Raw genomic sequence first — 54,623 nt, 5'->3', positions numbered from 1 at the left:
GGCGCGGGCAGAACGGAATAGGCAGACATGCAGATGGATCAAAAAAAAGGACCTCCCTTGGACGAGAGCATGGATGCGGATCTGCTGGTGCTGGGCGGAGGGCCGGGCGGCTATACAGCGGCGTTCCGCGCCGCCGATCTGGGAATGTCGGTGACGCTGGTCGAGGATCGTCCGGCTTTGGGGGGCGTATGCCTGAACGTGGGCTGCATCCCCTCCAAGGCGCTGCTGCATGCGGCTGGCGCGCTGGAAGAGACGCGCGGCCTGCACGAGCTGGGTATCGAATTCGGCGAGCCGCGCATCCGTCTGGACAAGCTGCGGCAATGGAAGGAGGCGCTGGTCGCCAAATTGAACGGCGGACTGGCTGGCCTGGCGCGGCGTCGCAATGTGCGTGTCGTGCACGGCGTGGGGCAGTTCACCGGCCCCCACACCCTTGCGGTCGCTGGCGGCCCGGCCGTGCGCTTCAAGCAGGCGGTCATTGCCGTGGGTTCGCACCCCGTGCGTCTGGCGGACCTGCCGGAAGATCCGCGCGTCATGGATTCCAGTGGCGCCCTGGCGCTCAAGGAAGTGCCCCGGCGCCTGCTCGTCGTGGGCGGCGGCATCATTGGCATGGAGTTGGCCACGGTCTACGCGGCGCTGGGCGCCCGCGTGACGGTAGTGGAGTTGACGGAGGGCTTGTTGCCCGGATGCGATCGCGATTTGGTGAAGCCGCTGGAGCAACGGGTGGCCAGCCGTTACGAGGCTATCTTGACGGGCACGCGGGTGGTCTCGGCCAGCGCCCAGGAGGACGGGGTGCACGTCGTGTTCGACAGGCCGCAAGGCGCCGGACCCCAGGTGTATGATGCCGTCTTGGTTGCGGCCGGCCGCCGGCCCAACGGGGCCAGGATCGGCGCTGATCGCGCCGGAGTCCATGTGGATGAACGCGGTTTCATCCCCGTGGACCAGCGCCAGCGCACCAATGTTGCCCACATTTTTGCCATCGGCGATGTCGTCGGTGAACCGATGTTGGCGCACAAGGCGGCCTACGAAGGCAAGGTGGCAGCCGAAGTGGCCGCGGGCAGAAAGGCAGGCAACGACGCCAAGGTCATTCCGGCGGTCGCTTATACGGATCCGGAAGTGGCGTGGGTGGGCTTGACCGAGACGGTCGCGCGCCGGGACGGCGTGGCGTTTGAATCGGCCAGCTTCCCGTGGGCGGCCAGCGGCCGCGCGCTGAGCCTGGGACGCGGCGAGGGACTGACCAAGATTCTGGTCGACCCGCAGACCGGTGCCTTGCTGGGGGTGGGCATGGTGGGGCCGCAGGCGGGCGACCTGATCGCCGAGGCGGCGTTGGCCATCGAAATGGGCGCGGAGCCCGGCGACATCGCGCTCACCATACACCCGCACCCGAGCCTGTCCGAGACGCTGGCGTTTGCTGCCGAGGCGTACGAGGGAACGCTCACCGAGTTGTTCCTCTCAGGGAAAAAAAGTTAAATATGCGGCCGGTCCACGCAATTCACCGGGAGGGTTTGATCAGTGGCAACATGGAATAATTCGGTGCCGACGCACAAGGCGATGCACCAATTGAAGCGCGAAGCGCTGCTGCGCCAAGCGATTGCCGCGTTCAACCAGAAGGGGTTCCACGCGACTTCGCTGGGAGACATCGCGACCAGCCTGGGCGTCACCAAGGCAGCCCTGTACCACTATTTTCCGAACAAGCATGCCCTGCTGTACGAGGCGTTTGCCGAGGCGCTACGGGTGGGGTTCGAGGCCATCGAAGAGGCAGAACGCCATGGCGGTACCGGCCTGGAAAAGCTGCAACTCGCGCTGCGCCTGTATCTGCAGGTGACGCTCAGTGAAATGAGCCGCTGCGTCATCATCACCGAGGAACATGCGCTGGAGCCGGCCGACCGCGCCGAGATCGTCAAGCAGCGCGACCGTTTCGAAGCCAAGCTGCGCAATTTCGTGCGCATAGGCATCGAGGACGGCAGCATCATCGAGTGCGATCCCAAGCTGGCCATCTTTTCCATTTTTGGCGCCGTGAACTGGGTGCCGAAGTGGTACTCGGACGCGGGCGAATGGAACAACAAGCAATTGGCCAAGGGGATGTCCGAGCTGCTGTGCCGCTCCATCGCCAAGCATCCACCCCAGGCGTTTGCGCCCGACATTGGCAAGATGCAGGTGGAGTAAGCGCCCCGCGGCAGGGCAATTTGCGTTCTAATCTCGGCCTATCAAGAATACGCAAACAGGCTGGCCGCCAGGCGCGGCCCGCCAGACCGGGGAGACAGAATGAGAACGTCCGTGCTTTTCATGGCCGCCATCGTGACGGGGTGCGCCAGCCCTTCCGGCGACCTGCTGACCGAAGCCAAGGTCCAGGACATCAAGCTTAACGTCACCACCTATGAGGAAATGGTCCGGGACTATGGCCCGCCGCGTTCCCAAAGCGTGGATCGCGAGGGGCGGACGACGGCCAGCTGGTTCTACTTCAACAATAGCGCCTATGGTGCGATGGACAACCAGCAGACGTTGACGGTGATCTTCAACAAGGACCGCACGGTGAAGGACTACATGAATGCCTCCGCCGGGGCGGGCAGGAGCCAGTAGCCGCTGGGCCGTGGCCCGCCCACTTCAGCGCACCAATTGCAGGCCGATCACGAACATGGCCGTGGCGACGCAGGCGTCCAGGACACGCCACGCGGCGGGATTGGCGAACACGGGCCGCAGCAGGCGTGCACCGAAGCCCAACGCGAAGAAAAAGGTAAACGAGGCCGAAATCGCGCCTAACGCGAAGGCGGTCTTGTGGCCGTCGTACTGGCTGGACACCGAGCCGAGCAAGACCACGGTATCCAGGTACACGTGCGGATTGAGCCAGGTCAGGGCCAGGCAGGTCGCCAGTGCGGCGTACCGTCCCGCAGTCTGCCCGGACGAAGGTGTCAGATTGTCGTGGCGGGCGCGCAGCGCCGACTTCAGGCTGCGCGCGGCGTAGACAAACAGGAATAGCGCGCCGCCGTAGCGCAACGCGGGCTCCAGCCAGGGCAGGGCGCCAACGGCCATGCCGAAGCCGGCCACGCCGGCACCGATCAGGATGGCGTCCGAGAGGGCGCAGGTCAGGCAGACGGCAAACACATGTTCCTGGCGCAGGCCTTGGCGCAACACAAAAGCGTTCTGCGCGCCGATTGCCATGATCAGGCTCAGGCCGAGCAGGAATCCAGGAATGTAGGCGGTGGTCATCATTACCCTTCAGAGAAGGGCGACAGCCTAGCCTGCTGGGAAAGATTAGGACAACTAATTATCCTAATCCATATTCAGTTTTTCTAATTGGTCTTACGAGCTGTGCGGGCCGGCGGAGAAACCGCCGATGGCGGCACGGAACCGACGCGGTCCGATGCCGCCTGTAACAATTGGGGGGCTCAGCTGCCGCCCTGGTCGGCAGCGCGCAGGATGCTGTACAGCTTGTCCTTCAGGTGCAGCTTTTCCTTCTTGAGCACTTCGACCTCGTTGCCCGACGCAGGCTGGATGCCGGCCTCCATGTTCTTGATTTCCTGGTCCAGGTCGTTGTGACGCTGGAACAGCGCCGAGAAATGCGCGTTCTCGGATTTCAGTTGGGTAATGAGGTGGCGGTATTCAGGGAACATAGGGGCCTCTTTAAAGAACCGGTTGATGGGCACTGCGGGAAACCGGGGAACCTGATGATCCATAAAGCTTTCGATTCCATGACACGCCAACCCCGGGCGGTTGTCAACCGCCTGGGGGGCTGCCGCCCCCCGGCGGATTGATGCGGCGCAAGCCTGGGTGGCACTGATTCTGTCGTGGCTGATCACGTTTGCTTACATGAACATCTGTCCCCGGCGATACACTCGCTTCCCCGTGGTCTGCCATAAATTTGAAATGAATCAGCGCGCGTCCATCCTTCGCCAAGTCTTACAGCTTTTCAAGCAGGACGGGAGGATCCATCCGGGTACGGGCATGATGAGCGGCGTGATCGCGCTGTTCCTGGCGATCCTGGCGGTCCTGGGCGTCCTGGCGTTCCACTTCCCTGCCTACCTGACCACCCCGGAGCTCCGCAGCTTCTACAACGTGGACGCGATGCGGGCCCTGCTGTTCACCGCGCTGCTGATTTCGGGCACCATCGCGCTGGCCAACACCGTGCTGGGCCGCCAGCGCTGGCTGAACATCGCGGCTTTCGTGCTCGTGTGCGGGGCGGTGGCCGCAGGGGGCAGCAACGTGGTGGTGACCACGTCCAATACGGGCAACCACCCCTATCTGGGGCTGGACTGGTTCATCCTGGACCTGCTGGCTTCCAGCACGGTGTTCATCATTTTCGAGAAGCTGTTTCCGCTATATCCCGGCCAGCCGGTATTCCGCGGCGAATGGCAGGTGGACATGAAGCACTTCCTGTTCAACCACCTGTCCGTGGGCGCGGTGCTGCTGTGCATCAACTTTTTCGTGCACCGGCTGTTTTCGTGGGCAGCCTATGAACCGCTGCAGCAGGCAATCGTGTCGCTGCCCTATCTGGTGGAACTGTTCCTGGCCGTGCTGGTGGCGGACCTGGTGCAGTACGCCGCGCACCGCGCCTACCACGAGGTTCCGTTCCTGTGGCGCATTCACGCCGTGCATCACAGCACTCGCACGCTGGACTGGCTGGCCGGTTCGCGGTTGCACATCGTGGAATTGCTGATCACCCGGGTGGCGGTGCTGGGCGTCTTGTTCGCGCTGGGCTTTTCCAAGCCGGTACTGGACGCCTACATCATCATCGTGGGCTTCCAGGCAGTGCTGATCCATTCCAACGTCAGGCTGCCTTGGGGCTGGCTGCGCTACATCATCGTGACGCCGGATTTCCACCATTGGCACCATTCGTCGGACACCGAGGCAATCGACCGCAACTATGCCGCCCATTTTTCGTTCATCGATTACGCGTTCGGCACGGCGGTGCGGGGCGTGAGCAAGCGCCTGCCCGAGAACTACGGCATCCTGGACAACGACATGCCGGGCACTTTCCTGGCGCAGCAGGCCTATCCGTTCGCCCGCAAGAAATAGAACGGCGGCGCGCATCGGGCGCGCCGCCGTTCAATAGGCCGCAAGCCGGCTTAGCGCCCGGGCATGGCCGGGCGCCACATTACTTGCTTCCCTTGACGGTGGAATAGGCGGCCATCAGGTTGCGGTAGTCCGGGATGTGGTTGGAGAACAGCGTGCCCAGGCCCTCGATGTCGTTGCGCCAGTCGCGATGCAGTTCGCAGGCCACGCCGAACCAGCTCATCAATTGCGCGCCGGCCTGCTCCATGCGGCTCCAGGCGGCGTTGCGGGTCACTTCATTGAAGGTGCCGGACGCGTCGGTGACGACGAACACGTCGAAGCCTTCTTCCAGGGCCGACAGCGCCGGGAAGGCGACGCAGACTTCGGTGACGACGCCGGCGATGATCAACTGCTTCTTGCCAGTGGCCTTGACGGCCTTGACGAAGTCTTCATTGTCCCAGGCATTGATGTTGCCCGGACGGGCAATGTAGGGCGCCTCGGGGAACTGATCCTTCAGTTCCCGCACCAGCGGACCATTGGGGCCATCCTCGAAGCTGGTGGTGAGGATCGTGGGCAGCTTGAAATATTTGGCCAGGTCCGCCAGGGCCAGGACGTTGTTCTTGAATTGATCGGGCTGGAAGTCCCGGACCAGGGACAGCAGGCCCACCTGGTGGTCGACCAGCAGTACCGCTGCCTGGGTCTTGTCGAGTTTTACGTAGGGCTTGGACATTGCGTGCTCCATGAGAGGCAGGGGTGCGCGCCTTGCGGCTCGCGGGAAAAAAAACGGCGAGTCTCAGCGTTGGGAGTCGAGCACTTCGCCATTCTTGATGACATCCTGGGCCTTACCGTAGCTTTCTATCAGCAGCTGGTACGCCGGGAAGATCTTGGTGTAGACCTCGGCCCATTTCGCGGCGTCTTCACGGTGCCAGGTCCGTTGCAGTTCGGAGGCGACTGCGCCGGTGTCCATGGGGACCACCCCGGCCTGGACCACGCGCGCCAGCGTGATTTCCTGCGCCATCTTGCTGTACGTGCCCGAGGCGTCGACCACAGCAAAGACCTTGTAGCCGTCGGCGACTGCGCTGATGGCGGGAAAGGCCATGCATACGCTCGTGATGGTGCCGGCGATGATCAGAGTCTTGCGTCCGGTGGCTTTTACGGCGGCGACGAATTCAGGGTTGTCCCATGCGTTGATCTCGCCCTTGCGGGCCACGTATTTCGCATGCGGGGCGTTTTCGTGGATTTCGGGGATCAGCGGGCCGTTGGGACCTTGGGGCACCGAGGCAGTGGTGATGACGGGCAGTTTCGACAGCGTGGCCATGGTAGCCAGCGCAGCGGCGCGCGATCTCAGTTCGGTCATCGGCATGTCGCCGATCGTCTGGAACAGCCCGCTTTGGTGGTCGATCAGCAGCATGGCGGCGTCATCGGGGTCGATGACGGGGCGTTGGCCATTGAAGTTGGCGGGGACGCTCATGGGATGCTCCTGTTGATGTGGGGCTAACCATGCTAGGAGCAACTCGCCCGGCTGGGTAGGCAGGAAAAATGGGTTTCTGCGTCCCACATGTCGAACGCTGCGCGATCCCCCGGAGCTACTTCAAGGTGGGCACCTTGTGGCGTACCTGCGTATCGTGTTCGCGCCTGGCGACCTCCTGGTATTCCGAGCTCAGGAAGTCCAGCAGTTCACGCACGCCGGGCAGCAGGCCGCGGCGCGAGGGGAAGATGGCGTGGACGCTGCCCGCCTCCGGCTGCCAGGGAGCGCCGATGTCCACCAGCGTGCCCGCATCCAGCTCTTCGCGGATCATCAACAGGGGCAGGGCGACGACGCCTACGCCGCGCAAGGCCGCCTGTTTCAGCGCCAGCATGTCGTCCGTCACGAGGCGAGGCGTGAACGGCACGACGATGCGGGCGCCGTCCGGTCCGTCCAGCCGCCAATGGGATTCACGCTGCTCGGTGCCAAGCGCCAGCGTGGGCAGCTGGCTCAGGGCGTGGGGATCGGCGGGCAGCGAGATTCCGCGGGCCAGCGCCGGACTAGCCACCAGGCATTGGCAGCTCATGCCCAGGGGCTTCATGATGAGGTCGCTGCTCTCGATGGGGCCGAAGCGCACGCGCACCGCGATGTCGAAGCCTTCGCGCAGCACGTCCACCGGCCGGCTGAAGCTCTTCAGGTAGACGTGGACTTTGGGACACCGGACCATGAAGCGGGCGACCAGATCGCCCAGGAAGTAGTAGATCAGCGCGGGCGGCGCGCTCATGCGTATCGTGCCCTGCGGTTCGGCGCGGGTGCGGTCGATGACCTCCTGGGCGGCTTCCGCGCCAGCCAGCATCGACAGGCATTGCTCGTAATATTCCTGACCCAGTTCCGTCACGGCGAAGCTGCGCGTGGAACGCTGGATGAGGCGCACGCCCAGCCGGTCTTCGAGCAGCGCGATGCGCCGGCTGAGGCGGGATTTGGGGATGTCCAGCGCGCGTCCCGCTGGCGCGAATCCGCCATTCTTGACGACCTGGACGAAGTAATAAAGGTCATTCAAGTCATGCATGTCGCTTCCCCGCTGTTCTGAAAATAGGACGTCAGGGGAGCATATACCGGTTGCGGTACTGCGCGGGCGCGTTTTCTTTTACATTTGAGCGTACCTTCAGGAGCCACCATGCCCGCTTCCGACGCTGCGGTGCTTGCCCGCGAAGTCAAGGCGGCGCAGGACCATGCTTCCTACATTGCGCCGCTCACAACAAGGCGGCCGCGTTTCGACCTGGACGCGGCCTATGACGTGGCTGCGCGGATTCACCAGGCGAGGCTGGCCGAGGGCGCGCTTCTGGTCGGCCGCAAGATCGGATTCACCAATCCCGCGATGTGGGCGGCGCTGGGCGTGGACTTTCCCGTATGGGGGCGCGTCTATGAACACAGCGCCTTCTACGACGATACCGGAGAAGTCCATTGCCGCCTGGGCCGCTATGTCGAACCGCGCATCGAGCCTGAAATCGTGCTGCATTTCCATTCCGCGCCACCGGCAACGCGGGATCCCGCCACCCTATTGGCCTGCGTGGACTGGATCGCCCACGGTTTTGAGCTGGTGCAATCGCACTATCCCGCGTGGCAGTTCCAGGCGGCCGACACCGTGGCGGACAACGCCTTGCATGGCGCGCTTTTTGTCGGGCCGCTGATGGAGGCTACCGATCTAGGGCCGGGGCTGATCGGACGGTTGGCGGACTTCCGGATAGACCTTTCCTGCAACGGCATTCATCGGGAAACCGGCTACGGTTCCAATGTGCTTGGCAGTCCGCTGGCGGCGTTGGCCCATCTGCTGGCTGTGCTCGCGGAGCGGCCGGCCGACGAGGCGATCCAGGCAGGCGAGCTGGTCACGACGGGAACGCTGACCCAGGCCCACCCGGTACACGCGGGCGAAACGTGGAGCACCGCGCTGGAGGGCATAGGCTTGCCTGGCCTGCGTATCGTGTTCGACGAATGACCCCGTGCCCCGCCTGGAGGCAGCTGCGGGGTCTAGGCGCTGGCGCGCTGATTGAGCGTCAGTGGAAACACTTCCTGGCGCGCTGCCGGCGTCCCGCCGTTCAGGCGTTGCAGCAGCAGTTCCCCGGCGCGCGCGCCCAGCTTGCGGCTGTCCACGCCGATGGTGGTCAGGCCGGGTTCGATCTCATTGGCGATGTCGGTATCGCCGAAGCCCAGGATGGCAATGTCGCGCGGGATGGCGAGCTTGCGGTCGCGGGCTTCGAAAAGCGCGCCCACCGCCAGCAGATCGTTGGCACAGAAGACCGCGTCGAAGGCCTGGCCCATGCCCAGCAGACGGGTCAAGGCCGCTCGCCCGTCGGCGATGGTCTGGGCATTGTCCACGGCCAGCTCCGCCACCACTTGCAGGCCAAGCTCGGCCGAGGCGGCGTTGAAGCCCTGGCGGCGCAGTTCGCCGCGCCCGCCCTGGCGCGCCAGGAAGGCGACGCGCCGATAGCCGCGTTCCGCCAGATGGCGCGCGGCCATGACGCCGCCGTCGTAATTGGAGAAACCCACCAGCATGTCGATGGGGTCGCGCGGATAGGCCCAGGTTTCCATGATGGGAATGCCCAGTTCGCGCAGCGATTGGCGGTTTTCTTCGAGTTCGATGACGCCGGTGAACAACACCGCCGCCGGGCGCAGGGCGCGCAGCGACGCAATCATGCTGGTTTCCTTGGCGTAGGAATACGAAGTCTGTCCCACCATCAGTTGGTAGCCCTGCGGCTCCAGCACCTCTGCACAGCCCTGCACGGCCAGCGCGAATTGCTGGCTCAGGATGTTGGACACGAAAGCCGCCACCACACTGGATTGCCCCGAACGCAAGGCCCGTGCATGCGGATTGGACGCATACCCGGTCTGCGCCACGATTTGCAGGATGCGGTCGCGCTTTTCCTGCGCCACTTTCTCGGGATGGCGCAGGGCGCGCGATACCGTGATGGGGGACACGCCCGCTAGCCTGGCCACTTCCTCGATGCGCGGCGGCTTGGCGGGGGCGGCCGCGCGCGCGGGGGCGGCGGCGCCTTCGGGACGCACGCGCAGTACGTCGTCGTAGGTGGGAAGGGAGGAGGGCGCGGGCCGGTGGGTCATGCGATTTCTTTTGATTGTTCCGGGATCAGGCGACAGGCGTCAGGATATCAGCCTGGCCGGCCGGACGGGCAACCTGGATCAGGCTGTCGCCAGACTCGCAGTCGGTGTGCAGCCGCCGGGAAATCACGATACCCGATACCCGGAAGCGCAAGACCTCCTCTGGCGCGTCCAGCTGATTGAGATCGTGGTAATAACCCGCAATATCGCCGGCGCGAACGGTTGCGCCGATGTCCACCGCGGGTTCGAACCAGCCACGGCGAGTGGCGAAGATATTCTGTTCGTGGCTGTCCAGTTCCAGCAACTGCATGGCAGGGGCGCCGGGCGCGTGCGGGCCGAGCAGCGGCGCGTCCGTCACGCCAAGTTTCTGCAGCAGATTGTCGATGGCGCGCTGGGTGGCGGCCAGGGTTGCCGGGGTCAGCGTGCCGCCGCCGCCGAATTCGCCACTGATGCCGATTGCGCCCGCGCGCGCCGCCGCCGCCATGGAGGTGGGGGCATCGCGGCCATTGGCTGCGACGAAGGCGTGGCCCATGCCCAGCGACGCCATCAGATCCAGCGCGCGCGCCATGCGCTCGGGAGACGCCTGGCGTTCGATCAGGGCGGTGGGCAGATGCGCCATCGAGGTGCCCCCGGAGTGGATGTCGAACACCACATCGTGGCGGGGGAACAGTTCGTGTTCCAGGAAGTGTGCCAGGCGCTCCGTGGGGGTGCCGCCGGGCGCGCCTGGAAAGGCACGGTTGAGATTGCCGTTGTCCAGCGGAGAGCGCCGGCGCGCCGCCATTACGGCGGGCAGGTTGGCCAGCGGCAGGATCGTGACCTCGCCACGCACGTGGGATGGCTCGAGCCGGCGGATCAGGCGGCCCAGGGCGACTTCGCCCTCGTATTCATCGCCGTGGTTGCCGGCCATGAGCAGCACGCGCGGGCCGCTGCCGTTGCGGATGCGGCAGATGGGCGTCTTGATCTGGTAGTAGGGCGAACGGTCCACCGAATAGGGGGTGCCCAGGAAGCTGAGCGCCTTGCCGTCGGCGTCGAAGTCTATCTCGTGAAACAGGCCGGTGTGCATGTAGGGATACAACAGCGCCGCGCGAAGCGGCGCGAAAAGGGATCGGAAGGCCGCAGCGCCGCGCTTTCAGCGCAGCGCGGCAACCGCGGTCATCTCGACGCGCAGGTCGGGGTCCGCCAGGCGAGCTTCGACGCAGGCGCGGGCGGGCGGGTTGGACGGGTCGATCCAGGCGTCGTAGACGCGGTTCATGGCATCGAAATCGCCGATGGCGGGCAGGAACACGTCCACGGCCAGCAGGTGCGACTTGTCGCTGCCGGCCTCGGCCAGCAGCGCTTCGATCTTGGCCAGCACTTCGCGGGTCTGGGATTCGAGCGAGCCCTGGCGGTTGTCGGCCACCTGGCCGGCGATGAACACGAAGCCGTTGTACGAAACGGCCTGGCTCATGCGCGAGCCGGATTTGTAGCGTTTGATCATGCGAGTCCTTGATGATGAGGCGGTTTACATCTGCGGCAGCGTCTGGGCTTCCTTGAACCACTTTTCCTGCAGGGCGGGCAGCTTGCCGTTCAGGCGATTGGTGAAGAGGAAGGTATTGATCCAGTTCAGCAGGTTCTGCTGGCCTTGCTGCACGGCGGCGTGGGCGGGCGATTGGCGGATCAGGAACTTGAGCTGCGGCGCCTTCGCGGGATTGTCTTCAGACACCTTGAGCGCGATGGCGCTGTTTTCGGCGAAGGATTCCGACTGCCCGGCCAGATAGGCGGCCACGGCCGAAGGCGTGTCCTCGAAGCGCACCAGTTTTGCGCCCGGCGCGTTGTCGGTAAGCCAGATGTCCAGCGTGGAACCCTTGGCGACCGCGATGCTGTGATTCTTCAGTTCTTCCACGGTCTTGGCCTGTTGCATGCTCTCGCCACCGTAGACGCCCAGGTTCACGGCGGCATACGGCTGCGAGAACATGACCTGTTGGGCGCGTTCCGGCGTGGCGCCGGCGGCCGCGATCAGCACGTCGACCTTGCCGGCCAGCAGGCTGGGAATACGGCTGGCGCCGGTCACCTGCACCAGCTCCAGCTTCACGCCCATGTCAGCGGCCATCAACCTTGCCAGGTCTATGTCCAGGCCGGCAGCTTCGCCCTTGGCGTCTTTGAAGCCCCAGGGCGCGGCATCCATCAGCACGCCCACGCGCAGCTTGCCCGCGCCCAGCACGTCCTGCAGTTTGTCGGCGGCCGTGGCGGGGGCGGCCAGGGAGAGACAGACGGCCGCGGCGGCGGCCAGCTTGGCGAACAGTTTCATGCGATGACTCCAGTGGTGGATGCCTTAATGAGTGGCGGGCGCGGCCGTGCCGATGAACTGGCGCAGCTCGGGGGTTTGGGGGTTGGAGAAGAGTTCGGCGGGCGGGCCCTGTTCCCAGACGCGGCCCTGGTGCATGAAGATCACCTTGGACGCGACGTTGCGCGCGAAGGCCATTTCGTGTGTCACCAGCACCATGGTCATGCCCTGGCGCGCCATGTCTTCCATGACCTTCAGCACTTCGCCCACCAGCTCCGGGTCCAGCGCCGAGGTGACCTCGTCGAACAGCATCAGCTGCGGCGCCATGGCCAGGCAGCGGGCGATCGCCACGCGCTGTTGCTGGCCTCCCGACAGCACGGCCGGGTAGGCGTCGATCTTTTCGGCCAGGCCGACGCGGCGCAGCACGTCCAGCGCCAGCGCACGGCCCTGCGATTTGGAGATCTTGCCGTTGAGCGTCGGCGCCAGCGTAATGTTGCGTTCGACGTTCAGGTGAGGAAACAGGTTGAACTGCTGGAACACGATGCCCACGCGCTGGCGGAACTGGCGCAGGCCGGGCATGGCGGCATGGACCCGTTCCCCGCCGATGCGGATGTCGCCATCGTCCACCGTTTCCAACGCGTTCAGGCAGCGCAACAGCGTCGATTTGCCCGAGCCGGAGCGGCCGATGATGGTGACGATCTCGCCTTCGTTGATGTCGAGCGAGACGCCATTGAGCACCGCGTTGGCGCCAAAGCGTTTATGGATGTTGGAGACTTCAACGAGCGCCATGGAAGCGGCCCTCCAGGTTACGGGCCCACATCGTCAGGGGCAGGCACGCCGCGAAGTACAGCAACGCGACGCAGGAATAGACCAGCAGGGGCTGGAAGGTGGCGGCGCTGGCGATCTGCCCGGCGCGCGCCAGTTCGACGAAACCCACCACGGAAGCCAGCGAGGTGCCCTTGATCAACTGCACCAGGAATCCCACGGTGGGCGGCAGCGACAGGCGGAATGCCTGCGGCGCGATCACGTGGCGGAACTGGTGCCACTTGGACAGGCCCAGGCAGGCGGCCGCTTCCCATTGCTCATGCTTCACGGCCTGGATGCCGCCATACCAGATCTGCCCAAGAAAGGCCGCCGTGTAGATGATGAAGGCGACACTGACGGCGGTCAGCGCGGGCACCTCGATGCCCAGGAACACCGGCATGCCGAAGTAGAAGAACATCAGCAAGCCCAGCAAGGGAACTCCCTGGACCAGCTGTTGCAGGGCCGCGGCCAGCCAGCGCAGCGGCGCCGCGCGATGGCCGCGCAGCAGCGCCAGGCCCAGGCCCAGCGGCGCGCCGATAGCCAGGGCGATCAGCACCAGGGCCACCGTCCATTGCAGTGCGCTGAGCAGGGAGGCGAAATCGCTGAGAGTGAACGTACGCATGCTTGCGGCTCCCTGACTTAGCGGCGCACGGGCCAGGTGAAGGCCAGGCTGCCGGCCAGGGCCAACAGGGCCTTGGTGGTCAGGACCAGCGTGAAATAGATGCCGCAGATCACCGCATAGACTTCAAAGCTGCGGTAGGTGCGGCTTTCGATGAAGCTGCCGGCATGGAAGAGGTCTTCGGCCGATACCTGCGAGGCCAGCGAGGTACCCAGCAGCAGGATGACCAGTTGCGTGCCCAGGGCGGGATAGACGTTGCGCAGGGCGGGCGCCAGCACGATGTGGCGGTACACCTGCCAGGTGCTCAGGCCCAGGCAGTGGCCGGCCTCGATCTGGCTGCGCGGAATGGAGTCCAGGCCGGCCCGCAGGATCTCGATGGCATAGGCGCCGAAGTACAGGCTCAGCGCCAGCGCTGCAGCCACGAAGGGCGGCATGCGCAGGCCCAGCCCCGGCAGGATGAAGAACACCACGAACAGCTGGATCAGCGATGGCGTGTTGCGGAACACTTCGACATAGGCGCGCAGCGCCAGCTTGACCGGTTTGGCGCCGTGGCGTGTCAGCAGGGCGCCGGCCAGTCCGATGGCCAGGCCCGCCACCACGGCGATGACGGTGAGCTCCAGCGTGACCTGGATGCCGTCCCAGAGCTGTTCGCGATAGCGCCAGATCTGTTGGAAATTCAGCTGTTGCATGGCTTATCCGAAGAACGTGCGGTAGGCCGACTGCACGCGGCCGTCGGCATCCAGGCCGAAGAAGACGCGCCAGCGGTCCAGACAGGTGCAGGGGTGGGAAATGCCGAACTCGATCACGTCGCCCGGTGCCAGTTCGCTGTCCGGCGCAATGGCCAGGAACGCATGCTGGTCGTTGAGACGGGTGACGCGTGTCTGCGCGTCCCAGCCGGACAGCGCCGTGCCCTCGCGGTAGGCCGCCAGCGCTACGGGCAGGTCCTGGTCGTAGGAGACGTCGCGCATGCCGAAGCCGCAGATCGCCAACCCGGGCTCGGGACGGGACAGGACTTCGCCCCACAAGCGCAGGGCGGGCCGGAAGCCCGTAGCTGCCGCGCGAGCCAGACCGTCGACCTGGAAGCCCGAGCGGGCGTCCATGGCTTGCAGCGCGCGCTGGTACGTCCCATGGTCGTGGAAGAAAATGGCGCCGCTGCGCAGCACCAACAGGGCATTGCCGTCCGCGGCCAGCCAAGGTTGCGCGGCCTGCGTCACTTGGTCGAAGAAGGCAGAGCCGCCCGCGGTGAAGACCAGGGGGGCGCGCGGCGCCAGGGCGCGCACCTGCTTGAAGACGCGCGCCGCGCGCTCCATCAGCGCGGCGATGTTGCTGGCGGTGAGCGCCGCATCCGACGAAGCGACGGCGCCTTCGTACGTGGCCACGCCCGCCAGCGCCAGCTTGTCGCCTTGCTCGCGGATCGCGCCCAGGATGGCGTCGACCGCGGCATCGTCCCGCGCGCCGGCGCGGCCGCCGCCGACTTCCACCAGGACTTCGACGGGCCGGCCGGCTTCCATGGCCGCCGCGGCCAGCGACCGCACCGTGTGGGCGGAATCCGCGAACGCCAGCAGACGCGCATCAGGATAGGCGGCAAGCAGCTTGCCCAGGCGCGCGCCGCTGGCCAGGCCGCCGATTTCGTTGCCCAGCATCAGGCGGGACACGCCGGCGCGCAGCAGCACGGCGGCCTGCTGCAGGTTGGCTACCGTCGCGCCCCAGGCGCCGGCATCCAGCAGGCGCTGCACGATCTGCGGCGACATCGGCGTCTTGGCGTGCGGGGCCAGCGCCGCGCCATGGCTGCGCGCGTACTGGAATATCTGGTCCACGTTGTGAGCGAAGGCGGCTTCGTCCAGAGTCAGGACGGGCAGGGCCATGTCGCCCTTCCTGGGTTGCCAGCCTCGGGTTGCCACGGCGCGCAGCGGCATTGCGGGCTCGCCCGGGGGAATGCCCCGGTACGTGTCGTCCAGGGGAGTATCGAGCAGGGTTTCCAGGAAGGGATTCATGCGGCCGCCGAAGAAAAATCCAGGGTTATGACAACGTTGTCATTTCGTGGCGGCAGTCTAATGGTAACGTTGTCAAATTAGGATTAGGGCAATCCCTAGGGAAGTGGAAGCTGGACGCTTCAGGCGGGCGCCAGCGCGGTTTCGTCCTTCCAGCGCTGCTTGTCGCGCAGGGGCGGGGAACCGAACAAGCGGCTGTACTCCCGGCTGAACTGCGACGAGCTTTCATAGCCCACGGCGTGAGCGGCAAGCGCTACGCCTGCGTCGTTGGTCAGCATCAGCCGTCGCGCTTCCTGCAGGCGGAGATGCTTCTGGTATTGCAGCGGGCTCATGGCCGTGGCCTGCTTGAAATGATGATGCAGCGAGGAAACGCTCATGTGCACGTCGCGCGCGATCTCTTCCACGCGCAGCGGTTGCGCGTAGTTGTCGCGCAGGATGCGGATGGCCTTGGCCACGCGATTGAGTTGGCTGTCCTGCAGCACTGACTGGCGCAGCACGGCGCCCTGGCCGTTCATCAGCAGGCGGTATAGAAGCTCGCGCTTGACCAGCGGCGCCAGGATGGGAATGTCGCGCGGCGTGTCCAGCAGGCGCAAGAGGCGCAGCACGGCGTCTAGAAGGGAGCCGCCCAGCGGATTGACGCAGAGCGCGCGCACGGCCTCCGCCGGCGGCTGCGGCGGCAGGTTCTCGTCGCTGATCAATGCGGTGATTTCCTCGCCGTTCAAATCCAGGCGCAGCCCCAGGTAGGGCAGGGTCGGGCTGGCGACGGATACCTTGGCCACGACCGGCAGATCCACCGAAGAGATCAGATAGTGAAAGGGGTCGTACTCGTAGGCTTCGTCGCCGATGAGCAGGCGCTTGGAACCCTGTGCGATGACGCCCAGCGCGGCCTTCTGCAGCCCGGGCTTCGCGCCGGTGGGTTGCGAAATGCGGTGCAGGAACAGACCCTCGATAGGCGTGTCCAGCGAGCCCTCCAGGTCTCCGGTCATGCGTTCCAGCGTGCAGAGCAGCTCGCGCCGCGCCGGTTCATACGCGGCGTCCAGTACGGGGCCGGCGGCGCCGGCGGCAAGTGCGGTGGTCATGGTCTGGTGGGCTCCCTTGGCGCGCCGCGCCGCAGGCTAGGGTGCGGCGGAAAATCGGAGGATCAGGTGGCTTTTAGTGTATGCCCAAGTGGGGTGGCTTCCTTGGCGTGGCGCGCATCATGGAGAAATGGGCATAAAACTCGGAGGAATGAGCGCCCGCGCGCCGCGGGTCCGGCAGCGCCGCAGGATTGGGCAAAAAAAGGGCAGGATCAAGCAGCGTCCGGCCTCCTTGCCGGACGCATACTGCCTGCATCCCGGCAGGCGGGCTGCAGGCGTTCCATCCCGGGGCGCTGGTCCCCGCCGCGTCCTTGTAGGAGTGCAATCATGCGGTACAAAAAATTCGGAAGCACTGGCTTGTTCGTGTCGGAGCTTTGCCTGGGCACCATGACCTTTGGCGGCGAAGGCGAGTTGTGGAGCAAGATCGGCAGCCTGCAGCAGGAAGAGGCCAACCGGCTCGTTGGCCGGGCGCTTGATGCCGGCGTCAATTTCATAGACACGGCGGACGTGTATTCCGAGGGCCGCTCCGAGGTCATTACCGGACAGGCGCTGCGTGACCTGAAGGTGGCTCGCGAAGACGTCATCATCGCGACCAAGGTATTCGGCCAGACGGGCGCCGGCGTGAATGCTCGCGGCAATTCTCGCGCGCACATCATGGACGGCGTCAAGAAAAGCCTGTCGCGCCTGCAGCTGGACCACATCGATCTCTACCAGATCCACGGGTTCGATCCCGCCACGCCGGTCGAGGAAACGGTCCGGGCGCTGGACAACCTGGTGCAGCATGGCCACGTGCGCTACGTGGGGGTGTCCAACTGGGCTGCGTGGCAGATCATGAAGGCGCTGGGCATCGCGGAACGCCTGGGCCTGGCGCGCTTCGAATCGCTGCAGGCCTACTACACCATCGCAGGCCGCGACCTGGAACGCGAGATCGTCCCCATGCTGCAAAGCGAAGGGGTGGGCCTGATGGTATGGAGCCCGCTGGCCGGCGGCCTGCTCAGCGGCAAGTACGCGCGCGACGGCCAGGCCGAAGCAGGCAGCCGCCGGGCCCTCTTCGACTTTCCGCCGGTCAACCAGGAGCGTGCCTACGACAGCATCGACGTGCTCAGACGCATTGCAGGCGCGCGCGGCGTGTCCGTGGCGCAGGTGGCGCTGGCTTGGCTGCTGCACCAGCGGGCCGTGACCAGCGTGATCATCGGCGCCAAGCGGGTGGACCAGCTCGACGACAACCTCGCGGCCACCGGCATTCAGCTCACGGCGCAAGAACTGGCCGAGCTGGATCAGGTCAGCGCCTTGCCGCCGGAGTATCCGGGCTGGATGCATGTGCGCCAGGGCGAATACCGGCGCAAGCAGTTGAGCGACGCCGGGGCGGAGTGACCCGGGCGCCCGCCTCGACGACTAGAATGTCATGCACGTTGCAGTGCATGCATTCTTGTCTTCGAGGACGCGCGTGGCCATTCCGTATTTACGCCGCCTGACGGCTGTCAGCCGCAGCCCCCAGGCCAACAGGCACCTGGCTTACTTCCTGACCTTCACCGCCGGCGCCGTCAATGCCGGCGGTTTCCTGGCCGTGCAGCAATACACCTCGCACATGTCGGGCATCGTTTCCATGATGGCCGACAACCTGGCGCTGGGCGGCATGATCGTAGTGCTGCAAGGCCTGGCCGCGTTGCTGTCCTTTCTTGCCGGCGCGGCCGGTTCGGCCTTCCTGATCAACTTCGGGCGCCGTTCGCACCTGGCCAGCGAATATGCGCTGCCCCTGCTGTTCGAAGCCGCGCTGCTGTTGGGCTTCGGCCTTCTGGGCGCCAATCTGGAAACGCTGCGCTGGTTCTACGTGCCTGGCACGGTCATGCTGCTTTGCTACATCATGGGCCTGCAGAACGCCATGATCACCAAGCTGTCGCGCTCCGAGATCCGCACCACGCACATCACGGGCATGGTCACGGACATCGGCATAGAGCTAGGCAAGCTGTTCTACTGGAACGCAGCCAAGGGCAATGCGGATGCCAGGCAGCCGGTGCGGGCGGACCGCGTCAAACTGATCGTGCTCACGACCCTGGTATCGCTCTTTTTCGTGGGCGGCGTGACCGGCGCCTATTCCTTTTTCACCTTTGGCTTCATCTCGACCGTGCCTTTGGCGCTGATGCTGATGCTGCTGGCCGTGGTGCCCATCGTGGATGACCTGCGCAGTTTCTTGCTGCGCGCCTAGGCGGTCCCGGTATCTGCGGCCAGGGGGAACTACAATGCCTCGCACCGATACATAGGAGGCAGACCGGGCATGGACGCGGAATTCTGGCTGGAGCGGTGGCGCGAAGGGCGCACGCATTTTCATCAAACGCGGGTCACCCCGCTGCTGCAGAAGTACTGGCCGACGCTGGGCGTGCCTAAAGACGGCAGGGTGCTCGTGCCGCTTTGCGGCAAGTCCCTGGACATGGTGTGGATCGCGGCACAAGGGCATTCCGTGCTGGGCGTCGAGCTGTCGCAGCTCGCGGTCGAACAGTTCTTCGAAGAAAACGAACTCAAGCCGCTCACGCACGTGTCCGTCTATGGCAAGCACTATGTGGCGGGCAGCATCGAAATCATCTGCGGCGACATCTTCAAGCTGGACGCGCAACTGCTGTCGCATTGCGTCGGCGCCTATGACCGCGCCGCGCTGGTGGCGTTGCCCGACGCGATGCGCGCCGACTACGTGCGCCACGTCTACGGCAATCTTTCGCCCACCTATCAGGGGTTGCTGATTACCCTGGACTATCCCCAGGAAGAAATGCCGGGGCCGCCGTTTTCGGTCGTGGACAGCGAAGTGCAGGCAATCTATGCAGGCGTGTCGCCAGCCAGGATCATCGACCGCCGCGATATCCTGGAAAAAGAGCCCAAATTCCTGGCAGCCGGGGTCAGCCGGCTGGATACGGTGGTCTACCACCTGGGCACGCAGGCCTGATCGCGCGGAGGCCCCCCGCCGCGGCAGGGGGGCGCTGTCGCCTCCAGGTCAGGTCATGAGCCAGCCACCGGCCACGTCCAGCACCTGGCCGGTCACGAAGCGGGCTTGATCCGACGCGAAGAACAGGCAGGCATCCGCCACTTCCTCGGGCGTGCCCAGGCGGCGCAGCGCGGTCACCTGCGCCACGGCGTCGTTGATCTCCTTGGGCACGGTCTTCAGCAAGGGCGTGCTGATCCGTCCCGGTGCCAGGGCGTTGACCGTGACCTGGTGCTCGCCCAGCTCGGCGGCCCAGTGGCGCGTCAGGCCGATCAGGCCAGCCTTGGTGGCTGCGTAGTGCGCGGCCACGATGTCGCAATAGGCCCGGCCGGCCACCGATGACATATTGATCACACGGCCCTGGCGTTCGCGCACCATGTGCGGCGTGGCCAGATGCGTCATGTAGAACACGCTGTTCAGATTGACGGCGACCACGTTCTCCCATTCCCTGGGGGGCATCTCCCAGACCTTCAGCGCGCGGCCGTCCGTCTTCGGCGAAATACCGACGTTATTGACCAGGATGGTGGCGGCGCCCAGCTCGCGGCTGATACGCTCATAGGCTGCCTGGCATTCCTCGAAGCGCGCAACGTCCGCGTGCACGAAGCAGACTTCGTGGCCGTGCTTGCGCAGTTCCTTCTCGTAGGCCTGGCCGCCCTGCGAATTGAAATCGATCAGTCCCACGCGACCGCCTTCGGCCAGGAAACCCTCTACGATGGCCGAGCCGATGCCGCCGACCGCGCCGGTCACGATGGCGACCTGATCCTTGAAACGCGCGCTCATGCGGCCACCTTCAGCATGATCTTGCCGATGTGCCTGCTGCTTTCCATCAGCGCATGCGCCTGGGCTGCCTCGGCCAGCGGGAACACCTGATGTATCCGCGGCAGGCATTGCCCCTGCTCCATCAAGGGCAGCACCTTCTCCGCCAGCGCGCGGGCGATCGCACCCTTGTCTTCATCGGAGCGGGGACGCAGGGTGGACCCGGTGAACTGCAGGCGCTTGATCATGATGGGCATGGCATCGATCTCGGCCTTGCTGCCCTCCAGGAAAGCGATCTGCACCAAGCGGCCGTTGACCGCCAGCAGCCGCAGATTCTTGTTGATGTAAGCGCCGCCCACCATGTCCAGGATCACGTCCACCCCCGGGCCGCCGCTGCCCTGGCGCACCTCGGCCTCGAAGTCGGTGTCACGGTACAGCACGGCGTGGTGCGCGCCGGCGGCCAGGCAGGCCTGGGCCTTTTCCTGGTTGCCCACGGTGGTCCAGACTTCGGCGCCGAAGGCGCGCGCCAGCTGGATTGCCGTCAGCCCGATGCCGCTGGAGCCGCCGTGCACCAGGAACCGCTCGCCCGCTGCCAGCCGGGCGCGGTCGAACACGTTGGTCCAGACCGTGAAGTAGTTCTCGGGGATGGCGGCGGCCGTCAGCAGGTCCAGGCCGCGCGGCACCGGCAGGCAATGGCGTTCGTCGGCCAGGCAGTATTGCGCATAGCCGCCACCTGGGGTCAACGCGCAGACTTGGTCGCCGACCTTCCAGAGGCTGGCTTCGGGGGCCGTGGCGATGACGGTGCCGGACACCTCCAGCCCGAGGTAGGGCGAGGCCCCCGGTGGCGGCGGATACGAGCCGGAGCGTTGCAGCACGTCGGGCCGGTTGACGCCCGCGTAAGCGACTTCAATCAGCACCTGCCGGCCGGCGGGCGTCTCCATATCGCGTTCAGCCAGGCGCATGCAATCGGGCGCGCCGCCCTGGCCATGGTCGATGAATGTGCAGCGTAAAGACATAAAAAATGGATCCTCGGTATCAATGGCCCAGGTAGGCCTTCTTTACATGCGGGTCGCTCAGCAATTCCGCGCCGGTGCCGGTGCGCACGATCGCTCCGTTCTCCAGCACATAGCCCCGGTCCGCCAGCCGCAGGGTGCGGAACACGTTCTGTTCTACCAGTAGCACGGTCACGCCATGCGCGGTGACGCCGCGAATGATGTCGAACATCTGCTGCACCAGCAGCGGCGACAGTCCTAGCGAAGGCTCGTCGAACACCAGCAGCTTGGGGTCGGCCATCATGCCGCGCGCAATTGCGACCATCTGTTGTTCGCCGCCCGAGAGCGAGCCGGCATACTGGTTCAACCGTTCCTTCACCCGCGGGAAGATGCCCAGCACCTCGTCCAGTTTGCGTTGCACGATGGGACGCGCGGCGCGCTTGTATGAACCCATCAGCAGGTTGTCGCGCACGGTGAAGTGCGGGAACAACTGGCGACCTTCGGGAATCATCGTGATGCCCGCGTCCACGATGTCATAGGGCTTGCGGTTGGTCAGGTCCTGGCCTTCGAACTCGACCTTGCCTTCCATTGCGCCGATGACTCCGCACAGGGTCTTGAGCGTGGTGGTCTTGCCGGCGCCGTTGGCCCCGATCAGCGTGACGATCTCGCCCGCGTTCACTTCGAAATTCAGGCCGGTCAGGACCTGGCTCTTGCCGTAGCCGGAGGACAGATTCGAAACCTTAAGCATCCTGGTACTCCTTGCCCAAATAGGCTTCGATGACGGCTGGGTTCTCGACCACGTCCTTGGGCGCGCCGCTGACCAGCACCGCGCCTTCATTCAGCACGATGATGCGGTCGGACAGCGCCATGGTGGCCTGCATCATGTGCTCGATCAGCAGCACCGACACGCCCGAATCGCGGATGCGCCGGATCATCTGGATCGACTTTTCGATGTCGGTGGGGTTCAGGCCCGCCATGACCTCGTCCAGCAGCAGGATGCGCGGCTTGATCGCCAGCGCGCGCGCAACCTCCAGGCGCTTCATGCCGCCTACGGTCAAGTTGCGCGCCTCGATGCCCAGGTACTTCACCAGATCGGTCTGTTCGGCAACCTTCAATGCGATCTGCTCGGCTTCGTCCCGGTTCGACGTCCGGATGAAGGCGCCCAGCATGATGTTCTCCAGCACCGTCAGGCCGGTGAACGGCTTGGCGATCTGGAAGGTGCGACCCAGTCCCTGGTGCGCGAACTCATCGGGCGTCTTGCAGGTGACCCACTTGCCGTGCGCATCCAGCATGCTGATGCCGCCCTTGTCCGGAGACAGGAAGCCAGACAGCAAGTTGAACACCGTGGTCTTGCCCGCGCCGTTCGGGCCTATCATGCCCAGGATCTCGTTCTGGTTCAGCGTGAGCGACACGTCGTTGGTGGCGCGCAGCCCGCCGAAGCTCTTGAACAGCTTGTCGGCCTTGAGCACCGGTTGCTCCGAACGTTCGGCGCTGTGCAGCCGCAGTTCGTCGGCCAGCTTGAGCTTGGCGCGGGGCGTGCCCAGGTAGGGCAGGCGCGACAGCCAGCGCTCGATGGCGGGACCGAAGGCGCCGGCCAGGCCGCGGGGAATGGTCAGCACCACCGCCACCAGGATCAGGCCGTAGATCAGGCCGTGCATGCCGTTGCCCACGCTGCTGAGCCAGCCGCGCGCCAATTCGGCAATAGGCAGCACCAGGAAGGTGCCGGCGATGGGGCCGGCCACGGTGCCCAGGCCGCCGATCAAGGCGAACATGGCGACCTGGATCGACAGTTCCAGCGAAAACGCCGAGCTGGGATCCACGAAGGTCAGATAGGTGATGTGGAACGTGCCGATGATGCTCGTCAGCATGGCCGACACCACCGCCGCGATGATCTTCATGCGCACCGTATGGATGCCGACGGCCAGCGCCGCGTCCTCGCGTTCGCGGATCGCGATCAGGTAGTGGCCGATCCGCGACTTGCGGATGTACCACGATACCCAGGTTACCAGCAGGAACAGGGCGAACGCGATGATCACGTAATTGACCTTCTCGCGGAACACGATCCAGGTCCAGCCTATGTTCAGCGGCAGGCTGATGCCGCTGGAGCCGCCGGTCCAGCTTTCTTCGTGGATGACCAGCAGGCGCACCACCTCCAGGATTGCGATGGTGGCCAGCGCGAAGAACGGACCGCGCAAACGCAGGGTGGGGTAGCTGATCAGGATGGCGACCGCTCCGGAGATCGCCGCGCCGGCCAGCATGCCGAACCAGGGGGAAATACCGAAGTTCTGCGTCAGCAGGGTCGCGGTATAGCCGCCGATGCCATAGAACACCGCATGGCCCAGGGACAGTTGGCCGGCATAGCCGCCCACGATGTTCCAGGCCACCGAGAGGGCCGAAAACACGAACAGCAGCACGAACAGATTGGTCCAGAAGGGCGTGCCCATGATCACGGGCAAGAGGAACATCGCGATCAGCAGGATGAGGCTGACGTAAGTCTTGGGGTGTCGAATATCGGGAAACACGTCTCGCTCCTTGTTGCTCTGATCACTCTGTGCCGACGCCGAACAGGCCGTTCGGGCGCAGCACCAGGATCAAGAGGAAGATCCCGAAATAAACGACCTCTTTCAGGTCGGGGGCGATGTAGAAGCCGGCCAGCGTGTCCACGATGCCGATGATCATGGAGCCGGCCACGGCACCGTACAGACTGCCCAGTCCGCCCAGCACCACGATCACGAATGCCGTCAGCACGAAGTATGTGCCCACGGTGGGAAACACCGGATACTGCGGCGCCAGCAAACCGGCGGCAATGCCGACGAAAGCCGTGCCCAGCCCGAATGCGATGGCATAGACGTTGTTGACGTTCACGCCCATCAGCGTGGCGGCGTAGCGGTGCTGGGCCACGGCGCGCAACGCGCGGCCCAGGTAGGTACGGTGCATGAACAGGTGCAGCAGCACCGCCAGGCTCAGGCCGATCACGAACGTGACGAGTTGCCCGGTCACCATCGAAAAGGGGCCGACGTCGATGGCGCTGGTGCCCAGTTCGACCGGCGCGCGATAGACGTTGGCGCCGAAGATCACCAGGGCAAGATTCAGGAGGATGGTGGACACGCCCACCGTGGCGAAAATCTGGATGTGCTGGTCGGCGTTGAGCAGCGGCTGGATGATGCCCTTTTGCGTCAGCGCGCCCAGCGCGAACAGGATGATGGCGACCGGCACCAGGCCGGCGTAGGGATGCACCCCGAATTGCGCCGCGATCAGATAGACCATGTACATGCCTATCATGAGGAATTCGCCGTGCGCGAAGTTCACGACCCGCACCACGCCGAAAATCAGCGTCAGCCCTAGGCTGATGATGGTGTATGCGCCGCCCAGCAACAGGCCGTTGATGACCAGTTGAATGAATAGTTCCATGTTGCAACCTCTTAGCTGCGGCCCGGGCCCGGCCGTGAATTCGGCCGGACCCGGGCGCGCGGACTCCGGGAATCATCAGGCGCCCCCGAGCGCCTGAGCACTGGCTAGGCGTTTATTTCTTGAAAATGGGCTTGCCGAGTGCGAGGTTGCCGGGTGCGATGGTGACGAGCTTGCCGTCCTGCCACTGCATCACGTAGAACGTGGATGCATTGTTCTGCCCGTCTTCACCGAAGTCGAAGGCCCAGCCGTTGGCAGTCTGGCCGGCCGGCTTCTTGTAGGCCAGCACCGCCGCGCGGATCTTGTCCTTGTCCGTGGACTTGGCATTGCCGATGGCTTCGAAGAAGGCCTTGGCGCCGACGTAGTTGGTCAGGCTGTGGCCGGACTGCGGGTCGCTCTTGTAGGTGGACTTGTAGGCTTCAAGGAACTTGTCCAGGCCTGGCGCGCCAGCCGGGTTGATGGAAGCCTGGGGGAAGTCCAGGTCGAACACGCCATTCATGTCGGCGCCCACGGCCTTGGCCGTGTCGGCCAACGAATAGCCGCCGCCCGCGCCGATCACGACCTTGGGCTTGAAGCCCGCGGCACGCGCCTGGCTGAAGAACAGGATGGCATCGTTCTGGTAGGCGGTCTGCAGCACCACGTCGACCTTGGCTCCCTTCAGGCGCAGGATCAGCGAGGACAGGTCGACGGTCTTGGCCGAATACGGGAGCACTTCCGCAACCGTGTAGCCCAGTTCCTGGGCGCGTTTTTTCTCCGTGGCGGCCACGTCGGTGCCGTAGGGACCGTCCTCGTGGATGATGCCGATCTTGATGTCCTTCGGGTTCAGTCCCATGCCCGGCGCGATGGTGTCGTGCAGCGCATTGACCACCGACACCCCGTACAGCGCGGTGTTGGGGTTGCTGCGGAACAGATACTTGTAGCCACGGGTGGTGATCTTGTGCGCAGTGGCGCCCAGCTCGAAGTAGGGCACGCCGGCCAATTCCGTGACGGGCGAGGCCGCGTAGGAAATGCCGGAAGCGTAGCTGCCGAACACGCCGACCACGTTGGAGGAAATCAGGCGCTTGGTTTCCGACACGGCTTGGGTCGGGTCGACCGCGTCGGCCTTGATGATCTCGATCTTTTCGCCGTTGACGCCACCCGCTGCATTGATTTCATTGACGGCCAGCTCCAGGCCGCGATAGCTCTCCTGCCCCAGGAGCGCGAGCGCGCCGCTGAACGGGAAGAGTGCGCCCACCTTCATGTCGGCTGCTGCGGTGCCGCTTGCCAGCGCGCCGCACAGGCCCAGCGCCAAAGCAATTTTGTTGAACTTGAACACTGTCTACGCTCCTTTGTCGGTATGGGATGCGGACTTTCTTGGTTGGTCCGTCTTTTTTTGAATATATGATATATCTGCCGGCCGGGTAGCAAACCCCGCCTTGGATTCTAGTTGGGGTCGTAACCCGCCGAATCGGGGAATTCCCTAAAGCCGCATGAATAAAGACTTAGCGGGATGATCCTGCGCAAATTCATGGGTTTACCCTGCTTCTGGATGACACGGTTTGGCGGATCTGACGGCGAGCGGAAACATCCGGAAGTAGCGGCTTTTTTCATATATCGTATATCATCAATCGGCCGCTTTTACATAAAAATCTAGGAGACAGAGGCATGTTCGAGGAAGTGGATTTCGCCGGGAAAAGGGTGCTGATCACCGCCGGCGCGGACGGGCTGGGCCTGGAGATGGCGAAGGTGTTCCGCCATGCTGGCGCCTCCGTATTCGTGTGCGATGTGAACCAGGAGCGCCTGGCTGCGCTGCCGGCCGAACTGCCCGGCGTGCACGCCGCGCTGGCCGACGTCTCGGACGAGGACAGCGTTGCCGCGCTCTTTGATCAGGTGCGCGCCAAACTTGGTGGCCTGGACATCCTGGTGAACAACGCGGGCGTGGCCGGGCCCACCGGCTATGTGGAAACCCTGTCCAAGGCAGATTGGGACCGGACGCTGGCCGTGAACATCACCGGGCAATTCCTATGCGCCCGCCAGGCGATCCCCTTGCTCAAGGAGTCCAAGGCCGGCGTGATGATCAACCTGTCCTCCGCGGCCGGCCACCTGGGTTTCGCCGGACGCTCCGTCTATTCGGCCTCGAAGTGGGCGGTGATCGGATTCACCAAGTCCCTGGCCATCGAGCTGGGGCCGCATGGCATCCGCGTCAACGCCATTCTGCCGGGCGCGGTCGAGGGGCCGCGCATACGCGCGGTCATCGCGGCCAAGGCGGATACGCTGGGCCGTCCGGTGGAAGAGATCGCCGCGCAATACGAGAACCAGGCGGCGCTGGGCCGCATGGTCACGGCGCGCGATATCGCCAACATGGTGCTGTTCAACGCCAGCGAGGCCGCCCGCAGTGTCACCGGGCAGGCCATCGTGGTGGACGGCTTCACGCAGAAGCTCTACTGATGGACGCCGCGACGACAGCGCGGCGTGCCGCCATTGTCGGGACAGGACTGATCGGCCAGGGCTGGGCCATTGTGTTCGCCCGCATGGGTTGGGAAGTGCGCCTCTACGACGTCAACGCCGCTATGCTCGCGGAGGCTCGCGGACTGATCCTGCAGCAGCTGCGCGAACTGGAGTCCCAGGGGCTGCTCGCGCATGCCGAGGCCATCGGCGACCGCGTCCAGGTGGCAAGCAGTCTGGCCGATGCCTTGAAGGGCGCCAGCTACGTCCAGGAGAATTCTCCGGAAAACGTGGAAATCAAGCGGGCGCTCTTCACCGAACTGGACGCCGCCGCGGAACCGGACGCCATCATTGGCAGTTCCACATCCAGCATACCGGCCAGCGAATTCACCGCGCACCTGGCGGGCCGGCACCGCTGCCTGGTGGTGCATCCGGTGAATCCGCCCTACCTGATCCCGGTGGTGGAATTGTGCCCCGCGCCCTGGACCCGTCCCGAAGCGGTCGCAGCCGCCCGCGCCGTGATGGCCGGCATCGGGCAAAAGCCCGTGCTGGTGCGGCGCGAGATCGAGGGCTTCATCCTGAACCGCCTGCAGGGCGCGTTGCTGCACGAGGCATTCCGTCTGGCGAGTGCAGGCATCGCCAGCGCCGAGGACATCGACACTACGGTGAAGGACGGCCTGGGCCTGCGCTGGTCGTTCATGGGGCCGTTCGAGACCATAGACCTCAATGCGCCCGGCGGCATTGCCGATTACTGCGCGCGCTACGGCGGGCTGTACCAGTCCATCGGCGCGACCCAGGGCGAGCCGGTCGCCTGGGAGGGCGCGCTGGTTGATGCCCTGTCGGAGGAACGCCGCGGCCTGTTGCCGCGGGAAGATCTTGCCAAGCGCCGCTTCTGGCGCGATGAAAAACTGATGCGCCTCATGCGCCACAAGCAGGACAACGGAGACAACAATGGCTAAGCCCAAGCAGAAAGTCATCATCACTTGCGCCGTGACGGGTGCGATCCACACGCCCAGCATGTCGCCTCACTTGCCGGTCACCGCCGACGAGATCGCGGAAGCGGCCATCGGCGCGGCCAAGGCGGGCGCGGCGGTCCTGCACCTGCATGCGCGCGATCCGCAGACCGGCAAGCCGTCGCAGGACCCGGCGCTGTTCAAGCCCTTCCTGGAGCGGATCAAGCAGGAAACGGACGCCATCATCAATATCACCACGGGCGGCAGTCCCCACATGACCGTGGAAGAACGGATGCGCCCGGCCACCACCTTCAAGCCGGAGCTGGCGTCGCTGAACATGGGGTCCATGAACTTCGGCCTGTATCCGATGCTGGGTCGATTCAAGGAATTCAAGCACGACTGGGAGCGCGAACACCTGGAGAACAGCCGTTCGCTGGTTTTCCGCAATACCTACCAGGACATTGAATCCATCCTCACGCTGGGCAACGCCAACGGCACCCGCTTCGAGTTCGAGTGCTACGACATCAGCCATCTGTACAACCTGGCGCATTTCGTGGACCGCGGCCTGGTCAAGTCGCCGCCCTTCATCCAGTCGGTATTCGGCATCCTGGGCGGCATCGGTCCGCATCCCGAAGACCTCATGCACATGAAGCGCACCGCTGACCGTTTGTTTGGCAACGACTATGAATGGTCGATCCTCGGGGCAGGTCGGGGCCAGATGCCGCTGGCTACCATCGGTGCGGCAATGGGGTCGAACGTGCGGGTGGGGCTGGAGGATTCGCTGTGGATCGGCCCGGGCGAAATGGCGAAATCCAATCAGGTTCAGGTGGAGCGTATCCGCACCATCCTGGAGGCGCTCAACCTGGAAATCGCCACGCCTGAGGAAGCGCGCGCCAAACTGGATTTGAAGGGCAAGGACAACGTCGCGTTCTGATGTCCAAGGGGGCCGGCCTGGCCGGCCTCCGCGATATCAGGCGCGGCGGCGCAACGCGGCGGCCAAGGTGTCCGTATCCAGCTCGCGATCGAAGTTGGCGGCGTGGCGGGCCTTCAGGCTCAGTTCCGCCGCCAGCTTCAATTCCGCGTCGGACGGTGCTTCGGCCGCGCCCAGTCCGCGCAAGCTCGTGGGCAAGCCTACCTGGGCGTACCAGCGGGTCAATTCGGCCAGCATGCCGTCCGCCCGGTTCTCCAGGTCCAGTTGCACCAGCAGGCCGACGGCCACCTGCAGGCCGTGCGGGGCGGCGGCAACACCGCTGATCTTCGGCAGTCCGCGTGTCAACGCATGGGCGATGGAAAGGCCGCCGCTTTCGAAACCGAGTCCGCTCATGAGGATCATTGCTTCCACCACGCGTTCGAACGCCGGCGTGGGCTGGCCGCTGCCGGCGACGGCCACGGCTTCGGCGCCGTCGGCCAGCAGGGTGCGCAGGCAGCCGTCGGCGATGTACTGCGCGGTAAGGGGAGGCGCGGCGTCGTACATGTTCCGGCCGCCATTGCGGCCGCATTGTTCGGCTTCGAACTTCTTGGAGACCGCGTCGCCCAGGCCGGCTCGGAAGAAGTGCGCGGGGGCGGTCGCGATGACCGCGGTGTCCACCAGCACGATCGTGGGATTGAACAGCATGTGCTCCACCGCCAGGAGATTGTGATGGGCGTCGTACAGAACGTAATTCTTGCTCGTCGGCGCGTCGTTGGATGCGACGGTGGGCACGGTGATGAGATGGCAGTGCGAGGATTTAGCCACTGCCTTGCCGGCGTCCAGCGATTTGCCACCGCCCACCGCGATCACCATGTCGATGCCGGCAGGCGCCGCCTGCGCCCTCAATTGCGTGATCACGTCCGGCGTCAGGTCGCCCTCGACGATGAGCGGCACCAGCGATACCTGCTGCGCCGCGCACAGGGCTTCGATTCTTGGCCCCAGCACGCCGTGCACATAGCTGTCGATGACCAGGGCCGCCCGGCGGCCGAACAGGGCTGCGTACTGTCCCAGGGTGTCCAGGGCGCCGGCACCCTGGATGTAGCGGCTGGGTGCGCCAAAAATCTTCAGCATGGGAGATTCCTTCGGGTTTGCCTATTTACGGGCTGCGGGAGGACGGTAGTCGAGTTCCTTTTCGCGCTCGACCAGCCAGTCGATCATGATCTTGCCGCCCCAGACCAGATCGGCCTGGATGGCTTGCCGGGCCGCCTCGGAGTCGCGGGCTTCCAGGGCTTCCAGCACGGCCTCGTGGCGGTGTTCATTCTGCGAATAGTCCAGCCCCGACGTCTTGACGTGGAACACCTTGAGGATGGGGCCGGTGATCACCCAGAACGATTCCACCGTGGCGCGCAGGATGGGTTTGTTGCTGGCTTCCAGGATGGCGAAGTGGAACTTGCGGTTCAGGTAGCTGGCCCGCTTGGGGTCACTGGAGGTGCAGGAGATGAAGTCCCGTTGCAGCGCGATCAGGTTGTCCAGCTGCTTGCGCGTGATGTGCTGGGCGGCCTCGGCCGCGCCCATGCCTTCCAGGTGGAAACGGATCTGCTGGATTTCGCGCAGTTTTTCAGAATTGACGTAGGGCACGTAGACCGCGGTGGCCGCCTGCATCTCCAGGCCTTGTTCGCTGATCAGCCGGAAGATTGCCTCGCGCACGGGCGTGATGGAGACGCCCATTTCCTGGGCCAATTCGCCGATGATCAGGCGCTCGCCGGGTTCGTACTGCCCGTTGATCAGGGCATTGCGGATTTCGTTGTAGACCCTGACGGACAGGTTCTCTTTCTTTACCGGTTTCAGGCTGGACATGACAGGCTCAGGCTTGCTGTATTGATGGGGCGGGTGGATTCGGGGTGAATTCTATCCCGCCATGGCCAATTCGAGCTCAATGGGTATATTATATATCATATATCCTAACAGCGAAAAGGAAGCGCCATGAGAAGTGACAGGGAGGCCCCCACAGAAGGGGAAATCGGAATGTTGCGGGAAAAGGCCCGCCACATCCGGTTGGAGACAATCAGACTGATCGAAATCGCCAAGGTCGGGCACTACAGTTCGGTGTTCTCGTGCGCGGAAATCTTCGCCGCGTTGTACTACGACGTGATGCGCCTGCGGCCGGGCGAGCCTCAGTGGCCTGACCGGGACCGCTTCCTGATGGGCAAAGGCCATGCGGCGGTGGGCCTCTTTCCGGTGTTGGCCGATCACGGCTTCATCGACCGCGAACTGCTCGACGGATACACCCGGCTGGGCAGCCCTTTGGGCGACCACCCCGACATGAGCAAGGTGCCGGGGGTGGATTTCAGCTCGGGCTCCATTGGCCACGCGCTGTCCAACGGCGTGGGCATGGCGGTGGGCGGGCGCATGGACGGGCGCGATTTCAATGTCTTCGTGCTGTTGGGCGACGGCGAAATGCAGGAAGGGCAGGTCTGGGAGGCGGCGCTCTTCGCCGCGCATAACCGCCTGTCGCGCCTGATCGCCATCGTCGACCGCAACGGCTACCAGCTGGACGGCAAGGTCGACGACGTCATGGGCGTGGAGTCGCTGAAAGACAAATGGCAGGCCTTCGGCTGGGAAGTGCACGAAGTGGACGGCCACAATCTGTCGGAACTGACCGCCCTGCTGCGGCGCCTGCGCGCAGAGCAGGCGCGTGGCAAGCCCGCCTGCGTCATCGCCCGGACCGTCAAGGGCAAAGGCGTGTCCTATATGGAAACGGAGCCCGGCTGGCACCTGGGCTATCTGGCGCCGCAAGACGCGCAAAGCGCCGTCGACGAAATCCTTTCCCGCGAGATCTGAATGGCACAGGCACAAGTCCTCTCTCCCGACTCCTGGCAATACCGCGCCCTGAATGCGGTGAATCCCGGGCTGTCCTATCTGTCCGACGCGTTGATCGACTTGGCGCAGGCCGGGCATCCGGTGGTGGCTGGCTCGGCCGACCTGCAGTATTCCAACGGCCTGAATCGCTTTGCGCAGGCCTATCCCGATCGCTATGTCCAATTCGGCATTTCCGAGCAGAACATGGTGTCGGCGGCGGCAGGCCTGGCGACGACAGGCATGATGCCCTTCGTCGCAACCTTCGCTTCCTTCCTGGGCCTGCTGTGCTGCGAGCAGATCCGCATGGATGTTGCCTATACCAAGCTGCCCGTGCGCCTGATAGGCCACCATACCGGCATAAGCCTGGGCTTTTACGGCACCTCGCACCATGCCACTGAAGATATCTCGACGATGCGCGCGCTGGCGGGCCTGACCGTGGTCTCGCCCGCCGACGGGCCGCAGCTCGCGTCGGCCATCAAGGCATCGGTGGATTGGCCCGAGCCAATCTACTTCCGCATCGGCCGCGGCCGCGACCCGCAGGTTTATGAAGACGGCGTGCCATTCGAGTTCGGCCGCGCCATCGTGCATTCCAGCGGGACGGACCTGAACATCATTGCCTGCGGCATCACCGTGCACGCAGCCCTGGCGGCGGCCGAGCAGTTGCGGGGCGAAGGCCTGTCGGTCGGCGTGATCGACATGCCCACCATCAAACCGCTGGACCGCGATGCCGTGCTGGCTGCTGCGGGCAAATCCCGCTTGCTCATGACAGCGGAAGAGCACAACGTGCTGGGCGGACTGGGCTCGGCCGTGGCCGAGGTCCTGGCGGACGCGGGCACGGGCACGCGTCTGCGCCGCCATGGCATTTACGATGAGTACAGCCTGATCGCGCCGCCCACCACCCTGTATGCCCACTACAAGCTGGACGCCGCCGGCATCGCCGAAGTCGCGCGCGCATCACTGCAGCCCTGAGCCTCGGAGACGACCATGAAGGAAATTACCGGAACCACGCGCCTGTTCGGCATCCTGGCCGACCCCATCCACCACGTGAAGACGCCGCAGCGCATGAATGAGCATTTCGCCGCCATCGGCTTTGATGGCGTGTGCGTGCCGTTTCACGCCAGGCCGGACAACCTGGCGCAAGTGGTCGCCGGCCTGCGGCGCCTGGAGAACCTCGGCGGCGTCATCATTACCGTTCCGCACAAGACCGCCATCCTGGAACTGGTCGACGACGCCACGCCGGTGGCGCGCAAGATCGGCGCGGCCAACGTGGTGCGCCGCGAGGCGGACGGCAAGCTGGTGGCGCACATGCTGGACGGCGAGGGATTCGTGCGCGGACTGCAAAGCGCGGGCGTGTCGCCGCAGAGCAAGAGCGCCTATCTGGCGGGGGCGGGCGGCGCAGCCAATGCAATCGGCTTCGCCTTGGTCCAGGCAGGCGTGTCGCGGCTGACCATCGCCAACCGCACGACGGCCAAGGCCGAGGACCTGAAGGCGCGCATCCTGTCGCTGCATCCCGGTGCCCGGATCGACGTGGGCACGGCCGATCCCTCGGGGCACGACCTGGTGGTCAACGGCACCTCGCTGGGCATGAAGCCCGACGATGCCTTGCCGCTGGATGCCAGCCGCCTGACGCCGGAACAACTGGTCTGCGAAGTCATCATGCAACCCAAGGACACGGCCTTGCTGCTGGCGGCGCAGGCCCGCGGCTGCAAGGTGCACTATGGGGCGCCGATGCTGGCATGCCAGATCGAACTGATGGCGCAGATGCTGGGCGTGGACGCAGCCAAGTAGGCCGACACAGGATACGGACCCGAATGAGCGATTACGACTTCATCATCGCCGGGGGCGGCACGGCGGGCTGCATCCTGGCCAACCGCCTGAGCGCCGACGGCAAGTACCGCGTGCTGATGCTGGAGGCCGGGCATGAAGCCCGCAGCATGTGGATCTCGATACCGGCGGGCTTTTCCAAGCTGCTGGTGAACCCGGAATACAACTGGCGCTTCGCCACCGAACCAGAGGACAACGTCCACGGCAGGACCATCGCCGTGCCGCGCGGCAAAGGCGTGGGCGGTTCGACACTCATCAACGGCATGATCTACGTCCGCGGCCAGCCGCAGGACTATGACGGCTGGGAGGCGGCCGGCGCCACCGGCTGGGGCTATCAGCAGGCAGAGCGCATCTTCCGCAAGATCGAATGCTACGAACCCGGCGACGCCAGCCGCGGCAAGAGCGGCCCGATGCATCTGGAAGAGGTGTCCGAACGCTTTCCCATATCGGATGCCTTTCTGCAGGCGGCGCAAGAAGACGGCCAGCCCTTGAATCCCGACTACAACGGCGGCAGCCAGGAAGGCGTGGGCTACTACCAGGTGCTGCAGCATCGGGGCAGGCGCTGGAGCGTGGTGGACGGCTACCTGAAACCCGCTTCCAGCCGCAAGAACCTCACGGTGGAATGCGGCGCGCACGTGACGCGGCTGGTGTTCGAAGGCAAACGCTGCGTGGGCGTGGCCTATCGCAAGAACGGACAGGAGCACATCGTGCGCGCGCGGCGCGAGACGCTGTTGTGCATGGGCGCGGTGCAGTCGCCGCAGCTGCTCGAACTGTCCGGCGTCGGCAATCCCGCCTTGCTGCAGTCGTTCGGCATCGCGCCGGTGCTGGCGCAGCCGCAGGTGGGCGAGAACTACATCGACCACTTCGCTACCCGCATGAACTGGCGGGTGAAGGGCACGGTAACGCTCAACGAGATGTCGCGCGGTTGGCGGCTGGCGCAACAGGTGGCGCGCTACTACGCCAGCCACAAGGGCATCCTGACCTTGGGCACGGGGCTGGTGCACGGCTTCGTGAAAAGCGCGCCGGACCTGCCGGCGCCCGACGTGCAGTACTTCTTCGTGCACGCCAGCTACGCCAATGCGGCCGAACGCATCCTGGACCGTCATCCAGGCATGACGATAGGCGTGGCGCAGTTGCGGCCCGAGTCGGTCGGATCCATCCATATCAAGTCGGCGGATCCGCAGTCCGGGCCGGCGATCCGGCCCAACTTCCTGTCGGCCCAGGTGGACCGCGACAGCCTGGTGGGCGGCATGCAGGTGGCACGGCGCATCGTCGGCCAGCCGGCCATGCGGCGCTACATCGAATCGGAGATCAGCCCCGGCGCGGCGGTGGACAGCTACGACGAATGGCTGGACTTCGCGCGGCGCAACGGCCAGACCATCTACCACCCCATAGGCACCTGCCGCATGGGTTCCGACGCCGCCGCCGTCACCGACGTGCGCTTGCGGGTGAACGGCCTGTCCGGCCTGCGCGTGGTGGATGCCTCGGTGATGCCGAAGATGGTGTCCGGCAACACGCAGGGCGCTGTCATGATGGTGGCCGAGCGGGGGGCGGAGATGATCCTGGAGGATGCCGCTCGGGAATAGGCAAGCCCCCCTTGGGGGCGCCGCTAGCGCACGAAGTGCGCGCGGCGTGGGGGGCCTTTCCCCGCCGGGCCGCCCCAAGGCGAAAGGGCCCCCCTTGGGGGGCCGCTAGCGCACGAAGTACGTGCGGCGTGGGGGGCCTTTCGCCGCCGGGCCGCCCCAAGGCGAAAGAGCCCCCCTTGGGGGGGCAGCTAGCGCACGACGTGCGCGCGGCGTGGGGGGCCTTTCGCCGCCGGGCCGCCCCAAGGCGAAAGAGCCCCCCTTGGGGGGGCAGCTAGCGCACGAAGTGCGCGCGGCGTGGGGGGCAACACCTCAGCGGATAAGGAACCCGGCGCCCACGGGGTCGTTCTTATCGATCACCCAACGCGCCGTGCCCAGGATGCTGGCCGTGCCCTTCACCGTGGGGCGCACGGCGCGGGTGCCGTTCAGGTCCACCTCGCCCAGCAGGCAGCCTTCGAAAACGCCGCTGCCCAGCAGGCCTTCCGACTTGATCGGCTGGTTCAGTCCCATCTTGCCGCGCGCCTCGAACATCGCCATCATCGCGCTGGTGCCGGTGCCGCCGGGCGAGCGGTCCAGTTGGCCGGCGCTGAATACGTGCACGTTCTTGTAGAACGCGCCCTCGATGGTCGGCTGGTGCCAGAAGGTGATGAAGTTCAGGTTGTTGATGTGCGCTTCGGTCGGATGCTGGATGCGGTGGCGGGCGTTGAGCTGTTCGCGCACGATCAGGCCCATGCGCGACAGTTCCGTGCCGTTGTCGGGCGATATCCGCAGGTCGCAGCCAGACAGGTCCACGATGCCGAAGTAGTTGCCGCCCCAGACGATGTCCGCGGACAGCTTGCCGTAGCCCGGCAGTTCCACCGGGATGTCCTGCGCGGCCACGTAGGCGGGCACGTTCTCGAATCGCGTCCACAGGACGTTGTCGCCCTCGGACGCCACTTCGGCCACCACCAGCCCGGCGGTGGTCTCGAAGCGGATCTTGGTGATGCCATCCTTGCCGCGCGCGACCAGGCCGTGCGCCACCATGGCCATGCTGACCGCGATGGTGCCGTGGCCGCACATGTGCGAATACTCGGTGCCGTCGATGTAGATCAGGCCGGCGTCGTACTCGGGGCTGGAGGGCGGCGTGAGGAACACGCCGAACATGTCCTTGTGGCCGCGGGGCTCGCGCATCAGGGCCTTGCGCAGCCAGTCGTAGTTCTGTTCCAGAAAGGCGCGCTTTTCCAGGATGGTGGAGCCGGCGGGGTAGGGGATGCCGCTGTGCACGATGCACAGGGGCTCGCCTTCGGTATGGGTATAGATGACATCGAACGCGTCTTGCTTGCGCATGACTGTGGCTCCAGACAGTAAGGTAGGGAAGAAAAGTTATTTGCCGCGTTCGGACAGCATGTCCAGCCCGACGGTCAAATCCAGGATGACGATGGCGATCACCGCAACCACGATCGTGGCGCCCGACACGGCTGCGATGGTCGGATCTATCGTGTACTGCACGTAGTTGAAGAGCTTTACGGGGATGGTGTTCAGGTCCGCCGTGGTGTTGAAAATGGATAGCTCGACGTTGATCCACGAAGAAATGAACGCGAAGATCGAGCCGGTGACGATGCCTGGCCGGATCTGCGGCAGGACCACCAGGAAGAATGTCGTCCAGGGATTCGCGCCCAGGTCGGCCGACGCTTCTTCCAGCGCCCGCTGCTCAGGCGTCAACAAGGTCAGCGTGGACCGCAGGACGAAGGGGGCAATGATGACGATGTGCCCGATCAACAAGGACAGGAAGCTGCGCGTCAGGCCGAAGTACGCGCCGTACTGCAGCAGCGCCGCGCCCAGCACGATGTGGGGCAGCACCAGCGGCGACATCAGCACCGAGGTCAACGCGGCCTTGCCCGGGAACTCGTAGCGCGCCACCGCCAGCGCCGCAGGTACGGTCAACAGCACGGCTGCCACCGTGGCCGCCAGCGCCAGCACCGTGCTGGTGGTGAATGCAGCGACATAGCCCGCTTCGATCAGCAGCGTGCGATACCACTCCAGCGTGAATCCCTTGGGCGGAAACGCCAGATAGGGCGTAGCCGTGAACGAAGAGCCCAGGATGACCACCAGCGGCAATGCCAGATAGGCCAGCACACCCAGGGCGGTCAGTCGGATCAGGTTGCGGGCGATCATCGCGCGGCTCCCGGCAGGACGGCGGCGCGGTTGGCCAGCGCCACGAGAATCAGGGTGAACACCAGCAACACCATGCTCAGCGCACCCCCGTAATGGAAGTCGAACACCGTGCTGTACTGCTGGAAGATCAGCATGGACAGCACCGACACGCGGCCGCCCGACAGCAGGGCCGGCGTCACGTAGGCGCTGACTGCCAGGGTGAAGACCATGATGGCGCCGGACACCACGCCGGGCAGGGTCAGCGGCCAGGTGATGTGGAAGAAGGTGGCCGCGGGGCTGGCGCCCAGGTCGGCCGATGCCTGCTCGCAGGCCGGATCGACCCGCGCCAGCGCATTGCCCACCGCCAGCACCACGAAGGGCAGCAGCACGTAGACCATGCCGATCAGGATGCCCAGCTCGGTGCCGATGAAACGCACGGGCCGGTCTGCAACACCCGCGCCCACCAGAGCCTGATTGACCAGCCCGTTGCGGCCCAGCAGCACCATCCAGCCGAATGCCCGCACGATGTTGCTGGTGAATAGCGGCACCACCAGCAAGATGACGCAGAAGCGCCGCCAGGCCCACCAACGCACAACGCGCACCAGGTACCAGGCCAGCGGATAACCCAGGATCACGCAGGCGACCGTGGTGAAGAACGCCAGCCGGAACGTCACCAGGATCACGTCCCAGTGGTACTGGTCGCCCAACACGCGCAGATACTGCTGGGGGGTAAGGGTCAGTCCGTCGGGCCCGCCGGTGATGCTGGCCAGCGCCACCACTGCCAACGGCGCCAGGAAGAACGCCGCAAAAAACAGGACGGGAGCCGCCAGCAGCAGGCAGGGCGAACGCCAGGCACGCGAGCTCATGGCTGTTCACCGATCAGGTGCAAGTGCTCCGGCGCGAATGCCAGGCGCACCGTGGCGCCCGCGCCGAGGCCGGATGGCGCGATGCCGCCGTGGCGAGCCACCAGCACCTGTCCGCCGATATCCACGTGGATCATGCAGTGACTGCCCACGTTGATGACGTCAGTGACCGTCCCCGTGAGCGCATGGGCCGCCGATTCATCGGCCAGGCGCAGATCCTCGGGCCGCAGCACGGCGGTGCCGCGCGCGGGTATCGCCTTGTCAGGAAGCGGCACGCGGAGCCCTTGCGCGTCCAATTGCAGCGCGCCGTCGCCGCTCGCGGTGTAAGGCATGAAGTTGGCATCGCCGATGAACTCCGCCACGAAGCGGGTAGCGGGATGTCGGTAGATTTCGGTTCCGCCTCCCACCTGCTCGATCTTTCCCGCGTGCATGACGACCACGCGGTCGGCCATGGTCATGGCTTCTTCCTGGTCGTGCGTGACGAAGATGAACGTGATGCCCAGCCTGGCCTGCAGGTGCTTGAGCTCCAGTTGCATGCGCTTGCGCAGTTTGAGATCCAGCGCCGATAACGGCTCGTCCAGCAACAGCAGCTTAGGTTGATTCACGATGGCGCGCGCCAACGCAACGCGCTGCTGCTGGCCGCCGGACATTTCGCGCGGATAGCGCGGGCCGAAGTCCGCCAGCCCCACCATGTCCAGCGCCGCGCGGGCGCGTTCGGCCGCCGCCTGCCGCGAAGCGCCCTGGCGCCGCGGGCCGTAGGCCACGTTTTCCAGCACGTTCATGTGTGGAAACAGCGCATAGTTCTGGAACACGGTATTAAGCGGACGGTGGTGCGCTGCCAGGCGGCTGATGTCCTGGCCTTCGATCAGGATGCGGCCGGATTCAGGCCTGAGGAATCCGGCGATCGAACGCAGCAAGGTGGTCTTGCCGCAACCGCTGGGACCGAGCAGGGCGACGAACTCTCCCTGCCGGATCTCCAGATTGATGCGATCCAGCGCCTGGTAGGCGCCGAAGCGCATCGATACGCCTTCGATGGTGAGCAAAGCGGACATGTTCTATCCCGGCCTAGCGCTTGCGGGCAACCTGGCGGTTCCACGCGTCGGTGACCTCGGCGCGGCGGCTGTTGATGAGGTTCCAATCGAACAGGCTCAGGTTTTTCACCGAACCGTCTGCGCCCCAAGGCAATTTGCGCGCGACGTCTTGCGGCACTTGCACATCCTTGACGGCAGGGCCCAGATACAGGCGTGTGGCCAGGCAGGCCGCCGCGTCGGGCGTGAGCGCGGTGTCGATGAATTTCTGTGCGGCAGCCTTGTTCGGCGCGTTCTTCACCAGGTGCAGGCGCGCATCGGTGGCCCAGGCGCCTTCCTTGGGTACGGCAAAGCCGATGGGCAGGCCTTTATCGATCAGGTCCCAGGCGCCGACGTTGAAATGCGCGCCGATGATGGCTTCACCGCTCTGGTAGGCATTGGTGGCCGCGCCGGAGCTGTCGAAGAACAGCGCGGTGTCCAGCGAGGCCAGCTTGGCGTATAGCGGCGCCAGATTGGACGGATCGACGGCGAACACCCGCGCCAGGAAGAAAACGAACGGCACGCCGGACGAATTCGCGGGCGAGGGAATGGCCACGGCGCCGGCATACTCGGGCTTCCACAGATCCTTCCAGCTGGCCGGCGCTTGCGTCACCTCCTTGGTGTTATAGGCGATGCCCAGCGAGTAATAACCGGTGCTGACCGCATAGGCGGCATCGCCGTTGCGGTACACGCCCTGGTCGATGACGTTCTTCAGGTTGGGAATGCCCGCGGCATCCAGCGGGTCCAGTACGCCTGCTTCGGCGGCCAGTTCGCTGATGCCGCCGTCCATCCAGGCCACGTCTATGGTGGGCGCGCCTTTCTGCTGTTGCAGCTTGGCCAGCGTGGTGGTGGACGTGCCCACTTCGGGCACTACGGTCACGCCGGTCGCCTTGGTATAGGGATCGGCCACGCAGGCGCGGAACGCGTCGCCCCAGTTGCCGCCGTACCAGGCGACGGTGATCTTTTGCTGGGCCAGCGCCTGGCCGGCGGCCAATAGGCCGGCTCCCAGCAAGGCGGCGCGGAGCGCGCGGCGGGTAGGTGTTGCCATGTCGGATTCCCCTTGTCGATTTATCGGCCCGCTTTCGCTGCGCCGACGAGCGCGGCAGGACGGAGCCATAGATGAATCTTGGGCGATCCCCGGGAAAACCAGCTTGAAGGCCTGGGACAAAAACTTGAATAATTGCGACATGGACACCGCTACGCCCGCCCCAGTTCCGTCTTTCTCCTATGACGACGAGCTCGGCGGCCTGCCTCAGGGGAAACCCGCACTGACCATAGGCATCGTGCTGCTGGACCAGTTCACGCTGGCGGCCTTTGCTGGATTGGTGGACGTGTTGCGGCTGGCGGGCGACCACGGCGGCCGCAGCCGCCAGATCCATACCGCGTGGCGCGTCATGAGCTGGGACGGCAAGCCGCGCTGTTCCAGTGCAGGCCTGACCATAGATGTGGCCGACGGCTTGCCGGACGATCCGACGCAGTTCGACTACGTGGCGGTATGCGGCGGAAACGACTACTTCAATGGCCGTCTGCCTGAGCCCCTGCGCGACTGGCTGCGGTTGGCGGCCGCGCAGCGCGTGCGGCTCCTGGGCATCTGCACGGGCACCTTTGCGCTGGCTCAGGCGGACGTCATCGGGCCGCGTACCGTGTGCGTGCACTGGAATGTGCTCGACACCTTCCGCGAGCGCTTTCCGCAGGCCCGGGCGGTGGTGGACCGCTTGTTCGTGGACGAAGGCGACCTGATTTCCTGCGCGGGTTCCACGGCCGCAATCGACCTGGCCTTGTACCTGGTGGCGCGCCATTGTGGGCGCGACAAGGCGCAGCAGGCCATGCGACACATGATGCTGCAGGGGGTGCGTCCGGGGCGCGTGCCGCAGGCCCACTTCCACACGGACCTCTCTGGTATCCAGGACCTGCGCGTGCGCCAGGCAGCGCATTTCATCGAGCAGCGTATCGACAATCCGCCGCCCTTGGACGCGATTGCGCGCTATGTCGGCGTGGGGCGCAGGCAGCTGGAGCGCGCGTTCCGCGTGGCCACGGGCATGTCGCCCATGGCGTTCCAGCGGCAGTTGCGGCTGGAGTACGGCAGTTGGCTGCTATTGAATAATCCCAGCAGCATCACGCAGATCGCGCTGGATTGCGGATTTGCGGACGGCGCGCATTTTTCGCGCGATTTCCGCGCGCATTTCGGGCAGTCGCCGCGGCAGTATCAGCAGGCTGCCGGCCGCGACGTCGGAGTCAGCGTGTTCCCTGCCTAGGACTTGCGCGCGGCTCGTACCGATGCGAGTGGGCCCTGGGCCAATCAACGGAAGGAGACGGCATGACCTATGACCTTTGGTATTGGGACGGCATCCCCGGACGCGGCGAGTTCGTGCGCCTGGCCCTGGAGGCCGGCGGCATCCCTTATCGCGAATGCGCGCGTCAGCCGGGCGCGGACGAGGGCGCGCTGGTGGCGGACTTGAGCTCGGCGCGCAAGCATCCGCCGTTCGCGCCGCCGTATCTGGTCGCGGGAAAGATGACGCTGGCGCAGACGGCCAACATCCTGCTGTTTCTGGGCGAAAAGCACGGTCTTGCACCGGACTCGCTCGAAGGGCGACTTTGGGTGAATCAGTTGCAGCTCACCATTGCGGATGTGGTGGCTGAAGCGCACGACACGCATCATCCGATTTCCGCCAGCGAATATTACGAAGACCAGAAAGTCGAGGCCGCGCGGCGCGCGCGCTGCTTCCGTGAAGAGCGCATGCCCAAATTCCTGGGCTATTTCGAACGCGTGCTGGAAGGACCGCAGGCATGGCTGGCGGGCGGCAAACGCTGGACTTATGTGGACCTGTCCCTATTCCACCTCGTCGACGGCCTGCTGTATGCCTTTCCGAAACGCATGGCCACCTTGGCCGTGCATTATCCGAAGGTCATGGCGCTGCATGCGCGCGTGGCAGCGCTTGCGGAGCTGCAACCTTACTTTGAAAGCGGCAGGCGCCTGCCATTCGGGGAGGGCATTTTCCGCCAATATCGCGAATTGGACGCCGCCTGAGTCGGGATTAACCCTGTGTTGCGGAATGCCGATTTCTCTTCGGCGGATCCAGGCTTTCCTTGAGTCCGCTCACTTTTAGGATTAAATTCTTTCGAATTGTTAAGTAAATATATCCATTTGTCTCAAGGCGGGTGGGCCGGACGCCGTCTGGCTGCCCTGGTTCCGGGTGGGAGACGTCGCGATGAAATGGATCAACCTAAGCCAGCTGCTGCGCATAGACCGCGGCATGCGCAAGGCAGACATGCTCGGGCAGATCGCAGCGATCAATAACGCCCAGGCGGTCGTCGAGTTCGACCTGGACGGCCATGTCCTGGCGGCCAATTCGAATTTCCTGGGCGCCATGGGTTATGCCCTGGACGAGATCGTGGGGCAGCACCATCGCCTCTTTGTCGATCCGGCGGAGCGTGGATCGGCTGCCTACGCGGAGTTCTGGCGCCGCTTGCATCAAGGCAATCGGAACGCGGGGCGCTACCGCCGGATTCGCAAGAATGGCAGCGACGTCTGGCTGCAAGCTTCCTACAACCCGATTTTCGACCGCCATGGGCGCCTGATCAAAGTGGTCAAGTACGCCGTCGACATCACCGCGCAGCAGCAGCGGCAAGCCGACGTGGAAGGCCAGCTGGCGGCGATTTCCAAAGTGCAGGCCATCATCGAGTTCGAGCTGGACGGCACCATCATCCGTGCCAATGACCTGTTCCTGGATGCCGTGGGCTACCGCGCCGACGAAATCCAGGGGCGTCACCACAGCATGTTCGTCCCCCCGCAAGAGGCGCGCGGCGCGGCGTATCAGGAGTTCTGGCGCAGGCTGCGCAACGGCGAACATGACACGGGACAGTATCTGCGCATCGGCAAGGGCGGCCGCCAGGTCTGGATCGAAGCCAGCTACAACCCGATCTTCGATGCGCAGGGTCGTCCGGTCAAAGTCGTGAAGTACGCGACCGACATCACGCGGCGCTTCACCGCAGCGCAGACCTTGCGCGTCGCGGTCCAGGGCCTGACCGAAAACGCCGAGCGCGCGGGCCAGGCCAACACCTTGGCGCTGGACGCCTGTCGGGTGGCCGAGCAGGGCGGCAACACGGTGCAGGAAGTGGTGCGGACCATGGGCGGCATTACCCAGAGCTCGCGGCGCATTTCCGAGATCATCGGGGTCATGGACGGCATCGCGTTCCAGACCAACATCCTGGCGCTGAACGCCGCGGTCGAAGCCGCGCGCGCCGGATCGCATGGCAAGGGGTTTGCCGTGGTGGCGGCGGAGGTGCGCAGCCTGGCGCAGAACAGTGCCGCCGCGGCCAAGGAAATCAAGGACTTGATCACGTCCTCGGTGCAGCAGGTCGAAAGTGGCGCGCGGCAAGTCCAGTCGGCAGGCGCCACCATGGACGATATCGTTGCATCGTCCCGCCGCGTCACCGAGATCATGGCGGAGGTGGTGGAGGTGTCGTTGGCCCAGTCCGCCAAGCTTGGCGAGGTGACCGAGGACATCACGCAGCGAGCCGGCGAGCCGGCCCGATGCGCTATAAAGACGGTATTGATCTGAACCCGCAGGCCCGGGCAGGAGCCATTCCGCCCGGGCCGCGCCATTTGCAGCGACCGTCCATGACCGAATCCGAAGCGCTGGCTATTGCCTCGCACCGCCATTACAAGGGCGGGCTCTATCTTTATCTGGGCACCGCCCGCCACTCCGAAACCGAGGAGTCCATGGTCGTCTACGAACATCTGTGGCCGCACGAGCGTGGCTTGTGGGTGCGTCCTGCGGACATGTTCTTCGGCCAGTTGCCCGACGGCGCTCCCCGTTTCGCGCCTTTGCGGCCGGCGGAGTAAGGCCGTGGCGTTCTATTACCGGCGGCCGCGCACGAACGGCGCTCCGTCTGTCGGCGGCCCGTCTGTCCGCGCAGCGGGCGGCAAGGCGGGGGCAGCGACCCTGGCCGCGGCGCTCCAGGCGTTGCGCGGTCCCTTCATCGTGGCCGACCTGGAAACCACGGGCCTGTCCACGGCGACCTGCGAGATCCTGGAGTTCGCGGCGGTCCGCGTGGGCGCCGCAGGGGCGCTGGAGCGCGAGTACACGCAAGTGGTGCGCACGCGCGGTCCCGTCCCACCCTTCATCAGCCGGCTGACCGGCATTACGCAGGCGGAAGTCGACCGCGACGGCGTGCCGGTGGCGCAGGCGTTTTCTTCATTCCTGGATTTCGTGGAAGACCTGCCGGTGTTCTTCCACAATGCCTCGTTCGATCGGCGCTTCCTGGGCGCGGCGGCGGACCAGACGGGCCTGCCGTTCGCCAACTCCACCCACTGTACGCTGGCGTTGGCGCGCCGCGCATGGCCGGAGCTGCCCTCGCACAAGCTGGAAATCCTGGCGCGCCATGTCGGCGCTTCCAATCCCACCCACCGCGCGCTTGCCGACGTGCGCACGACCGTGGCCGTGGCGCTGGCGGCAGGTTCCCGCCTTGCCGCAGGCTGAGGCCCGGCGTTCGGCCTAGGAGTTTCGATGTCCGACCTGGAACAGATCAGGCTTGCCGTGCGCCGATTTACGGAAGAGCGGGACTGGCAGCCATTTCATTCGCCCAAGAATCTCGCGATGGCGCTTGCCGGAGAGGCGGGCGAGCTCGTGTCCCTGTTCCAATGGCTGAGCGAAGAGGAGTCGCGCAAGATGCCGCCGGAGCGGCTGGCCGACGCCGCTGACGAAATTGCCGATGTGCAGATGTACCTGGTTGCCCTGGCGGACCAGCTCGGCATTGATATCGCCGGCGCGGTCGCGGGCAAAATGGTCAAAAACGCGCAGAAATACCCGGCGGATCGTTTTCGCGGCAGTGCGCGCAAGTACGACGATCCGCCCGAACTATCCTGATGCCAAGGCGTGGCCGGGGTCGCGTCAGATCACTTTTTGCTCGTGATGCACCTGGGGCGGTTCGACGAAGAAGCCCGCCACCAGCTTGCGCCATTCCTGGAAATCGCTGGATTCGCGGAAATCCACCATGTGGTTCTCGACGGTTTCCCAGTCCACGACCAGCGTGTAGCGCTGCGGCTGTTCGATGCTGCGGTACAGCTCCATGCCGTGGCAGCCGCGGGCCCGCAAGAACAGCGGTTTCGCCTGTGCGACACCGGCTTCGAACAGCGCTTCCTGCCCTTCGCGGACATGGATGCTGGCAATCTCCTGGATCATGGTCCTGTCTCCAAACAGAGGAAGCCGGGTAGCGCCCGGCTGGCCGCCGTAGTATCGCTGAAAATTCCGGCCGGGGCGCGCATCGGTCGGTGTGCTTCGGTTGTGCGCGCTAGGGAACATGCCCGAGTCGGTCTCCCCCCCATCCCGTCCATAGAGCTGAATCCGCGCACTGCGGGCGCGGACGCGCGGAGTTTCTCCTCGTGCATACGCATGGGCGCCGCGCGAGATTGCCGCAAATCTGGCTGATTGCTTTACAGCACTGGATTGGTTGTCGGAACTCGGTCGCCCGTTTAGCCGATATCGACTTGCCTAGGACGGCGCAATCATTCCGTACCAATACGAAAGTCCCACGCCTTTCGTCATTGACCGGGCGTGGCGCTGAGCGGTAACGGTCCGCGCCGGTCGGTTGCCGGTAATCGTGAATCCGTGCATGCACGGAGCAGGAGGAGCTGAAATGAAAAAGCTCGCAGCAGTCGCCGCCTTGTCCCTGGCCGCCGTCTCGGCCCATGCCGCAGGCCAGTTCGGCGGATCCGTGACCGGCCACGCCGGCGCAATCAATGGCACCGCATCGTCCGTCTCCACAGGCAGTTCCGTGGCCGCGACACAGATCAACGGTTATGGCTCTTCGACACAAGTGTCGTTCGGCATGACGGGCGGCGTGGCGGAAGTGGGCGGCACCTTCAGCCACGACGGCACGCAGGTGGTCACCAGTACCCGCCAATACGCCAACAGCGACTCGTACGGTCAAGTGTCGGGCAACGCGCCCATCATGGTGGGCGACAGCATCGCCAACGGCGGCGCCACGTTTGCCAAGACGGATACCAGCGCTTCGGCGACGGGTTCCTTCCATGCGGTGAATGTGGGCGCGTTTGGGTCGATACACGGCATTGGTCCAGTGGGCCATGTCGGTGGTTTCAATCACTGACCCAGTTATCCGGACGGCTTCGGCCGTCCGGGCGAGGGGACATCATGAAGACCATAGTGCTTGCCATTTCCCTGTCGCTGGCGGCGGTTTCCGCCAGCGCCCAGACCAGCAGTTCCAGCGCGACGACTTCGGCGTCGTCCGGTTCGACCAACGCCGGGAACAATCAGGGCATTACCTTCAACTCCGACAACGGCGGGTCCAGCACCGTGCGTAGCGTGCCGCCCTTGGGCGGGCAGAGCTTTTACGGTTCCTTTTCGTCCGACAGCTGCATGGTCTCGGCGGGAGGAGGCGGCGCCGTGGTCGGCTTCGGCATGAACGTCGCGATCCCGATCGAGGATCAGAAGTGCAGCTTGCGGCGCAATTTCGAACGGACCATGCAGGCCGCTGCCTCGACCAAGGATGCGGACCGTTCGCGCCGGCTGGAAACCGCGGCCATCGACATCCTGTGCCAGACTGACGACCGTACCAAGGCGGCGCTGGTGGCGCAGGGGTTATGCACCAATCCTGCCCTGACGACGGCGGATCATCGTTTCGACAGTAATGCGGTGGCGCAGGTGGCGCCGCCTTCAGGCCCGGTCGTGGCTGACCGGCCGGCACCGCAATTGCCGCCGGCGCCCGAAGCACGGGCCTATCCGGTGCGTAGCGTGCAAAGCGCTGCGCTGGCGTCGCCGCCGCTGCGCAATCGCACCTATACCGAGCTATACACGCCGGGCTGAGATGGGCGTCCTGTCCGTCCCGGCCGGGGCCGAGACCGGGACGAGCACGGGATTCCGTGGATCAGGACTGGGCGGGCGGCGGAACGGCCTGGGGCGCCGCCGCCGGCTGCGGCGCGGAGGCCAGCAGCATGGTGGGCGGCGAGGACACTTCCAGGCCTGCGTCGTGCAGGCGCTTGAGCAGGGTGAACAGCAAGGCGCTGCGCACCCCGTAAGCCGCGCGGGGCGACGACACGTAGCCCTTGGCATTGAAGATCAGATGGCCGCCGTCGATGCCATCCAGGAAAACATTCGGCGCCGGCGTGTCCAGCACGTCTTCATGGTCTGCAAAAGCCTGCAGAATCAATTCGCGCACCTGCTCGGCGTCGGTGGACAGCGGTAAGGGCAGCTTGATCTGCACCAGTCCCAGCGGGTTCGATCGGGTCACGTTGCGCACGGTCTTGGTGACGAACTCCGAGTTGGGGACGATCACCGTGGAGCGGTCGCCCATCTGGATTTCCGTGGCGCGCACATTGATGCGCAGGATGTCGCCCTCCACACCGCCCAGCGATACCCAGTCTCCCACCTTGACCGGGCGTTCGGCCAGCAGGATCAGGCCGGACACGAAGTTTTGCACCACCGCTTGCAAGCCAAAACCGATACCCACGGACAGGGCGCTCGCGATCCATGCCACGCGCTCCAGGCCGATGCCAGCGGCCGACAGCGACAGCGCCACCGCGAGCACGAAACCGGCATAGCCGAACAGCGTGGCTGCGGACAGCTGCATGCCCGGATCCAGTTCGGTTGTCGGCAGGTAGCGGTTGGACAGCCAGCGCTTGAGCATCTTCACGGCCAGCAGCGACAGCCCCAGCACCAGTAGCGCCTGCAGGACGGCTCCCGGACGGATCTGCGCCTCGCCAATGGCGAGCCCCTTGCGCAACTGGTCGAAGCGCTGCAGCAGGTCCATGGGCGCTTCGCCGAAGGGGGCCAGCAGCAAGGTCACGGCCAGCAGGCCGACCGCCACGCGGCCGACGCCCGACAGCAGCACGGCCGCCTGGTCGCGCATGCTGGGCGCTTCGTGTTCGCCGCCGTCGCGGTGCGTGGTTCCCAGCAGCGTGCTGAAGCCGTCTTCGATCAGCGTGGACAGCAGATACGCGGAGGCCAGGATGATCAGCACCCACAGCACCTGCTTGACCATGAAGCTGCCGAACGCCACGTAGCCGGCCAGCATGCTGGCCAGGCTCAGGATCAGAACGGTCCACACCGAAGTCAGCAGCAGCGAGACCCAGAACGGGATGGGCGCATCGTTCTCCTGCATGGCCTGGCGCCGCAGCCGGCGGCTGATGGCCAGCACCGCCCCTATCGTCGCCATGGTCAGGACGGCGACAATGCCCGTGAGCGTAATGGTGGTGGTCAGGCTGGCGTTCAGCAACACCGGCAGCCGCTCGGCCAACCATATCATTACCACCAGCACGCCCAGCACGCCGGGCAGCCAGCGCAGCCGCGTCGCCACGGCATCGCTGATGGGTGGCAGGCGCCACGACGGTCGGTTCGTAGACAGCAGCGCATAGCCCAGGCCCGACACGTAGCCGCCGAAGCAGACTGTGGCCACCAGGTTCGCGAGCAGGGACGATGTGTTGTCGCTCAGTTGCGAATCCCAATCCAGGCCCATGTGGATCAACAGCGCGATGACCCCGGGCGTGGCCACGGCCAGCACCAGGTGCGCAACGGCAAGAAAGGAGCGGCGCAGGCGCCCCGGCGGCACGCGCGTGGCGGTAATCCGCAGCAGCAGCCGGCCGATGGCGACGCGCAAGACGATCGTGAGCGCGATCGCCGCGCCCAGCAGTAGCCAGCCCCACTTCGGCGTCTGGCCGACCGCAGTCGCGAGGTCGTCGCGCAGGACCTCCAGGCGCTCCAGGTCGCGCGGGAACTCTTCGCGGAACTCGGTCCAGAACTGGCCGGACAGGAATGAGTCGCGCCGCTCGCCCAGGCGCGCCTGGAATTGCGTGCGGCGCTGGGCGGATATCTGCTCCGCCGTTTGTCCGGCGTCCACCGACAGTAGCCTGGCCAGCTTGATCTGCGCGTCCAACGCGCGGCTGTTCTTCTCCAGCTGCATGCGCTGCGCGGCAACGTCGGGCGCTTCCTTGGCGCCTTCGGGCGGCGTGCCCAGTTCGCTCAGCCGGGCCGTCACACTGGCCAGTTGCGGTGTCAGGGCTTCGGCCGCGGCATCGGCCTTGGATTGGATATCCAGCGCATCGCCGCGTTGCTTGACCAAGGTGGCATCATCGGTCTCGTCGGCGACCCGCTTGCGGATGTCGTCGATCTGCTTGCGGGCGGTTGCCAGCGCCGCTTCCGTGTCGGCTGGGGTGGGCGGTGCCGCCGCGTGGGCCGGCATCAGGAAAAGCACCAGCAGCAGCGCTGCCATCAGCGCCACGAAAGCAGGGTAGCGGGCGCGATGAGGGCGCGCGCGCAGGGAAGGGAAAGTGTGTGTCATGTTCTTGGGCGAGTCGCTCGCATCGAGGCGGGAGCATAGCAAGCCGGCGCCCCGTCCGTTGCAACAAAAACGAGCGCTGCGGCCCTATTTTTAAAGGCGAGTCAAACGGGTGTAATGACGGCTTGAGCGGGGCGTAAAAACAGGGTCGGATAGGCTGCCCGGTACCCCGCCCAGCTCGGGCACGGGCGTTTGCGGCAAAGCATGTTTACGAGGCCAACGTTTGGATTCAACTCAGGCTGGCAAGTTGCCGCGTGCAATGCCTTTTTTGGGTTTGCCGAGCACGGCGTCGCATACCTCCAGCCAGGCGCGGGCGGCATAGGATAGATAGCCGGACTGCTGCCAGATATGGCCGACCTCCCATTGCATGCCCGATTTGGCCAACTTTGCCGTACTGAGGCCGCGGGTTTTCATGCGTTGCATCAGGGGCTCGGGCAGCAGGGCCACGCCCAGGCCCGCGGAGGCCATCGCCACCAGGAAATCCCAATGCGCGCTTTGCGCCGCGATGCCGGGCTGAAAGCCGGCATCGGCAAACGCCTGCCGCAAGCGGCGGGTGATGGCGAAGTCGTCCGTGGGTATCAGCAGGCGTGCGTCCCGCAGGGCAGCGAGCGGCAGCGACGTCTTGCCAGCCCAGGGGGCGTCGGGCGGGCCTATCACCCAGATCGGGTAACTGCCGAAAGGCTGGGCGGCCAAGCCGCCCTCCGGGGCAATCGGCAGGATGGTCGCGCCGACCTCCAGTTCGCCGTTTGCGACCAGGCTTTCGACGGCCTGCCCGGTGCCTTCGCGCAAGGTCAGGTGTATGCCGGGATGCAGGTCGCGGAAGCGCTTGACCACCGGCGTGAACAGCAGGTTGATCATGGGCGGGATGCCGACCTCCAGCGCACCGCGGCGCAGGTCCGCGGTCTGGCGCAATTCCTCGGACAACTGGCGCATTGTTTCCAGCACCTGCAGGCCGCGCTGGTACATGACCCGGCCGGTGTCGGTGGGACGGGCGGTATGGCCGTCGCGGATCAGCAGCGGCGTGCCAGCCTCTTCTTCCAGTTGGCGGATCATTTTGCTCACCGTCGACTGTGTCACGAACAGCACCTTGGCGGCCTGCGTGAAGCTGGCGTGCCTGACGGTTTCAACGAAGTACCGCAATGCGCGCACGTCCATGGAGCGGGATTCCTTAGCGCGTTGCGCGCAAAACTCTTCAAACAATGAAAAAAACGACTTATTTGGATGATTTTAAGTCATTACGAGATTTGAGCCGGCCTTCCTATACTGCCGAAAATTCGTTCCTGGACAGCCTCTGGCTGGCCCAGGAACCTCGGGAAACGCCGCGTCAGACGGCGCCTGGGCGCCAGCGGCAACGCCGCGCCCCGCCGCACGTAGGCCCTTGAATCTGGAGACACCATGCATCTCGACCGTATCCGCCACCCTGGGCTGCGCGCCAAGATTACTTCCGCCGATCAGGCGGCCTTGCTGGTTCAGGACGGCATGACCGTCGGAATGAGCGGCTTCACCCGCGCTGGCGACTGTAAATCCGTGCCGGCGGCATTGGCGGCCCGCGCCGAGCGTGAGCCGTTCTCCATCACCTTGATCACGGGCGCTTCGCTGGGCCACGACACGGACAAAATGCTGGCGCAGGCCAACGCCCTCGCTCGCCGTTTGCCGTTCCAGGTGGACACGACCTTGCGCCGCAAAATCAACCAGGGCGAGATCGCTTTCATCGACCAGCATCTGTCCGAAACCGTCGAGCAGTTGCGCGCGGGCCATATCGGCCCCATCAACGTGGCCATCATCGAGGCCGCCGTCATCACCGAAACCGGCTCCATCGTGCCGACGATGTCGGTAGGAAACTCGGCCTCCTTCGCGCAGCAGGCCGACAAGATCATCATCGAACTGAACATGAGCGTGCCCGCCGCTATCGAAGGCCTGCACGACATTTACGTGCCGGCGGACCGGCCGGCGCGCAAGCCCATGGGCCTGATCGCCGCGGATCAGCGGATCGGTCAGACGTTCATCGAAGTGGATCCGTCCAAAATCGCAGCCATCGTCATCACGCAAGAGCCGGATAGTCCATCCAACGCCTTGCCGCCGGATGAAGAGACCAATGCCATCGCCGGCCACATCAACGCCTTCCTGCGCCGCGAGGTCGACGCCGGCCGCCTGACGAACGAACTGCTGCCTCTGCAGGCCGGCATTGGCACGATCGCCAACGCGGTACTGCATGGCTTTGAGTCGTCCAGCTTCGAAAACCTGACGATGTACTCCGAAGTGCTGCAGGACAGCGCCATCGAACTGCTGGACCAGGGCAAGCTGGCCTTCGCGTCGGCCTCCTCCATCACCGTGTCCAAGCCTGTCTATGAAAAGATCCTGGCCAACATGGAGCACTACCGCGAGCGCATCGTGCTGCGCCCGCAGGAGATCAGCAACGCGCCCGAGATCGTGCGCCGTCTGGGCATCATCGCCATCAACACGGCGTTGGAGTTCGACATCTACGGCAACGTGAATTCCACGCACGTGGGCGGCACCCACATGATGAATGGCATCGGCGGGTCGGGCGACTTTGCGCGCAATGCGCATCTGGCGATCTTCGTTTCCAAGTCCATGGCCAAGAATGGCGACATCTCCAGCGTGGTGCCCATGGTGTCCCATGTGGACCATACCGAGCACGACGTCGACGTGCTGGTCACGGAATGCGGCCTGGCGGACCTGCGCGGCCTGGCGCCTCGCGAACGCGCGCGCGCGGTCATCCAGAATTGCGTGCACCCGTCCTACCGGGACGCCTTGCAGGACTATTTCGACCGCGCCTGCGAGCGCGGCGGCCAGACCCCGCACGTGCTCGAGGAAGCATTCTCCTGGCACCAGCGCTTCAATGAAACCGATACGATGCGGCCGGCCAAGCCGGCTGCGCGCAAAGTCGCCTGAGGTCCACCCTGAGCAATGACTGCCGCCGCTGCGGCGCCTGCCGGTTCGTTCGCGTAGCGAATCCGGTTCGCGGATCATGGTTTCCGCCTGGCGCCGCGATTTGGTAGAGGTAAAGAAGCGTACGCTGCTTTACCTTTTTTTTGCCTGGCGTTTCTTGCCGGAATCGGACTTCGGTGCCGTCAGGTTCTCGCGCGACATCTGCAGTTCGTCGCGCAGCCACTGTTTCAGCTCCACGAGCGGCGCCCAGTCGCGAAGACTGGGCCGATAGACCAGATGATAGGTCTGCGCCTGCTCGTACTCGATACTGATGGGCGATATTTGCACCAGCCTGCCTGCGCACAAGGCGTCGGCGGCCAGCAGCTCGCGTCCCAGCGTAATGCCCAACCCTTGTTCGGCGGCTTGCATCATCATGCCGGCGTCGTTGAAGGAAGCCACGGGCGTGACGGGCGTGTTCAATCCCGCCGCGTTGAACCAGGTTTGCCAGAGCTCTCGCTCACCCAGCAAGGGTTGGCGCGCCAATGTGGCGGGCGTATGGTCGGGGAGCGCCGCCGCGGTTTCGGGCGAGGCCAGGACAATCAAGGGCAGGGGGGTATCGAACAAAGGCTCCGATTCCACGCCTGCCCAAGGGCCGCGCCCGAAGCGCAGCGCCGCGTGAAAGCCGTCGCGCAGTAGATCCACCACTTGCTGGGAAGTCTCGATTTCCAGTGTCAGGCCAGGATTGCGCGCGCGCCACCGCGCCATGCGCGGCAATAGCCAGCGTTGCGCGAAAGAAGGCAGCACGGACACGCGCAAGCGCTGTTCACTGCCCGAGGCCGCGGCCGACGCGGCCAGCGTTCCTTCATCCAGCAGGGCCATTGCGCCTTGCACACTGCACAAGAGGGCAGCGCCCGCCGTATTCAGCACGATGCCGCGGCCGCTGCGCTCGAACAAGGGAAAGCCCAGTTGGGTTTCCAAAACCTTGATCTGTTGGCTGACGGCACTGTGGGTCAGGTGCAGGCGTTCCGCCGCCGCGCGCAGATTCTGCAGCTCGGCCACGGCACGGAAGGCGGGGAGGGTGCTCAGTGGCAGGCGCATGGCAAAGGCCGAAGGGGTAGAGATTGGTCATCATAGCTTACCGATAACCCCAAAACAATTCGATTTTCAGTGAGGCATTGGGCGACTACGCTTACCAAAGTGCATAAACACCTGGAGCCCATCATGTCTGCACAGCTTTGCACCCCGTCTTCCCCGGCCCTGGCCTCCGTTTCCAGGGATCGTGCGCCGTCGATACCGATGCCGGGGGCGGCGCCCTCCGTTGAACCCGCGGCGCCTCGTTCCGGCTTCTTCGCGAAGCTGATCGCTGCTTTTCGCAAGCGGCGCAACGAAGCGCGCCTGCGTCAGCTGGCTGCCGACCTCGACGAGCACATGCTGAAGGACCTCGGTGCGCCCAGATGGTTGATGAACGAAGCCGCCGTCAAGCGCGACCTTGCCAGACTTCGGGACGCCGACTATCTGCGCTGGTAGGCGGAGCTTCGCCCGCCGCCGGCGTTTCCCTGCTCCACGCGGGCCACTTTCCTTCTCCGCGCGGGTGTCCTCCATGACCGGCCCCGTTCATCTATATATATAGAAGGCGGGGCAACCGGCCTTGGGTGGGGCGCATCTTCATGATCAATGTAGAGGATGGCCCTGGCGGGCGCCAGCTGAATCGCAATCGGCTAGGTAGGCATTTGAATAAAGTCTGCCCTCCGCTCGTGACAAACCCAAAACTTGTGCTATAGTCTCGCTCCTTCGCAGTTCGGGCAGTTCTGAGCGGCGAAGCCAAGCAAGCACAACGGGCCGGGCACGAGAAATCAGCCGGGTCTGCCGCAAGGCGGTCAGTACTGAAAGCCAAGCGGTTATTGCAAGGACTGCAGCAAGTTAGGCAAAAGCCAGTTGCGCAATCTGCAAAAATCGTGTTATAGTTTTGGGCTTGGCAGTTGCCGAAAACTTAGGGTTAACCCTGATATTTCGATAGCTGCTAAGAGGGGCGGACCTGAAGGGGTTGCAAGCCAAGTGAGCGAAACGAAGGTTGTGACGCTAACTTGACAAGCTAAAAAAACTTCTTCATAATCTCGTTTCTCTGCTGCTGACAACGCAGCGCTAGCGAAAGCAGGCGCCGCTGCCAGTGGGCAGTAAGTAGTACCGAATTTAGCAGTACCGCTCTTTAACAATTAAACAACCGATAAGTGTGGGCGCTTGATGCGAGTGCACAGTGATTGGGTTGGGTTTAAAACCCCGTCCTGATCGCAAGCACAAGAAATCAAGTGCTCACTAGAAGTGAAGTACCTTAGATGTCAAGTCTAAGCACATACCTCACTTCCTTTGAGTAGCGACGTAT

56 protein-coding genes and 1 pseudogene (1 of these 57 running past the window's edge) are annotated in these 54,623 nt (G+C 64.9%); 26 read left to right on the top strand and 31 right to left on the bottom strand.

Features of this window, described 5'->3' with window-relative positions:
- The 4 genes from CEY08_RS22155 to CEY08_RS22140 all read left to right on the top strand — a co-directional run.
- A protein-coding gene (locus CEY08_RS22155) for an ABC transporter ATP-binding protein (protein WP_042794663.1) crosses the window boundary here: on the top strand, positions 1–21 show its end. 705 nt of this gene lie to the left of the window's left edge; only the last 21 of its 726 coding nucleotides appear in the window; its start codon lies off the left edge, out of view; its stop codon occupies positions 19–21.
- Between the two features lie 48 nt (positions 22–69).
- Positions 70–1,467: a dihydrolipoyl dehydrogenase gene (gene lpdA, locus CEY08_RS22150; protein WP_408609570.1), complete on the top strand. Its 1,398-nt coding sequence runs from the start codon at positions 70–72 to the stop codon at positions 1,465–1,467.
- A gap of 42 nt (positions 1,468–1,509) precedes the next feature.
- Positions 1,510–2,163, top strand: coding sequence for a TetR/AcrR family transcriptional regulator (locus CEY08_RS22145; RefSeq protein WP_042794662.1), 654 nt, complete (start codon positions 1,510–1,512; stop codon positions 2,161–2,163).
- A 99-nt stretch (positions 2,164–2,262) separates the two neighbouring features.
- Complete coding sequence (locus tag CEY08_RS22140) at positions 2,263–2,577, top strand: hypothetical protein (protein WP_076814980.1); 315 nt, start codon at positions 2,263–2,265, stop codon at positions 2,575–2,577.
- A gap of 24 nt (positions 2,578–2,601) precedes the next feature.
- Here CEY08_RS22140 and CEY08_RS22135 read toward each other — a convergent pair whose 3' ends face one another.
- Together CEY08_RS22135 and CEY08_RS22130 are read right to left on the bottom strand one after the other, a co-directional pair.
- The gene (locus CEY08_RS22135; protein ID WP_063643484.1) at positions 2,602–3,204 is read right to left on the bottom strand and encodes a LysE/ArgO family amino acid transporter; all 603 of its coding nucleotides are present in this window, start codon (positions 3,202–3,204) and stop codon (positions 2,602–2,604) included.
- 179 nt (positions 3,205–3,383) lie between these two features.
- Positions 3,384–3,608, bottom strand: a complete 225-nt coding sequence (locus CEY08_RS22130; protein WP_042794661.1) for an HP1242/YdcH family protein — start codon at positions 3,606–3,608, stop codon at positions 3,384–3,386.
- Between the two features lie 253 nt (positions 3,609–3,861).
- Between CEY08_RS22130 and CEY08_RS22125 the strand changes: the two genes are divergently transcribed.
- Positions 3,862–5,010 carry a sterol desaturase family protein gene (locus CEY08_RS22125; protein WP_063642998.1) on the top strand — a complete coding sequence of 383 codons (1,149 nt, stop codon included), beginning with the start codon at positions 3,862–3,864 and terminating at the stop codon, positions 5,008–5,010.
- Between the two features lie 79 nt (positions 5,011–5,089).
- On the opposite strand, the gene ycaC is transcribed toward CEY08_RS22125, so the two are convergent.
- The 3 genes from ycaC to CEY08_RS22110 all read right to left on the bottom strand — a co-directional run bounded on the left by ycaC (position 5,090) and on the right by CEY08_RS22110 (position 7,520).
- Entirely contained in the window at positions 5,090–5,716 is a 627-nt protein-coding gene (gene ycaC, locus CEY08_RS22120; RefSeq protein WP_042794660.1) for an isochorismate family cysteine hydrolase YcaC, read from the bottom strand.
- 63 nt (positions 5,717–5,779) lie between these two features.
- Positions 5,780–6,457 (bottom strand): isochorismatase family protein, encoded by a 678-nt coding sequence (locus tag CEY08_RS22115; protein ID WP_076814978.1) that lies wholly within the window; start codon positions 6,455–6,457, stop codon positions 5,780–5,782.
- Between the two features lie 115 nt (positions 6,458–6,572).
- Complete coding sequence (locus CEY08_RS22110) at positions 6,573–7,520, bottom strand: LysR substrate-binding domain-containing protein (protein WP_042794659.1); 948 nt, start codon at positions 7,518–7,520, stop codon at positions 6,573–6,575.
- 108 nt (positions 7,521–7,628) lie between these two features.
- On the opposite strand from CEY08_RS22110, the gene CEY08_RS22105 reads away from it, so the two are divergent.
- Complete coding sequence (locus CEY08_RS22105) at positions 7,629–8,447, top strand: 2-keto-4-pentenoate hydratase (protein WP_076814976.1); 819 nt, start codon at positions 7,629–7,631, stop codon at positions 8,445–8,447.
- Between the two features lie 32 nt (positions 8,448–8,479).
- On the opposite strand, the gene CEY08_RS22100 is transcribed toward CEY08_RS22105, so the two are convergent.
- The 9 genes from CEY08_RS22100 to CEY08_RS22060 form a co-directional block, all read right to left on the bottom strand.
- Positions 8,480–9,568: a LacI family DNA-binding transcriptional regulator gene (locus CEY08_RS22100; RefSeq protein ID WP_076814974.1), complete on the bottom strand. Its 1,089-nt coding sequence runs from the start codon at positions 9,566–9,568 to the stop codon at positions 8,480–8,482.
- Between the two features lie 25 nt (positions 9,569–9,593).
- A complete protein-coding gene (locus tag CEY08_RS22095; RefSeq protein ID WP_076817842.1) occupies positions 9,594–10,628 on the bottom strand; it encodes a M14 family metallopeptidase in 1,035 nt (344 codons plus the stop codon).
- 66 nt (positions 10,629–10,694) lie between these two features.
- The gene (locus CEY08_RS22090; RefSeq protein ID WP_042794656.1) at positions 10,695–11,042 is read right to left on the bottom strand and encodes a RidA family protein; all 348 of its coding nucleotides are present in this window, start codon (positions 11,040–11,042) and stop codon (positions 10,695–10,697) included.
- A gap of 24 nt (positions 11,043–11,066) precedes the next feature.
- The gene (locus CEY08_RS22085; RefSeq protein WP_076814972.1) at positions 11,067–11,852 is read right to left on the bottom strand and encodes a transporter substrate-binding domain-containing protein; all 786 of its coding nucleotides are present in this window, start codon (positions 11,850–11,852) and stop codon (positions 11,067–11,069) included.
- 24 nt (positions 11,853–11,876) lie between these two features.
- The gene (locus CEY08_RS22080; RefSeq protein ID WP_042794654.1) at positions 11,877–12,617 is read right to left on the bottom strand and encodes an amino acid ABC transporter ATP-binding protein; all 741 of its coding nucleotides are present in this window, start codon (positions 12,615–12,617) and stop codon (positions 11,877–11,879) included.
- Positions 12,604–13,254 carry an amino acid ABC transporter permease gene (locus CEY08_RS22075; RefSeq protein WP_042794653.1) on the bottom strand — a complete coding sequence of 217 codons (651 nt, stop codon included), beginning with the start codon at positions 13,252–13,254 and terminating at the stop codon, positions 12,604–12,606. Before CEY08_RS22075 ends, CEY08_RS22080 begins: the two co-directional genes overlap by 14 nt.
- 17 nt (positions 13,255–13,271) lie before the next feature.
- Complete coding sequence (locus CEY08_RS22070; RefSeq protein WP_088607800.1) at positions 13,272–13,940, bottom strand: amino acid ABC transporter permease; 669 nt, start codon at positions 13,938–13,940, stop codon at positions 13,272–13,274.
- A gap of 3 nt (positions 13,941–13,943) precedes the next feature.
- Complete coding sequence (locus CEY08_RS22065; RefSeq protein WP_076814970.1) at positions 13,944–15,245, bottom strand: alanine racemase; 1,302 nt, start codon at positions 15,243–15,245, stop codon at positions 13,944–13,946.
- Between the two features lie 119 nt (positions 15,246–15,364).
- On the bottom strand, positions 15,365–16,321 hold the full coding sequence (locus CEY08_RS22060) for an AraC family transcriptional regulator (RefSeq protein ID WP_076814968.1): 957 nt from the start codon (positions 16,319–16,321) through the stop codon (positions 15,365–15,367).
- 324 nt (positions 16,322–16,645) lie between these two features.
- On the opposite strand from CEY08_RS22060, the gene CEY08_RS22055 reads away from it, so the two are divergent.
- From CEY08_RS22055 to CEY08_RS22045, 3 genes and pseudogenes are all read left to right on the top strand, one after another.
- The gene (locus CEY08_RS22055) at positions 16,646–17,692 is read left to right on the top strand and encodes an aldo/keto reductase (RefSeq protein WP_042794651.1); all 1,047 of its coding nucleotides are present in this window, start codon (positions 16,646–16,648) and stop codon (positions 17,690–17,692) included.
- Between the two features lie 73 nt (positions 17,693–17,765).
- Positions 17,766–18,503 (top strand): annotated as a pseudogene (locus CEY08_RS22050) (YoaK family protein); the annotation flags it as partial.
- A 90-nt stretch (positions 18,504–18,593) separates the two neighbouring features.
- A complete protein-coding gene (locus CEY08_RS22045) occupies positions 18,594–19,253 on the top strand; it encodes a thiopurine S-methyltransferase (protein WP_076814966.1) in 660 nt (219 codons plus the stop codon).
- A gap of 48 nt (positions 19,254–19,301) precedes the next feature.
- On the opposite strand, the gene CEY08_RS22040 is transcribed toward CEY08_RS22045, so the two are convergent.
- The 6 genes from CEY08_RS22040 to CEY08_RS22015 form a co-directional block, all read right to left on the bottom strand.
- The gene (locus CEY08_RS22040; RefSeq protein ID WP_042794649.1) at positions 19,302–20,069 is read right to left on the bottom strand and encodes an SDR family oxidoreductase; all 768 of its coding nucleotides are present in this window, start codon (positions 20,067–20,069) and stop codon (positions 19,302–19,304) included.
- The gene (locus tag CEY08_RS22035) at positions 20,066–21,061 is read right to left on the bottom strand and encodes an NAD(P)H-quinone oxidoreductase (protein ID WP_076814964.1); all 996 of its coding nucleotides are present in this window, start codon (positions 21,059–21,061) and stop codon (positions 20,066–20,068) included. The genes CEY08_RS22040 and CEY08_RS22035 overlap by 4 nt, the downstream gene beginning before the upstream one ends.
- 19 nt (positions 21,062–21,080) lie before the next feature.
- Positions 21,081–21,785, bottom strand: a complete 705-nt coding sequence (locus CEY08_RS22030; RefSeq protein ID WP_042794647.1) for an ABC transporter ATP-binding protein — start codon at positions 21,783–21,785, stop codon at positions 21,081–21,083.
- Complete coding sequence (locus tag CEY08_RS22025; RefSeq protein WP_042794646.1) at positions 21,778–23,559, bottom strand: branched-chain amino acid ABC transporter ATP-binding protein/permease; 1,782 nt, start codon at positions 23,557–23,559, stop codon at positions 21,778–21,780. Before CEY08_RS22025 ends, CEY08_RS22030 begins: the two co-directional genes overlap by 8 nt.
- A 22-nt stretch (positions 23,560–23,581) precedes the next feature.
- Positions 23,582–24,448 (bottom strand): branched-chain amino acid ABC transporter permease, encoded by an 867-nt coding sequence (locus CEY08_RS22020; protein ID WP_042794645.1) that lies wholly within the window; start codon positions 24,446–24,448, stop codon positions 23,582–23,584.
- 112 nt (positions 24,449–24,560) lie between these two features.
- Complete coding sequence (locus tag CEY08_RS22015) at positions 24,561–25,760, bottom strand: ABC transporter substrate-binding protein (protein WP_042794644.1); 1,200 nt, start codon at positions 25,758–25,760, stop codon at positions 24,561–24,563.
- 329 nt (positions 25,761–26,089) lie between these two features.
- On the opposite strand from CEY08_RS22015, the gene CEY08_RS22010 reads away from it, so the two are divergent.
- Genes CEY08_RS22010 through kce form a run of 3 tightly spaced genes read left to right on the top strand, consistent with a single transcriptional unit; the run spans position 26,090 to position 28,756 of the window.
- Positions 26,090–26,872 carry an SDR family oxidoreductase gene (locus CEY08_RS22010; protein WP_063961116.1) on the top strand — a complete coding sequence of 261 codons (783 nt, stop codon included), beginning with the start codon at positions 26,090–26,092 and terminating at the stop codon, positions 26,870–26,872.
- Positions 26,872–27,828, top strand: coding sequence for a 3-hydroxyacyl-CoA dehydrogenase (locus tag CEY08_RS22005; protein ID WP_042794643.1), 957 nt, complete (start codon positions 26,872–26,874; stop codon positions 27,826–27,828). Before CEY08_RS22010 ends, CEY08_RS22005 begins: the two co-directional genes overlap by 1 nt.
- Positions 27,821–28,756, top strand: coding sequence for a 3,5-dioxohexanoate:acetyl-CoA acetone transferase (gene kce / locus CEY08_RS22000; RefSeq protein ID WP_042794642.1), 936 nt, complete (start codon positions 27,821–27,823; stop codon positions 28,754–28,756). The genes CEY08_RS22005 and kce overlap by 8 nt, the downstream gene beginning before the upstream one ends.
- Positions 28,757–28,792: 36 nt before the next feature.
- Here kce and CEY08_RS21995 read toward each other — a convergent pair whose 3' ends face one another.
- Positions 28,793–29,863 carry a glycerol dehydrogenase gene (locus CEY08_RS21995; protein ID WP_063961120.1) on the bottom strand — a complete coding sequence of 357 codons (1,071 nt, stop codon included), beginning with the start codon at positions 29,861–29,863 and terminating at the stop codon, positions 28,793–28,795.
- A 21-nt stretch (positions 29,864–29,884) separates the two neighbouring features.
- Complete coding sequence (locus tag CEY08_RS21990) at positions 29,885–30,589, bottom strand: GntR family transcriptional regulator (RefSeq protein ID WP_042794640.1); 705 nt, start codon at positions 30,587–30,589, stop codon at positions 29,885–29,887.
- Positions 30,590–30,757: 168 nt separating this feature from the next.
- On the opposite strand from CEY08_RS21990, the gene CEY08_RS21985 reads away from it, so the two are divergent.
- Genes CEY08_RS21985 through CEY08_RS21970 form a run of 4 tightly spaced genes read left to right on the top strand, consistent with a single transcriptional unit; the run spans position 30,758 to position 35,001 of the window.
- Entirely contained in the window at positions 30,758–31,573 is an 816-nt protein-coding gene (locus CEY08_RS21985; protein WP_232033809.1) for a transketolase, read from the top strand.
- Positions 31,574–32,560, top strand: coding sequence for a transketolase family protein (locus tag CEY08_RS21980; RefSeq protein WP_076814960.1), 987 nt, complete (start codon positions 31,574–31,576; stop codon positions 32,558–32,560).
- 15 nt (positions 32,561–32,575) lie between these two features.
- Positions 32,576–33,379, top strand: coding sequence for a shikimate dehydrogenase family protein (locus CEY08_RS21975; RefSeq protein WP_076814959.1), 804 nt, complete (start codon positions 32,576–32,578; stop codon positions 33,377–33,379).
- Between the two features lie 23 nt (positions 33,380–33,402).
- Positions 33,403–35,001, top strand: a complete 1,599-nt coding sequence (locus CEY08_RS21970; RefSeq protein ID WP_076814957.1) for a GMC family oxidoreductase — start codon at positions 33,403–33,405, stop codon at positions 34,999–35,001.
- A 309-nt stretch (positions 35,002–35,310) separates the two neighbouring features.
- On the opposite strand, the gene CEY08_RS21965 is transcribed toward CEY08_RS21970, so the two are convergent.
- From CEY08_RS21965 to CEY08_RS21945, 5 genes are read right to left on the bottom strand one after another with little or no spacing between them, the layout of a single operon-like run.
- Entirely contained in the window at positions 35,311–36,324 is a 1,014-nt protein-coding gene (locus CEY08_RS21965) for a proline racemase family protein (RefSeq protein WP_042794636.1), read from the bottom strand.
- Between the two features lie 36 nt (positions 36,325–36,360).
- Positions 36,361–37,152 (bottom strand): ABC transporter permease, encoded by a 792-nt coding sequence (locus CEY08_RS21960; RefSeq protein WP_076814955.1) that lies wholly within the window; start codon positions 37,150–37,152, stop codon positions 36,361–36,363.
- Positions 37,149–37,997, bottom strand: coding sequence for an ABC transporter permease (locus tag CEY08_RS21955; RefSeq protein WP_088607799.1), 849 nt, complete (start codon positions 37,995–37,997; stop codon positions 37,149–37,151). The genes CEY08_RS21960 and CEY08_RS21955 overlap by 4 nt, the downstream gene beginning before the upstream one ends.
- Positions 37,994–39,046, bottom strand: a complete 1,053-nt coding sequence (locus CEY08_RS21950; RefSeq protein ID WP_076814954.1) for an ABC transporter ATP-binding protein — start codon at positions 39,044–39,046, stop codon at positions 37,994–37,996. Before CEY08_RS21950 ends, CEY08_RS21955 begins: the two co-directional genes overlap by 4 nt.
- 13 nt (positions 39,047–39,059) lie before the next feature.
- Positions 39,060–40,109: an ABC transporter substrate-binding protein gene (locus tag CEY08_RS21945; protein WP_042794633.1), complete on the bottom strand. Its 1,050-nt coding sequence runs from the start codon at positions 40,107–40,109 to the stop codon at positions 39,060–39,062.
- Positions 40,110–40,248: 139 nt separating this feature from the next.
- On the opposite strand from CEY08_RS21945, the gene CEY08_RS21940 reads away from it, so the two are divergent.
- The 6 genes from CEY08_RS21940 to CEY08_RS21915 all read left to right on the top strand — a co-directional run bounded on the left by CEY08_RS21940 (position 40,249) and on the right by CEY08_RS21915 (position 44,931).
- Entirely contained in the window at positions 40,249–41,316 is a 1,068-nt protein-coding gene (locus tag CEY08_RS21940) for a GlxA family transcriptional regulator (protein ID WP_042797254.1), read from the top strand.
- Positions 41,317–41,378: 62 nt separating this feature from the next.
- On the top strand, positions 41,379–42,089 hold the full coding sequence (locus tag CEY08_RS21935) for a glutathione S-transferase (protein WP_042794632.1): 711 nt from the start codon (positions 41,379–41,381) through the stop codon (positions 42,087–42,089).
- Between the two features lie 181 nt (positions 42,090–42,270).
- Entirely contained in the window at positions 42,271–43,623 is a 1,353-nt protein-coding gene (locus CEY08_RS30310) for a methyl-accepting chemotaxis protein (RefSeq protein ID WP_063642941.1), read from the top strand.
- A 59-nt stretch (positions 43,624–43,682) separates the two neighbouring features.
- Complete coding sequence (locus tag CEY08_RS21925; RefSeq protein ID WP_042794631.1) at positions 43,683–43,907, top strand: DUF1653 domain-containing protein; 225 nt, start codon at positions 43,683–43,685, stop codon at positions 43,905–43,907.
- A gap of 4 nt (positions 43,908–43,911) precedes the next feature.
- Positions 43,912–44,544, top strand: coding sequence for a 3'-5' exonuclease (locus CEY08_RS21920; protein ID WP_082900625.1), 633 nt, complete (start codon positions 43,912–43,914; stop codon positions 44,542–44,544).
- 27 nt (positions 44,545–44,571) lie between these two features.
- Entirely contained in the window at positions 44,572–44,931 is a 360-nt protein-coding gene (locus CEY08_RS21915; protein ID WP_076814952.1) for a nucleotide pyrophosphohydrolase, read from the top strand.
- Between the two features lie 24 nt (positions 44,932–44,955).
- On the opposite strand, the gene CEY08_RS21910 is transcribed toward CEY08_RS21915, so the two are convergent.
- The gene (locus tag CEY08_RS21910) at positions 44,956–45,246 is read right to left on the bottom strand and encodes an antibiotic biosynthesis monooxygenase family protein (RefSeq protein WP_042794630.1); all 291 of its coding nucleotides are present in this window, start codon (positions 45,244–45,246) and stop codon (positions 44,956–44,958) included.
- Between the two features lie 454 nt (positions 45,247–45,700).
- On the opposite strand from CEY08_RS21910, the gene CEY08_RS21905 reads away from it, so the two are divergent.
- Together CEY08_RS21905 and CEY08_RS21900 are read left to right on the top strand one after the other, a co-directional pair.
- Positions 45,701–46,171 carry a hypothetical protein gene (locus CEY08_RS21905; RefSeq protein ID WP_063642939.1) on the top strand — a complete coding sequence of 157 codons (471 nt, stop codon included), beginning with the start codon at positions 45,701–45,703 and terminating at the stop codon, positions 46,169–46,171.
- A 44-nt stretch (positions 46,172–46,215) separates the two neighbouring features.
- A complete protein-coding gene (locus CEY08_RS21900) occupies positions 46,216–46,887 on the top strand; it encodes a hypothetical protein (RefSeq protein WP_063642937.1) in 672 nt (223 codons plus the stop codon).
- A gap of 61 nt (positions 46,888–46,948) precedes the next feature.
- Here CEY08_RS21900 and CEY08_RS21895 read toward each other — a convergent pair whose 3' ends face one another.
- Together CEY08_RS21895 and CEY08_RS21890 are read right to left on the bottom strand one after the other, a co-directional pair.
- Entirely contained in the window at positions 46,949–49,357 is a 2,409-nt protein-coding gene (locus CEY08_RS21895) for a DUF3772 domain-containing protein (protein ID WP_076814950.1), read from the bottom strand.
- A gap of 231 nt (positions 49,358–49,588) precedes the next feature.
- Positions 49,589–50,509: a LysR family transcriptional regulator gene (locus CEY08_RS21890; protein ID WP_042794626.1), complete on the bottom strand. Its 921-nt coding sequence runs from the start codon at positions 50,507–50,509 to the stop codon at positions 49,589–49,591.
- Between the two features lie 240 nt (positions 50,510–50,749).
- On the opposite strand from CEY08_RS21890, the gene scpC reads away from it, so the two are divergent.
- On the top strand, positions 50,750–52,267 hold the full coding sequence (gene scpC / locus CEY08_RS21885; RefSeq protein WP_042794625.1) for a succinyl-CoA:acetate CoA-transferase ScpC: 1,518 nt from the start codon (positions 50,750–50,752) through the stop codon (positions 52,265–52,267).
- A gap of 129 nt (positions 52,268–52,396) precedes the next feature.
- On the opposite strand, the gene CEY08_RS21880 is transcribed toward scpC, so the two are convergent.
- Entirely contained in the window at positions 52,397–53,341 is a 945-nt protein-coding gene (locus tag CEY08_RS21880) for a LysR substrate-binding domain-containing protein (RefSeq protein WP_042794623.1), read from the bottom strand.
- A gap of 123 nt (positions 53,342–53,464) precedes the next feature.
- Here CEY08_RS21880 and CEY08_RS30200 point away from each other — a divergent pair, with 123 nt between their 5' ends.
- Complete coding sequence (locus CEY08_RS30200; protein WP_232033810.1) at positions 53,465–53,770, top strand: hypothetical protein; 306 nt, start codon at positions 53,465–53,467, stop codon at positions 53,768–53,770.
- Positions 53,771–54,623 lie beyond the last annotated feature (853 nt).

Origin of the sequence: Achromobacter insolitus (assembly GCF_002209555.1) — a bacterium.
Taxonomy (GTDB): domain Bacteria; phylum Pseudomonadota; class Gammaproteobacteria; order Burkholderiales; family Burkholderiaceae_B; genus Achromobacter; species Achromobacter insolitus.
The sequence above is the reverse complement of the archived record's forward strand: the minus strand, read 5'-3'. Positions and strand labels throughout refer to the sequence as shown.

What these genes read in the sequence shown, in the direction of transcription:
- lpdA (WP_408609570.1), top strand. Translation starts at nt 70, where the DNA reads ATGGATGCGGATCTGCTGGTGCTGGGCGGAGGGCCGGGCGGCTATACA.
- CEY08_RS22140 (WP_076814980.1), top strand. Translation starts at nt 2,263, where the DNA reads ATGAGAACGTCCGTGCTTTTCATGGCCGCCATCGTGACGGGGTGCGCC.
- CEY08_RS22135 (WP_063643484.1), bottom strand. Translation starts at nt 3,204, where the DNA reads ATGACCACCGCCTACATTCCTGGATTCCTGCTCGGCCTGAGCCTGATC.
- CEY08_RS22130 (WP_042794661.1), bottom strand. Translation starts at nt 3,608, where the DNA reads ATGTTCCCTGAATACCGCCACCTCATTACCCAACTGAAATCCGAGAAC.
- CEY08_RS22125 (WP_063642998.1), top strand. Translation starts at nt 3,862, where the DNA reads ATGAATCAGCGCGCGTCCATCCTTCGCCAAGTCTTACAGCTTTTCAAG.
- ycaC (WP_042794660.1), bottom strand. Translation starts at nt 5,716, where the DNA reads ATGTCCAAGCCCTACGTAAAACTCGACAAGACCCAGGCAGCGGTACTG.
- CEY08_RS22115 (WP_076814978.1), bottom strand. Translation starts at nt 6,457, where the DNA reads ATGAGCGTCCCCGCCAACTTCAATGGCCAACGCCCCGTCATCGACCCC.
- CEY08_RS22110 (WP_042794659.1), bottom strand. Translation starts at nt 7,520, where the DNA reads ATGCATGACTTGAATGACCTTTATTACTTCGTCCAGGTCGTCAAGAAT.
- CEY08_RS22105 (WP_076814976.1), top strand. Translation starts at nt 7,629, where the DNA reads ATGCCCGCTTCCGACGCTGCGGTGCTTGCCCGCGAAGTCAAGGCGGCG.
- CEY08_RS22100 (WP_076814974.1), bottom strand. Translation starts at nt 9,568, where the DNA reads ATGACCCACCGGCCCGCGCCCTCCTCCCTTCCCACCTACGACGACGTA.
- CEY08_RS22095 (WP_076817842.1), bottom strand. Translation starts at nt 10,628, where the DNA reads ATGCACACCGGCCTGTTTCACGAGATAGACTTCGACGCCGACGGCAAG.
- CEY08_RS22090 (WP_042794656.1), bottom strand. Translation starts at nt 11,042, where the DNA reads ATGATCAAACGCTACAAATCCGGCTCGCGCATGAGCCAGGCCGTTTCG.
- CEY08_RS22085 (WP_076814972.1), bottom strand. Translation starts at nt 11,852, where the DNA reads ATGAAACTGTTCGCCAAGCTGGCCGCCGCCGCGGCCGTCTGTCTCTCC.
- CEY08_RS22080 (WP_042794654.1), bottom strand. Translation starts at nt 12,617, where the DNA reads ATGGCGCTCGTTGAAGTCTCCAACATCCATAAACGCTTTGGCGCCAAC.
- CEY08_RS22075 (WP_042794653.1), bottom strand. Translation starts at nt 13,254, where the DNA reads ATGCGTACGTTCACTCTCAGCGATTTCGCCTCCCTGCTCAGCGCACTG.
- CEY08_RS22070 (WP_088607800.1), bottom strand. Translation starts at nt 13,940, where the DNA reads ATGCAACAGCTGAATTTCCAACAGATCTGGCGCTATCGCGAACAGCTC.
- CEY08_RS22065 (WP_076814970.1), bottom strand. Translation starts at nt 15,245, where the DNA reads ATGAATCCCTTCCTGGAAACCCTGCTCGATACTCCCCTGGACGACACG.
- CEY08_RS22060 (WP_076814968.1), bottom strand. Translation starts at nt 16,321, where the DNA reads ATGACCACCGCACTTGCCGCCGGCGCCGCCGGCCCCGTACTGGACGCC.
- CEY08_RS22055 (WP_042794651.1), top strand. Translation starts at nt 16,646, where the DNA reads ATGCGGTACAAAAAATTCGGAAGCACTGGCTTGTTCGTGTCGGAGCTT.
- CEY08_RS22045 (WP_076814966.1), top strand. Translation starts at nt 18,594, where the DNA reads ATGGACGCGGAATTCTGGCTGGAGCGGTGGCGCGAAGGGCGCACGCAT.
- CEY08_RS22040 (WP_042794649.1), bottom strand. Translation starts at nt 20,069, where the DNA reads ATGAGCGCGCGTTTCAAGGATCAGGTCGCCATCGTGACCGGCGCGGTC.
- CEY08_RS22035 (WP_076814964.1), bottom strand. Translation starts at nt 21,061, where the DNA reads ATGTCTTTACGCTGCACATTCATCGACCATGGCCAGGGCGGCGCGCCC.
- CEY08_RS22030 (WP_042794647.1), bottom strand. Translation starts at nt 21,785, where the DNA reads ATGCTTAAGGTTTCGAATCTGTCCTCCGGCTACGGCAAGAGCCAGGTC.
- CEY08_RS22020 (WP_042794645.1), bottom strand. Translation starts at nt 24,448, where the DNA reads ATGGAACTATTCATTCAACTGGTCATCAACGGCCTGTTGCTGGGCGGC.
- CEY08_RS22010 (WP_063961116.1), top strand. Translation starts at nt 26,090, where the DNA reads ATGTTCGAGGAAGTGGATTTCGCCGGGAAAAGGGTGCTGATCACCGCC.
- CEY08_RS22005 (WP_042794643.1), top strand. Translation starts at nt 26,872, where the DNA reads ATGGACGCCGCGACGACAGCGCGGCGTGCCGCCATTGTCGGGACAGGA.
- kce (WP_042794642.1), top strand. Translation starts at nt 27,821, where the DNA reads ATGGCTAAGCCCAAGCAGAAAGTCATCATCACTTGCGCCGTGACGGGT.
- CEY08_RS21995 (WP_063961120.1), bottom strand. Translation starts at nt 29,863, where the DNA reads ATGCTGAAGATTTTTGGCGCACCCAGCCGCTACATCCAGGGTGCCGGC.
- CEY08_RS21990 (WP_042794640.1), bottom strand. Translation starts at nt 30,589, where the DNA reads ATGTCCAGCCTGAAACCGGTAAAGAAAGAGAACCTGTCCGTCAGGGTC.
- CEY08_RS21985 (WP_232033809.1), top strand. Translation starts at nt 30,758, where the DNA reads ATGTTGCGGGAAAAGGCCCGCCACATCCGGTTGGAGACAATCAGACTG.
- CEY08_RS21980 (WP_076814960.1), top strand. Translation starts at nt 31,574, where the DNA reads ATGGCACAGGCACAAGTCCTCTCTCCCGACTCCTGGCAATACCGCGCC.
- CEY08_RS21975 (WP_076814959.1), top strand. Translation starts at nt 32,576, where the DNA reads ATGAAGGAAATTACCGGAACCACGCGCCTGTTCGGCATCCTGGCCGAC.
- CEY08_RS21970 (WP_076814957.1), top strand. Translation starts at nt 33,403, where the DNA reads ATGAGCGATTACGACTTCATCATCGCCGGGGGCGGCACGGCGGGCTGC.
- CEY08_RS21965 (WP_042794636.1), bottom strand. Translation starts at nt 36,324, where the DNA reads ATGCGCAAGCAAGACGCGTTCGATGTCATCTATACCCATACCGAAGGC.
- CEY08_RS21960 (WP_076814955.1), bottom strand. Translation starts at nt 37,152, where the DNA reads ATGATCGCCCGCAACCTGATCCGACTGACCGCCCTGGGTGTGCTGGCC.
- CEY08_RS21955 (WP_088607799.1), bottom strand. Translation starts at nt 37,997, where the DNA reads ATGAGCTCGCGTGCCTGGCGTTCGCCCTGCCTGCTGCTGGCGGCTCCC.
- CEY08_RS21950 (WP_076814954.1), bottom strand. Translation starts at nt 39,046, where the DNA reads ATGTCCGCTTTGCTCACCATCGAAGGCGTATCGATGCGCTTCGGCGCC.
- CEY08_RS21945 (WP_042794633.1), bottom strand. Translation starts at nt 40,109, where the DNA reads ATGGCAACACCTACCCGCCGCGCGCTCCGCGCCGCCTTGCTGGGAGCC.
- CEY08_RS21940 (WP_042797254.1), top strand. Translation starts at nt 40,249, where the DNA reads ATGGACACCGCTACGCCCGCCCCAGTTCCGTCTTTCTCCTATGACGAC.
- CEY08_RS21935 (WP_042794632.1), top strand. Translation starts at nt 41,379, where the DNA reads ATGACCTATGACCTTTGGTATTGGGACGGCATCCCCGGACGCGGCGAG.
- CEY08_RS30310 (WP_063642941.1), top strand. Translation starts at nt 42,271, where the DNA reads ATGAAATGGATCAACCTAAGCCAGCTGCTGCGCATAGACCGCGGCATG.
- CEY08_RS21925 (WP_042794631.1), top strand. Translation starts at nt 43,683, where the DNA reads ATGACCGAATCCGAAGCGCTGGCTATTGCCTCGCACCGCCATTACAAG.
- CEY08_RS21915 (WP_076814952.1), top strand. Translation starts at nt 44,572, where the DNA reads ATGTCCGACCTGGAACAGATCAGGCTTGCCGTGCGCCGATTTACGGAA.
- CEY08_RS21910 (WP_042794630.1), bottom strand. Translation starts at nt 45,246, where the DNA reads ATGATCCAGGAGATTGCCAGCATCCATGTCCGCGAAGGGCAGGAAGCG.
- CEY08_RS21905 (WP_063642939.1), top strand. Translation starts at nt 45,701, where the DNA reads ATGAAAAAGCTCGCAGCAGTCGCCGCCTTGTCCCTGGCCGCCGTCTCG.
- CEY08_RS21900 (WP_063642937.1), top strand. Translation starts at nt 46,216, where the DNA reads ATGAAGACCATAGTGCTTGCCATTTCCCTGTCGCTGGCGGCGGTTTCC.
- CEY08_RS21895 (WP_076814950.1), bottom strand. Translation starts at nt 49,357, where the DNA reads ATGACACACACTTTCCCTTCCCTGCGCGCGCGCCCTCATCGCGCCCGC.
- CEY08_RS21890 (WP_042794626.1), bottom strand. Translation starts at nt 50,509, where the DNA reads ATGGACGTGCGCGCATTGCGGTACTTCGTTGAAACCGTCAGGCACGCC.
- scpC (WP_042794625.1), top strand. Translation starts at nt 50,750, where the DNA reads ATGCATCTCGACCGTATCCGCCACCCTGGGCTGCGCGCCAAGATTACT.
- CEY08_RS21880 (WP_042794623.1), bottom strand. Translation starts at nt 53,341, where the DNA reads ATGCGCCTGCCACTGAGCACCCTCCCCGCCTTCCGTGCCGTGGCCGAG.
- CEY08_RS30200 (WP_232033810.1), top strand. Translation starts at nt 53,465, where the DNA reads ATGTCTGCACAGCTTTGCACCCCGTCTTCCCCGGCCCTGGCCTCCGTT.